Below are 48,142 nucleotides of genomic sequence, written 5' to 3' on the forward strand. Positions count from 1 at the left end.
ACGCCAGACAGCACCGACAGGCTCTGGTTGCGGTACACCAGCGGCACGCCGAGCACCGCCGCGCTGCCGCATGGCCGATCCAGCGCTGGCCGAGGCCGCTCGCGAGCTGGATGTGCCGCTGCGGTTTATCCACAACGACAATGAATTGCCACCGGCGGTGCTGCAGGGCGATTCCTTCCACCTGCACCGCGCCGCCACGCCAGCTGACTCCCAAGACATCGGCCAGCCGCGCGGACGGCTCAGCGTGATCGGCCTGGGCCCCGGCGCCAGCGACTTCATGATCCCCGCCGTGCGTCGGGCGCTGGACGAAGCCCAGGACCTGCTCGGCTACGAGACCTACGTGAAGATGGCCGAGCCCCTGCGCGACGACCAGGTACGCCACTGCACCGACAACCGCGAGGAGATGCAGCGCGCCCGCCACGCCTTCGAGCTGGCCGCCAGCGGCCGGCGCGTGGTGGTGATTTCCTCCGGCGACCCCGGCGTCTTCGCCATGGCCTCCGCGGTGATGGAGGCGCTGCACGAAAGCAGCGATCCGCACTGGCATGGCGTGGAACTGGAGGTGCTGCCGGGAGTGTCTGCCGCACTGGCTGCCGCAGCCAAGGCGGGCGCGCCGCTGGGGCATGATTTCTGTCTGATTTCCCTGTCGGACAACCTCAAGCCCTGGGAAACCATCGAGCAGCGCCTGGACCATGCCGGCGCCGCCGACCTGGCCATGGCCTTCTACAACCCGATCTCCAAGGCGCGACCCTGGCAGCTGGGACGCGCGCTGGAAGTCGTCCGCCGCCACCGCAAGCCGGAAACCCTGGTGGTACTCGGCCGCGACATCGGCCGCCCGGCGGAGTCGCTGCGCGTCGTCACCCTCGGCGAACTGGTGCCGGAGATGGTCGACATGCGCACCCTGGTGATCATCGGCTCGTCGCTGACCCGGCGCTTCCCCCGCGCGGGCGGCGGCGACTGGGTGTACACGCCGCGCTGGTATCGCTGACTGCATTGCCTCTCACACCGAAATCACCCATTGGCGTCCGCGTAGGATGGCGTGGAGCGAAGCGATACCCATCGATGGCCCGACAGTCAGGCTGATGGGTATCGCAAGCTCCACCCATCCTACGAAGCGATTCGCCGGCTGGACCAGCGCCGGGCCGCACGCGAGCAATACGCTGGCGCCCCGCTCCTACAGGATGAAAACCCGCGCTGACAGACACATCTTGCAAATAACTATCGCCTTGTTGAAAATGCGATAAATTATCATTTGCAAACTTGCGCGCCCATGTCCTCGACCCTCGATGTCCAGTCGCTCTACAGCGACCATCACGGCTGGCTGCACAACTGGCTACGCGGCCGGCTGGGCAGTGCTGCCGATGCCGCCGACCTGGCCCAGGACACCTTCCTGCGCGTATTGCTCAGGCCCGAGCGCGTCGAACTGCACACTCCGCGCGCGTTCCTGCGTACCGTCGCCCGAGGGCTGGTGATCGATCACTGGCGACGCCAGGAGCTGGAGCGCGCCTATCTAGATTCCATCGCCCACCTGCCGGAAGCGCAGGTGCCGTCAGCGGAAGATCGCCACAACATTCTGCAGCTGCTGGAGAACATCGCCCGCCTGCTCGACGGCCTCAAGCCGAAGGTGCGCAGCGCCTTCCTGCTGGCCCAGTGCGAGGGCATGCCCCACGCACGGATCGCCGAGGAGCTGGGCGTCTCGGTACGCTCGGTGGAGCGCTACATCGCCCAAGCGCTGTTCCACTGCTACCAACTGCGGTACGTCGAGTGACCGGCGTCAGCGCCCCGCCCGATCCACGGGTGGTGAAGCAGGCCATCCAGTGGACGCTGCGCCTGAGCGGCAATGCCGACCCTGAATTGCTCAGCGCCTGCGAGCACTGGCGCCAGGCCAACCCTGACCACGAGACCGCCTGGCTGCGGGTGCAGGCGCTGAACAGCGAACTGGCCGCCGGCTACCAGGCCGTACCCGGCGCCCGCGTGGCGCTGGAGACGCTGGAAAACAGCAGCCAGCGCCTGCAGCGGCGCCAGGCGCTCAAGCTGCTTTCGACCTTCGCCATCGGCGCCTCCGCCCTATGGCTGGCCCGGAACGTCGCGCCCTGGCAGCGCTGGATGGCCGATTACAGCACCGCCACCGGCGAGCGCCAGCGCTTCACCCTGGCCGATGGCAGCCTGCTGCAGCTCAATACCGACAGCGCGGTGAACGTGCGCTTCGATCCGGGCCAGCGCCTGCTGGTGCTGGAGCGCGGCGAAATACTCGTCAGCACTGCCAGGGATGTCGCGCGCCCGTTGCGCGTGCGCAATCGCGATGGGCTGTTCGAAGCCCTGGGCACCCGCTTCGTGCTGCGCCAGGACGAGCGCTCCACGCGCCTGAGCATCGCGGAAGGCTCGGTGGCCATCGCCCCGCGCGTGCGCGGCCAGACCACCGCCATCGCCGAAGCCGGGCAAACCTTTGACATCAACGGCGACAGCGCGCTGCTGGCCGAGCGCAGCGACATGGACAGTGCCGCCTGGGCCGACGGCCTGATCGTCACCCGCGACATGCGCCTGGCCGACTTCCTTGCCGAGATCGGCCGCTACCGTCACGGCCACCTGCACTGCGATGCCCGCGTAGCCGACCTGCGACTGTCCGGGGTATTCCGCCTGGACGACACCGACCGACTGCTGGCCCTGCTGCCGCAGACGCTGCCGGTACGGGTGGAGAAGCGCACGGACTGGTGGGTGACGGTGAGCGCGCGTGGCTGAGCCTGCTTTTGTAGGAGCGGACTCTGTCCGCGATCGGGTTGAAGCAAATCGCGGACAGAGTCCGCTCCTACTCGAAATATCGCGCCGGGCGTGCCCTCTCCCCCCGCCCTCTCCCTGAAGGGAGAGGGAGCCATCCGGGTCGGCTGACGCCGCAGTTTCAGCTGGCGCCGATTCAGTTCCCTCTCCCTTCAGGGAGAGGGTTAGGGAGAGGGAAATCATCGGTACGGGATTTCAGATAAAGACAGTTGCTCCTACAAAAAACGCCCAAACGACATTTCTTCGCAATCGAGAATTATTTTTGTCGGATTTCGACACCCGGACCGGCAAGGAGGAATAACCCGATCATTTCCCTTGTCCACGGAAGCCCCATCATGCGAGCCGTCCACCTCCCGATGCCCTCCCCCGCCCTACTCCGCGCCAGCCGGCTGGCCCACGCCGTGCGTGGTGCGCTGCTGTGCGCCAGCCTGGGAGCCAGCCTGCCGCTGAGCGCCTTCGCCGCCGATGCCGCCGCCATCACCAGCAGCCGCGCCTATGCGATTCCAGCCGGGCCGCTGGGTGAGGTGCTGAACAGCTTCGCCCGCGAGGCAGGCATCACCCTGTCGGCCACACCGGAGCAGACCCGAGGCCTGAACTCGGTCGGACTGAACGGCACCTATTCGGTGGATCAAGGCCTATCGCGCTTGCTGGTGGATACCTCGCTGGAAGCCCTGGACCAGGGCGACGGCAATTACGTGCTGCGCGCGGCCGCGCCGAGCGACGTGCTGGCCATGCCGTCCAGCGACGTGTTCGCCCTCGGCAACGCACTGGGCGAGGAAGACGGCTACCAGGCGACCCACAGCCAGATCGCCACCAAGACCTCCAAATCCCTGCTGGAAACCAGCCAGAGCGTCTCGGTGATCACTCGCGAGCAGATCGACGACACCGCCTCCAAGACCGTGCAACAGGCGATCCGCTACACGCCCGGCATCTTCACCGGCCAGGTCGGCGCCTCGAACCGCTACGACTACATCGTCATGCGCGGCTTCGCCGACAACAGCGTGGACAACATCTACCTCGACGGCCTGAAGGCCATGGGCGACAGCGGCACCTTCAGCTCGATGCAGGTCGACCCGTACTTCCTCGAACGCATCGACGTGCTCAAGGGCCCGTCCTCGGTGCTCTACGGCCGCAGCCTGCCCGGCGGCCTGGTGGCGCTGACCAGCAAGAAGCCGCTGTACGAGGACTACCATCAGATCACCGGCACCGTCGGCAACATGGGCCAGAAGGAAATGGGCTTTGACTTCAGCGGCCCGCTGGATGAGGAAAAGCGCATCGCCTACCGCCTGGTCGGCCTCGGCAAGGGTTCGGATACCCAGTTCGACCACGTCAAGGAAGAGCGCTACGCCATCGCCCCGACGCTGGCCATCGACTTCACCGACGACACCACCCTGACCCTGCAGGGTTACCTGCAGCACGACCCGAACGGCGGCTACCACGGCGGCGTGCCGGCGGACGGCGCACTGTTCCACCACAACGGCAAGAAGATTTCCCGCGAGTTCTTCGATGGCGAGCCGAGCAAGGACGACTTCGACCGCACCCAGCGCATGTTCGGCTACCAGCTGGAACACCGCTTCGACGACGTTTGGACTGCGCGACAGAACTTCCGCTACCTGGATTCCGACGTGGATCTCTCGCAGGTCTATGCCTACGGCTGGACCGCGCCGGACGAGAACACCCTGAACCGCTACTTCTCCGGCGCCCGCGAGCACCTGCAGGCGTACATCGTGGATAACATGGCACAGGCAGAGTTCAGCACCGGCGCGGCCAAACACACGCTGTTGATGGGCCTGGACTACCAGCGCCGTCGCACCACCGTGGACTGGCGCTCCGGTTCGGCCGAGCCGCTGGACGCGTTCGACCCGCACTACGGCAATGACGCCATCAGCTACTACCCGGACGACAACCACACCCGTCGCCTGGAACAGACCGGCGTCTACCTGCAGGACCTGATCGACATCGACAACTGGCGCTTCTCCCTCGGCATGCGCGAGGACTGGGTCACGGTGGAGGACAAGAACCGCAGCAGCGGCAGCAAGGCCGACGACGACTGGAAGAAATTCACCGGGCGTATCGGCGCGCTGTACCTGTTCGACAACGGCATCGCGCCGTACATCAGCTATTCCGAGTCGTTCAACCCCAACGCCTATTCCGACCAGTCCGGCACGCCGCTGGAGCCGACCGAGGGCAAGCAGTGGGAGGCCGGCCTGAAGTTCCAGCCCGAGGGCAGCCGCAGCCTGTATACGGCGTCGATCTTCCACATCACCCAGGAGAACGTTGCGTCCAAGGAGCCGCAGGACAACTTCTATACCTCCGTGGGCGAAGTGCGCTCCCAGGGCCTGGAGCTGGAAGCCCACACCCAGCTCACCGACAACCTCAAGGTGCTCGGCAGCTACACCTACACGGACATCACCTACACGAAATCGCTGGACGGCAACCAGGGCCACACCCCGAACCAGGCGCCCAAGCACATGGCCTCGCTGTGGGCAGACTACGGCTTCAACGCAGGCCCGCTGGACGGTCTGACGATCGGCGGCGGAGCCCGCTACGTTGGCGAGACCTGGGCGGACAAGGAAAACACCCTGCGCGTACCGGACTACACCCTGGTGGATGCGCGCATCGGCTATGACCTGTCCCGCGTCGGCCTGAAAGGCCTGGACGTCAGCCTTAACGCCAACAACCTGCTGGACAAGGACTATGTGGCGTCCTGCTACAGCCTGGACTTCTGCTACTTCGGCGAGAAGCGCAACGTCACCGCGACGGTGAACTACCAGTTCTGATCGAGTGCGCACGGTGCGCACGGTGCGCCGGGCAGCCCCTCTCTTGTAGGAGCGAGCTTGCTCGCGAACCTCTCGGCACCGCAACGGCCGGGAAATCTGTTCGCGAGCAAGCTCGCTCCTACAGTAATTTCAGCCTCATGAGCCCCGTTTTGCGGTCGTCCCTACGGGGCCCTCTCGCATCAGTTTCGTAGGGCGCATAACGCGCCAGCGTTATCCACTGGAGAAGGTTCGGCGAATAACCTGTTCCAGGTTATTCGCCCTACGGCTCTGATCGAGTGCGCCCGGTTCGCCGGACAACACCTCTTTTGTAGGAGCGAGCTTGCTCGCGAACCTCTCGGCACCGCGACCGCCGGGGAAGTCTGTTCGCGAGCAAGCTCGTTCCTACAGTAATTTCAGCCTCATGAACCCTGTGTTGCGGTCGTCCCTACAGGCCCTCTCGCATCAGTTTCGTAGGGCGCATAACGCGCCAGCGTTATCCGTCGAAGAGGATCGACGGATAACCTGTTCCAGGTTATTCGCCCTACGGCTCTGAGCGAGTGTGCCCGGTGCGCCGGACAACACCTCTCTTGTAGGAGCGAGCTTGCTCGCGAACCTCTCGGCACCGCAACGGTCGGGAAATCTGTTCGCGAGCAAGCTCGCTCCTACAGTATTTTCAGCCTCATGAGCCCCATGGCGCGGCTGGCGCCACGGGGTATCCATGCCTTAGAACTCCGTCGCGTGGCGGTACCGTGCTTCCAGCTCCAGGGAAACGCGATAGGCCTGCGCCTCGCCCTCGGTGTGGAAGATGCCGACCAACTGGCCTTCCTGGTGCACATCCCAGCAACGTCCGCCGTGGGCGCGGAACTCACGGGATTTATGGTCGTCGTCACGCTCGGTCACTGTAATGCTCATGTCTTTCTTCTCCGGTTTTGCCGTACATCAAGGCAATGCCAGAATCATTTAATTAGCTAGCTAATTAAATAGCCGCTTTCGAGAAAGACCCTTGCAGAGATTCGCCAAAACGAGCGTCCCAGAAACGCAAAAGCGCAGCTCGAAGGCTGCGCTCTTGGTGACGATCCGTTCGGCTTAGAAGGGGATGTCGTCGTCGAAGCTGTCGTAGTCCGGAGCCGGTTGCGGCGCGGGCTGGGACTGCTGCTGCGGCGCAGGACGCTGGGCCTGCTGCGGACGCTGCTGCGGCTCGCGGGGAGCGCGCGGAGCATCGTCACCACCGGCGCCCGGACGGCCGCCGAGCAGCTGCATGTTGCCGTTGATGTCGACCACGATTTCAGTGGTGTACTTGTCCTGGCCGTCCTGACCCTGCCACTTGCGGGTACGCAGGCTGCCTTCGACGTAGATCTGCGAACCCTTGCGCACGTACTCGGCGACGATTTCCGCCAGGCGACCGAAGAACACCACGCGGTGCCACTCGGTACGCTCCTGCTGCTGGCCGGTCTGCTTGTCCTTCCAGCTCTCGCTGGTGGCCAGGGTGACGTTGGTCACCGCGTTGCCGTTGGGCATGTAGCGGGTTTCCGGATCGCCACCGACGTTACCGACCAGAATGACTTTGTTAACCCCACGGGCCATGACGCTCTCCTAAAGGCTTCAGCACGTCGCCTGCTCGGCGCCGGCGAGGCGCTCGAGGGACGTGCGATCAACTTGTTGGGAATCCACTTTGACATAAGCGGCCGCTTCTTCAGCGACCACCATCACATCGCTCACACCGGGCAATGCCTTGAAACGCTCAGCCAACGAAGCATCGCGCAGCGCCTCGGCGGACAGAGGCAGGCGAATACTCGTTACATAAGGCGGTTCACGCATGGTAACAGCAATCGCCAGCCAGATGGCAGCCAGCACCGCGCAGCCGATGAACACCCCGTCGAGCCCGCCGTGCTGGAACATCCAGCCGCCCAGGATGCCGCCCACGGCGGCGCCGAGGAACTGGCTGGTGGAGTACACGCCCATCGCCGTGCCCTTGCCGCCGGCCGGCGAAACCTTGCTCACCAGCGAAGGCAGCGAAGCCTCCAGCAGGTTGAACGCGGTGAAGTAGACGATGATGCCGAACACCAGTTCCTTGAGGCTGTTGCCGAACTCCCAGAAGAACAGTTCGCAGAGCATCAGGGTCGCCACGGCGCCGGTCAGTACGCGCTTCATCTGACGCTTCTTCTCGGCGTAGATGATGAACGGGACCATGCCGAAGAAGCCCACCAGCAGCGCGGTCAGGTAGACCCACCAGTGTTCTTCCTTGGGCAGCCCGGCGCGCTCCACCAGCGCAAGCGGCAGCGCGACGAAGCTGGCCATGAGGATGGCGTGCAGCACCAGGATGCCGGCATCCAGGCGCAGCAGCTCGCCGTTCTTCAGGGTCGGCAGCAGCGACTGCCTGGCCACGCTGGATTCGCGGTGCTGCATGCGGTGGTCGGGCGTCGGCACGAAGAACAGGATGATCAGCATGCCCACCAGGGCCATGCCGGCAGTGAACCAGAACAGGCCGTGCAGGCCGAACCAGTGGGTCAGCACCGGGCCGGCCACCATTGCCACGGCGAAGGACACGCCGATGCTCATGCCGATCATGGCCATGGCCTTGGTGCGGTGCTGCTCGCGGGTGAGGTCGGAGAGCATTGCCATCACCGCCGCGGAAATCGCCCCGGCGCCCTGCAGGACGCGCCCGGCGATGATGCCCCAGATGGAATCGGCGTTGGCTGCCAGCGCAGCGCCGGCGGCGAACACCAGCAGGCCGACGATGATGATCGGCCGGCGGCCGATGCGGTCGGACAGAGTGCCCAGCGGAATCTGCAGGACGGCCTGGGTCAGGCCGTAGGCGCCGATGGCCAGGCCGATCAGCGCCGGGGTTGCGCCCGCCAGGTCCTGGCCATAGGTGGCGAGCACCGGCAGCACCATGAACATGCCGAGCATGCGGAACGCGAAGACCAGGGACAGGCCTGCGGCCGCGCGGGTTTCGGTGCCGCTCATGCGCTCAGTGTGGGAATCGTGCATAGGCCCCTCATGGAAAGACGAATAACGGGAATGCGCTGAATTGCCCCCGTGGCGTCGCGTCATCCGGGCCTTGCAGAGCCGGTTGTCGCCAACGCCGAAAAATAGCCGCGCATTCTATCAGTCCTGCGGTCCAACGACACGTACGCGCCACTTTGCCGCGTGCCGACCCCGCCCCGTATACTCATTTGTTTTCGCCCGCCAAGCGAGGCCGTAGTGGACAAGATCCTCATCCGTGGGGCACGCACCCACAACCTGAAGAACATCGACCTGACCCTGCCGCGCGACAAGCTGATCGTGATCACCGGCCTGTCCGGTTCCGGCAAGTCTTCCCTGGCCTTCGACACGCTCTATGCCGAGGGCCAGCGGCGCTACGTGGAATCCCTGTCGGCCTATGCCCGGCAGTTCCTCTCGATGATGGAAAAGCCCGACGTCGACACCATCGAAGGTCTGTCGCCGGCGATTTCCATCGAACAGAAATCCACGTCGCACAACCCACGCTCCACCGTGGGCACCATCACCGAGATCTACGACTACCTGCGCCTGCTCTATGCGCGCGTCGGTATTCCGCGCTGCCCGGACCACGACATCCCGCTGGAGGCGCAGACCGTCAGCCAGATGGTCGACCAGGTGCTGGCGCTGCCCGAGGGCCGCAAGCTGATGCTGCTGGCTCCGGTAATCCGCGAGCGCAAGGGCGAGCACCTCGCGGTGTTCGACGAGATGCGCGCCCAGGGCTTCGTCCGCGCCCGCGTCGACGGCAAGCTCTACGAACTCGATGAAGTGCCCAAGCTGGACAAGAAGCTCAAGCACTCCATCGATATCGTCGTGGACCGCTTCAAGGTGCGTGGCGACCTGCAGCAGCGCCTGGCGGAATCCTTCGAGACCGCGATCAACCTGGCTGACGGCATCGCCCTGGTGGCCCCGATGGACGACGATGAAGGCGAGGAAATGATCTTCTCCGCCCGCTTCGCCTGCCCGATCTGCGGCCATTCCATCAGCGAGCTGGAGCCCAAGCTGTTCTCCTTCAACAACCCGGCCGGCGCCTGTCCCACCTGCGACGGCCTGGGCGTGAAGCAGTTCTTCGACGCGCGGCGGGTGGTCAATGGCGAGCTGACGCTGGCCGAGGGCGCCATTCGCGGCTGGGACCGGCGCAACGTCTACTACTTCCAGATGCTCGGCTCGCTGGCCGGACACTTCGGCTTCAGCCTGGAAGAGCCGTTCCAGAACCTCGACCCGGATCACCAGAAGTTCATCCTCAATGGGTCGGGCCGCGAGAACGTCGAGTTCCGCTACCTCAACGACCGCGGCGACATCGTCAAGCGCGCGCACCCCTTCGAAGGCATCCTGCCGAACCTGGAACGCCGCTACCGCGAGACCGAGTCGGCCACCGTGCGCGAGGAACTGGCCAAGTTCCTCAGCACCCAGCCGTGCCCGGACTGCCATGGCACGCGACTGCGCCGCGAGGCGCGCCACGTCTGGGTAGGCGACAAGACCCTGCCAGCGATCACGGCAATGCCGGTCGGCACCGCCTGCGAATATGCCGAGGGCCTGACCCTCACCGGCCGCCGCGGCGAGATCGCCTCGAAGATCCTCAAGGAGATCCGCGAGCGCCTGCAGTTCCTGGTCAACGTCGGCCTCGACTACCTGACCCTGGACCGCAGCGCCGACACCCTCTCCGGCGGCGAAGCCCAGCGCATCCGCCTGGCCAGCCAGATCGGCGCCGGCCTGGTGGGCGTCATGTACATCCTCGACGAACCCTCCATCGGCCTGCACCAGCGCGACAACGAGCGCCTGCTGGGCACCCTCACCCACCTGCGCAACCTGGGCAACACGGTGATAGTGGTCGAGCACGACGAGGACGCCATCCGCCTCGCCGACTACGTCGTGGACATCGGCCCCGGCGCCGGCGTGCATGGCGGGCAAATCGTTGCCGAGGGCACGCCGCAGCAGGTCATGGACCATCCTGACTCGGTCACCGGTGCCTACCTCTCCGGCCGCACCAAGATCGTCGTGCCCGCCGAGCGCACCCCGCGCAACAAGAAGCAGTTGCTCAAGCTCAAGGGCGCGCGCGGCAACAACCTGCAGAACGTCAATCTGGAAATCCCGGTCGGCCTGTTCACCTGCATCACCGGCGTATCGGGTTCGGGCAAGTCGACGCTGATCAACAACACCCTGTTCCCGATCACAGCCACCGCACTCAACGGCGCCACCACGCTGGAAGTCGCGCCCTACGACTCGTTCGACGGCCTGCAGCACCTGGACAAGGTGGTGGACATCGACCAGAGCCCGATCGGCCGCACCCCGCGTTCCAACCCGGCGACCTACACCGGGCTGTTCACGCCGATCCGCGAGCTATTCGCCGGCGTGCCGGAATCCCGCTCGCGCGGCTACGGTCCGGGGCGTTTCTCGTTCAACGTCAAGGGCGGCCGCTGCGAGGCGTGCCAGGGCGACGGCGTGATCAAGGTGGAGATGCACTTCCTGCCGGACATCTACGTCCCCTGCGACGTCTGCAAGGGCAAGCGCTACAACCGCGAGACCCTGGAAGTCCGCTACAAGGGCAAGAGCATCACCGAGGTGCTGGACATGACCATCGAGGACGCCCGTGCGTTCTTCGACGCCGTGCCGGCCATCGCCCGCAAGCTGCAGACACTGATGGATGTCGGGCTGTCATACATCAAGCTGGGCCAGAGCGCGACCACGCTCTCCGGTGGCGAGGCACAGCGGGTGAAGCTGTCCCGCGAGCTGTCCAAGCGCGATACCGGCAAGACCCTGTACATCCTCGACGAGCCGACCACCGGCCTGCACTTCGCGGATATCCAGCAACTGCTGGACGTGCTGCACCGCCTGCGCGACCACGGCAACACCGTGGTGGTCATCGAGCACAACCTGGACGTGATCAAGACCGCCGACTGGCTGGTCGATCTCGGCCCGGAGGGCGGCTCGAAGGGCGGCCAGATCATCGCCACCGGCACGCCGGAACAGGTCGCGGAGCTGGCGGTGTCGCACACCGGGCACTTCCTCAAGCCGTTGCTGCAGCGCGATCGGGCCTGATCCACACCGGCATGAAAAAGCCCCTGCTGCCCATCGGCACAGGGGCTTTTTCTTGGGCTCTTGGTAGGAGCGAGCTTGCTCGCGAACCTCTCTACGTTGGCGTAGCCGGGTAACTCGGTTCGCGAGCAAGCTCGCTCCTACAAAAGCAAAGCCCCCGGAGCATGGGCGCCGGGGGCTTTGAAGAAACGGAGCTATGGATCAGATCTGCGATTGCAGATAGTTCTCCAGGCCCACCTTCTGGATCAGACCGAGCTGCTGTTCCAGCCAGTAGGCGTGGTCTTCCTCGGTATCGGTCAGTTGCACGCGCAGGATATCGCGGGTAACGAAGTCCTTGTGCTGCTCGCACAGGGCGATGCCCTTGGCCAGGGCGGCGCGCACGTGGCGCTCCAGCTTCAGATCGGCTTCCAGCATCTCCGGCACGGTCTTGCCCGGGTGGATGTCATCCGGCCGCATGCGCGGCGTGCCTTCGAGCAGCAGGATGCGGCGCAGCAGCGCGTCGGCGTGCTGGGTTTCCTCTTCCATCTCGTGGTTCAGGCGCTCGTAGAGCTTGGTGAAGCCCCAATCCTCGTACATGCGCGAGTGGATGAAGTACTGGTCGCGAGCGGCCAGCTCACCGGTCAGCAGCGTGTTGAGATAATCGATAACCTCGGCGTGGCCTTGCATCAGCCTTCTCCCTGGGACGTGACAGCGAATTAAACGGCGCTATGGTCGCGACTGGCCATGACCGGGGTCAAGCACCGGAAACGCAACCGCCCTCCGAAGAGGGCGGCTGGCAGTACCCTTGAGCTTAGGCGAGCGACAGGCCCAGTGCCTTGGCGACACCTTCGCCGTAGGCCGGATCGATGTTGAAGAACAGTGCGAGCTGGCGGCGCTGGATGGCCTCCGGCACACCCGCCATGTCACCGGCGATGTTCTCGTACAGACGTTGCCGCTGGGCTTCGTCGAACAGGCGGAACAGCGCGGCCGGCTGGCTGTAGTAGTCATCGTCGACGCGGTGGTTCCAGTGATCGGCGCTGCCTTCCAGGGTCAGTGGCGGCTCGGAGTAGTCCGGCTGCTCCTGCCATTGGTTGAAACTGTTCGGCTCGTAGGTGACGGTCATGTCGCCGTTGTTGCCGTCCACTCGCATGGCGCCGTCGCGGTGGTAGATGCGCGGGTTGTTGCGCGCGGCGTTTACCGGGATCTGGTGGTGGTTCACGCCCAGGCGGTAGCGGTGCGCGTCGCCGTAGGAGAACAGGCGGCCCTGCAGCATGCGATCCGGCGAGAAACCAATGCCGGGGACGATGTTCGCCGGGCTGAAGGCGGACTGCTCGACCTCGGCGAAATAGTTCGCCGGATTGCGGTTGAGCTCGAAGTAGCCCACCTCGATCAGCGGGTAGTCGCCATGCGGCCAGACCTTGGTCAGGTCGAAGGGGTTGTAGCGATAGGTCGCCGCTTCCTTCTCCGGCATCACTTGCACGTACATCTTCCAGCGCGGGAAGTCGCCGCGCTCGATGGCATCGAACAGATCGCGCTGCGAACTTTCACGGTCGGCGCCGACCAGCCGGGCAGCTTCCTCGTTGCTCAGGTTCTCGATGCCCTGCTGGGTCTTGAAGTGGAACTTGACCCAGAACCGCTCATTGCTGGAGTTGATGAAGCTGAAAGTGTGGCTGCCGAAGCCGTGGACGTGACGGTAGCTGCGCGGCAGGCCGCGGTCGCTGAAATCGATGGTCAGTTGGTGCAGTGCTTCGGGCAGGTGCGAGAAGAAGTCCCACTTCATCGTGGCGTTGCGCAGGTTGGTGCGCGGATCGCGCTTCACCACGTGGTTCAGGTCAGGGAACTTGAGCGGATCGCGGAAGTAGAAGACCGGGGTGTTGTTGCCCACCAGGTCCCAGTTGCCTTCCTCGGTGTAGAACTTCAGGGCGAAGCCGCGGATATCGCGCTCGGCGTCGGCAGCGCCGCGCTCGCCGGCCACAGTGGAGAAGCGCAGGAACAGCGGAGTCTGCTTGCCGACTTCGGAGAACAGCTTGGCGCGACTGTAGCGAGTGATGTCGTGGGTGACGGTGAAGGTGCCGTAGGCGGCAGAGCCCTTGGCATGCATGCGGCGCTCAGGGATCACTTCGCGGTCGAAGTGCGCCAGTTTCTCCAGGAACCAGACGTCCTGCAGCAGCATCGGGCCCCGCGGGCCGGCGGTCTGGACGTTCTGGTTGTCGGCGACCGGCGCTCCGGCAGCGGTCGTCAGGCGGGTGTTGTCACTCATCGTTACTCTCCTCAACGGCGGGGTGTCCATTGGCCGGCGGCTCACGCAGTCTGCGAGCGCGGCCCGACATCCCAATCGGACAATTAAGCGCCTCCACCGGCGTTGCGGCTGTTGATCCAGCTCAGCAAGCAGTAGAAGTCGGCGTCGTTAAGGATCGGTGACAACGGCTCCGTGCATCCAATTTATTGATTCGAGCTGATCGATAGAGAAAACTTTTCGACAGGCAATAAAAAACCGGGCACAAGGCCCGGTTTCCTATAAGGCGTGAGCCTTACTCGGCAGCTTCTACTGCTTGGCCGCCAACAGCGCGGTCAATCAGTTCGACGTATGCCATGGGGGCATTGTCGCCGGCGCGGAAGCCGCACTTCAGGATGCGCAGGTAGCCGCCCGGACGGTTGGCGTAGCGCTTGCCCAGTTCGTTGAACAGCTTGCCTACGGCTTCTTTCGAACGGGTACGGTCGAAAGCGAGACGACGGTTGGCAACGCTATCCACTTTAGCCAGGGTGATCAGCGGCTCGGCAACGCGACGCAGTTCCTTGGCCTTGGGCAGGGTGGTTTTGATCAGTTCGTGTTCGAAGAGCGACACAGCCATGTTCTGGAACATAGCCTTGCGGTGCGCGCTGGTGCGGCTCAGGTGACGACCACTTTTACGATGGCGCATGGTTCAATTCCTTTCCAAACTTTACGTTCGGTAGCTACGACGATCAGGCAGTAGCCTTGTCGTCTTTCTTGAGACTTGCCGGCGGCCAGTTGTCGAGGCGCATACCGAGGGACAGACCGCGAGAGGCCAGAACGTCCTTGATTTCGGTCAGGGACTTCTTGCCCAGGTTCGGCGTTTTGAGCAGCTCTACTTCGGTGCGCTGAATCAGGTCGCCGATGTAGTAGATGTTCTCTGCCTTCAGGCAGTTGGCCGAACGGACGGTCAGCTCAAGGTCATCGACCGGACGCAGCAGGATCGGATCGATCTCGTCTTCCTGCTCTTCAACGACGGGTTCGCTGTCGCCTTTGAGGTCCACGAACGCTGCCAGCTGCTGTTGCAGGATGGTAGCGGCGCGACGGATAGCCTCTTCAGGATCCAGGGTGCCGTTGGTTTCCAGATCAAGGACCAGCTTGTCCAGGTTGGTACGCTGTTCGACACGGGCATTCTCGACCACGTAGGCAACACGACGTACGGGGCTGAACGAGGCGTCGAGCTGAAGACGGCCAATGCTGCGGCTTTCGTCTTCATCGCTCGAACGGGCATCAGCCGGCTCGTAGCCACGGCCACGAGCGACTTTCAGCTTCATGTTCAGCGCGCCGTTATCGGCCAGGTGGGCGATAACATGGTCACCGTTGACGATCTCGACATCATGATCCAGCTGAATATCGGCAGCGGTCACCACACCCGAGCCCTTTTTCGCCAGGGTCAGCGTCACTTCGTCACGGCCGTGCAGCTTGATGGCCAGGCCTTTCAGGTTGAGCAGGATCTCGATGACATCTTCCTGCACACCTTCGATGGCGGAGTACTCGTGGAGTACGCCGTCGATCTCGGCCTCGACTACTGCACAGCCAGGCATGGAGGACAACAGGATGCGACGCAGCGCGTTGCCCAGGGTATGGCCGAAACCACGCTCGAGAGGCTCGAGAGTGATCTTGGCGCGGGTTTGGCTGACCACCTGCACATCGATGTGGCGGGGGGTCAGGAACTCATTTACCGAACTCTGCATGGATGCACCTATTTTCTAGCCCTTACTTGGAGTAGAGCTCGACAATCAGGTTTTCGTTGATGTCGGCGGACAGATCGGCACGAGCCGGGACACTTTTGAAGGTGCCAGCTTTCTTGTCGGTATCCACTTCGACCCACTCAACGCGACCGCGCTGGGCGCACAGGTCCAGAGCTTGGGCGATACGCAGCTGGTTCTTCGATTTCTCGCGAACAGCAACCACGTCACCAGCTTTGACCTGGTAGGACGGTACGTTTACGGTCTGACCGTTGACGCTGATGGTCTTGTGGGACACCAGCTGACGGGATTCGGAACGAGTGGAACCGAAGCCCATACGGTAGACGACGTTGTCCAGACGGCACTCAAGCAGCTGCAGCAGGTTTTCACCCGTGGAGCCCTTGCGGCGGGACGCTTCCTGATAGTAGCCACGGAATTGACGCTCGAGGACGCCGTAGATACGACGAACTTTTTGCTTCTCGCGCAGCTGCAGACCGTAGTCGGACAGGCGACCACGGCGCTGGCCGTGCTGACCGGGAACTTGTTCTGCCTTGCATTTCGAGTCGAGGGCACGAACGCCGCTCTTCAGGAAAAGATCAGTGCCTTCGCGGCGGGACAGTTTGCACTTGGGACCAATGTAACGAGCCATTTCTCACTGTCTCCTATTACACGCGACGCTTTTTCGGCGGACGGCAGCCGTTATGCGGGATCGGGGTTACGTCGGTGATGCTGGCGATCTTGTAACCGCAGGCATTCAGCGCACGAACAGCCGACTCGCGGCCCGGGCCCGGGCCTTTGACGTTGACGTCAAGGTTCTTCAGACCGTATTCCAGAGCAGCCTGGCCGGCACGCTCGGCCGCTACCTGGGCAGCGAACGGGGTGCTCTTACGCGAGCCGCGGAAGCCCGAACCACCGGAGGTAGCCCAGGACAGAGCGTTGCCCTGACGGTCGGTAATGGTAACGATGGTGTTGTTGAAGGACGCGTGGATGTGCGCGATCCCGTCAACCACCGTCTTTTTGACTTTCTTGCGAGGACGAGCAGCAGGTTTTGCCATGACTAGATTCCTAAGCGATTACTTGCGGATCGGCTTACGCGGGCCCTTACGGGTGCGCGCGTTGGTCTTGGTACGCTGACCGCGAACCGGCAGACCACGACGATGACGCAGACCGCGATAGCAACCGAGGTCCATCAGACGCTTGATGTTCATGTTGATTTCGCGGCGCAGGTCACCTTCGGTGGTCAGCTTGGCCACCTCGGTACGCAGCGAATCAATCTGCTCTTCGCTCAGCTCTTTGATCTTTACAGCCGGGCTGATGCCGGTGGCTGCACAGATGCTCTGTGCGGTAGTGCGACCAACACCATAGATGTAGGTCAGCGAGATAACAGTGTGCTTGTTATCCGGAATGTTTACGCCTGCAATACGGGCCATTCAGAAAAACTCCAATTGACAGCTACCCGGCGCCCAGGGAGCCAAGAAAGGGCGCGGATATTAGCGCTGTAAAAACAAATAATCAACCCGGCAGCACACTAGCTGCCGGGTTATAACGCGTGGTTCACACTCAGCCTTGGCGCTGCTTGTGACGCGGCTCCGCGCTGCAGATCACACGAACGACGCCTTCGCGACGGACGATCTTGCAGTTGCGGCACAGCTTCTTAACCGATGCACGAACTTTCATCAGTGACTCCTCGAACCTTACGGGTCAGCGCAGCAGGCCGCTGCCATAGCCCTTCAGGTTGGCTTTCTTCATGAGGGATTCGTACTGGTGAGAAACGAGGTGCGATTGTACTTGAGCCATAAAGTCCATCACAACCACGACCACGATCAGCAACGAGGTCCCGCCAAGGTAGAACGGTACGTGGGCAGCTACGACCAGGAACTGGGGCAGCAGGCACACAGCCGTCATGTACAGGGCACCGAACATGGTCAAACGGGTCAGCACGCCATCGATATAGCGAGCAGACTGTTCACCCGGACGAATACCCGGAATAAATGCACCGGACTTCTTGAGGTTTTCCGCCACGTCCTTCGGGTTGAACATCAGCGCTGTGTAGAAGAAGCAGAAGAAAACGATCCCTGCACTAAACAGCAGAATGTTCAGCGGCTGACCAGGAGCGATCGCTTGCGCGACGTCCTGCAGCCAACCCAGGCCTTCCGACTGACCGAACCAGGCACCCAGGGATGCCGGGAACAGCAGAATGCTGCTGGCGAAGATCGCGGGAATCACACCCGCCATGTTCACTTTCAGCGGCAGATGGCTGGTCTGGGCGGCAAACACCTTGCGACCTTGCTGGCGCTTGGCGTAATGCACAGCGATACGACGCTGACCACGCTCGATGAACACCACGAACGCAATGATGGCCACGGCCAGAAGGCCGATGGCGATCAGGGCGAAGATGTTGATGTCACCTTGACGCGCGGACTCGAAGGACTGGCCGATTGCTCGGGGCAGGCCTGCGACGATACCGGAGAAGATCAACATGGAGATGCCGTTGCCGACACCCCGCTCGGTGATCTGCTCACCCAGCCACATCATGAACAGGGCACCCGCCACGAAGGTGGTGACCGACACGAAGTAGAAGCCGAAGTCGTTGGAGAAGGCCACGCCCTGGCTACCCAGACCAATGGACATGCCAATGGCCTGGACGAGTGCCAGGACGAGAGTTGCGTAGCGGGTGTACTGGCTGATCTTGCGACGCCCAGACTCACCCTCTTTCTTCAACTGCTCCAGCTGCGGGCTGATAGCGGTCATGAGCTGCATGATGATCGACGCCGAGATGTACGGCATGATCCCCAATGCAAAAATACTCATGCGCTCCAGCGCGCCGCCGGAAAACATGTTGAAGAGGCTAAGAATGGTCCCCTCGTTCTGCCGGAACAGTGCCGCCAAGCGATCAGGGTTGATGCCGGGGACTGGGATATGCGCGCCGATCCGATAGACGATGATCGCCAGGAACAGGAAACGCAGACGTGCCCAGAGCTCGGACAAACCACCACCGTTGCTCAGCGCAGAGAGAGCACCTTGCTTAGCCATTTAGTCCTCGATTTTGCCGCCAGCTGCTTCGATAGCCGCACGAGCGCCCTTGGTGGCGCCGATGCCCTTCAGGGTGACTGCGCGTGTAACGTCGCCCGACAGCATGACTTTCACACGCTGTACGTTCTGGTTAATCACGTTGGCATCCTTGAGGGACTGCACGGTTACGACATCACCTTCGACCTTGGCCAGTTCGGAAGTACGCACTTCTGCGCGATCCATGGCTTTGAGCGAGTTGAAGCCGAACTTCGGCAGACGACGGTGCAGCGGCTGCTGACCACCCTCGAAGCCCGGAGCGATGGAGCCACCGGAGCGGGAGGTTTGACCTTTGTGACCACGGCCACCAGTCTTGCCCAGACCGCTACCGATGCCACGGCCCGGACGGTGCTTTTCGCGACGGGCACCCGGCGCGGAACGCAGATCGTTCAGTTGCATGGATTAACCCTCCACACGCAGCAGGTAGTAGGCCTTGTTGATCATGCCGCGGTTTTCAGGAGTGTCCTGAACTTCGACGGTATGATTGATGCGACGCAGGCCGAGGCCTTTGACGCAAGCCTTGTGATTGGCCAGACGGCCGTTCAGGCTCTTGATCAGGGTAACTTTGACAGTTGCCATGGTTAGAGAATCTCCTCGACGCTCTTGCCACGCTTGGCCGCTACCGACTCAGGGGACTGCATGTTCTTCAGGCCCTTGAAGGTTGCGTAGACCACGTTCACCGGGTTGGTGGAGCCGTAGCACTTCGCCAGAACGTTCTGCACACCGGCCACTTCCAGGACAGCACGCATGGCGCCGCCGGCGATGATGCCGGTACCTTCGGAAGCCGGCTGCATGTACACCTTGGAGGCGCCATGGGCGGACTTGGTCGGGTACTGCAGGGTGGTGCCGTTCAGATCAACCTGGATCATGTTACGGCGAGCAGCTTCCATTGCCTTCTGGATAGCGGCCGGCACTTCACGCGCCTTGCCACGACCGAAGCCAACACGGCCCTTGCCATCGCCAACCACGGTCAGCGCGGTGAAGGCGAAGATACGGCCACCTTTTACGGTTTTGGCGACGCGGTTCACTTGAACCAGCTTCTCGATGTAGCCTTCGTCGCGCTTTTGATCGTTGTTTGCCATAACTTAGAACTCCAGACCGCCTTCACGAGCGGCATCAGCCAGGGCCTTGATACGACCGTGGTACTTGAAGCCAGAACGGTCGAACGCCACCTGAGTGACGCCGGCAGCCTTGGCGCGTTCCGCGACCAGTTGACCAACTTTCTTGGCTGCGTCGACGTTGCCGGTGGCAGCTTCGCGCAGTTCCTTGTCCAGGGTCGAGGCGCTGGCCAGGACCTTGCCACCATCGGCTGCAATGACCTGGGCGTAGATGTGCTGGGAAGAGCGATACACGCAGAGGCGTACGGCTTCCAGTTCGCGCATCTTCAGGCGAGCCTTGCGAGCGCGGCGCAGACGGGTTTCTTTCTTGACGCTCATTTGCTATGCCCTACTTCTTCTTGGCTTCTTTACGAAGGACGACTTCGTCGGCGTAACGCACGCCCTTGCCTTTGTACGGCTCCGGCGGACGGAAGTCGCGGATTTCCGCGGCGACCTGGCCCACCAGCTGCTTGTCGATACCCTTGATCAGGATGTCGGTCTGGCTGGGGGTTTCCGCAACGATGCCGGCAGGCAGTTCGTAATCAACCGGGTGGGAGAAGCCGAGAGCCAGGGACAGCACTTGGCCTTTGGCCTGCGCCTTGTAACCAACACCAACCAGCTGGAGCTTGCGCTCGAAGCCCTGGCTGACGCCGATTACCATGTTGTTGACCAGAGCGCGGGTGGTACCGGCCATGGCACGGGTCTGCTGGTCGCCGTTACGCGCAGCGAAACGCAGCTCACCGTTGTCCTGAATGACTTCGACGGACGGATGTACTTTCAGCTCGAGAGCGCCCTTGGCACCCTTGATCGAAAGTTCCTGACCAGCCAGCTTGATTTCAACGCCAGCGGGCAGAATGACGGGGTTCTTAGCAACGCGAGACATGCTGATTCCCCTTAGAACACAGTGCAGAGCACTTCGCCACCAACGCCAGCGGCACGGGCAGCACGATCAGTCATCACACCTTTGTTGGTGGAGACGATCGAAACACCCAGGCCGCCGCGAACTTTCGGCAGCTGGTCTACGGATTTGTACTGGCGCAGGCCAGGACGGCTGATTCGCTTCACTTCCTCGATGACAGGCTTGCCTTCGAAGTACTTCAGCTCGATCGACAGCAGAGGCTTGGCCTCGGCGGTGACTTGGAAATCCGCAATGTAACCTTCGTCCTTGAGGACTTTGGCGACTGCCGCTTTCAGCTTGGAAGACGGCATGCTCACGACGGTCTTCTCAGCCATCTGGGCATTACGGATGCGAGTTAGCATGTCTGCTAACGGGTCCTGCATACTCATGGGCTTAATGCTCCTGATACAAAAGATAAGCCTTCAACTTCATAACTCGCCCACAGAACGCCGGACGAACTAAAACCCGGACTCGGGGGAGCCGGGTATTCTAGAGATCGCTCAAAAACGAATCAAGCCCCACGAGGGGGCTTGCTTCGCAAAGCGATCAACGGAGCCGTTGCCGACCCCGTCTAGCACTTACCAGCTGGCTTTCACCAGGCCCGGTACGTCACCACGCATTGCCGCTTCACGCAGCTTGTTACGGCTCAGGCCGAACTTGCGGTAGTAACCGTGCGGACGACCGGTCAGGCGGCAACGGTTACGCAGGCGGCTGGCGCTGGCGTCACGCGGTTGCTTCTGCAGGGCGACCTGGGCATTCCAGCGATCTTCAGCCGAAGTGCTCGGATTAGCGATGATCGCTTTCAGCTCGGCACGCTTCTTGGCGTACTTGGCTACCGTTTGCTGACGCTTCAGCTCACGGTTCTTCATGCTCTCTTTAGCCATGGTCCTACTCCAATCAGTTGCGGAACGGGAATTTGAAGGCGCGCAGCAGGGCACGACCTTCATCATCCGAACGCGCGGTGGTGGTCAGAGTGATATCCATACCGCGGAGGGCATCGATCTTGTCGTAATCGATTTCCGGGAAGATGATCTGCTCTTTGACGCCCATGCTGTAGTTGCCACGGCCGTCGAAGGACTTGGCATTCAGACCGCGGAAGTCACGAACGCGCGGCAGGGAGATCGACAGCAGACGGTCCAGGAACTCGTACATGCGATCGCCACGCAGGGTGACTTTCACGCCGATCGGCCAGCCTTCACGAATCTTGAAGCCAGCGATGGACTTACGAGCGTAAGTCACAACCGGCTTCTGACCCGCGATCTTTTCCAGATCAGCTACGGCGCTCTCGATGACTTTCTTGTCACCGACAGCTTCGCCAAGACCCATGTTCAGGGTGATTTTGGTAACGCGCGGAACTTCCATCACGTTCGCCAGCTGAAGCTCTTGCTTCAGCTTGGGAGCGATTTCCTTCCGATAAATTTCTTTCAATCGTGCCATGGTGATCTACCTAGCTCCCTCAAGCCTGAACCGGTTTCTGGGTCGACTTGAAGACACGAATCTTCTTGCCGTCTTCGACTTTGAAACCAACGCGGTCAGCCTTGTTGGTTTCAGCGTTGAAGATGGCGACGTTGGAGACGTGCAGAGGCGCCTCCTTCTCGACGATCCCGCCTTGCTGGTTGAGCATGGGGTTGGGCTTGGTGTGGCGCTTGACCAGGTTAACACCGCCAACGACCAGACGGTCGTCAGCCAGAACCTTGATCACTTTGCCACGCTTGCCCTTGTCCTTGCCGGCAATGACGATGACTTCGTCGTCACGACGAATTTTTTGCATGACGGCTACTCCTTACAGCACTTCAGGGGCAAGGGAGACGATCTTCATGAACTTCTCGGTACGAAGTTCACGAGTCACCGGCCCGAAGATACGGGTGCCGATCGGCTCCTGCTTGTTGTTCAGCAGGACGGCGGCGTTGCCGTCGAAGCGAATGATGGAACCGTCGGTACGACGTACGCCGTGCTTGGTGCGAACGACCACGGCAGTCATGACCTGGCCCTTCTTCACCTTGCCACGCGGAATTGCTTCCTTGACGGTGACCTTGATGATGTCGCCAATGCCGGCGTACCGGCGGTGGGAACCGCCGAGTACCTTGATGCACATTACGCGACGCGCGCCGCTGTTATCAGCGACTTCGAGCATGGATTGAGTCTGAATCATCTTCTATCTCCGACCCTTAGACTTCAACCGCGCGCTCGACGATATCAACCAGGGTCCAGGCCTTGGTCTTGGCCAGCGGACGGGTCTCGCGAATGGTGACCAGGTCACCAATGCGGCACTGATTGGTTTCGTCGTGTGCGTGCAGTTTGGTCGAACGCTTCACGTATTTGCCGTAGATCGGGTGCTTGACGCGGCGCTCGATCAGTACGGTGACGGTCTTGTCCATCTTGTCGCTGACGACGCGGCCAGTCAGCGTACGGACGGTTTTCTGAGCTTCAGCCATGATTACTTACCTGCTTGCTGGTTGAGCACAGTTTTCACGCGAGCGATGTCGCGCTTAACCTGCGAGAGCAGGTGAGACTGCCCCAACTGGCCAGTTGCTTTCTGCATGCGCAGATTGAACTGGTCGCGCAGCAGGCCGAGCAGTTGCTCGTTCAGCTGCTCAACGGATTTTTCACGAAGTTCATTCGCTTTCATCACATCACCGTCCGCTTAACAAAGGAGGTGGCGAGCGGCAGCTTTGCAGCAGCCAGGGCGAATGCCTCACGCGCCAGCTCTTCGGATACACCCTCGATCTCGTACAGGACCTTGCCCGGTTGAATCTGGGCTACCCAGTACTCGACGCCGCCCTTACCTTTACCCATACGTACTTCCAGGGGCTTCTTGGTAACAGGCTTGTCGGGGAATACACGGATCCAGATCTTGCCGCCACGTTTTACGTGACGGGTCAGCGCACGACGCGCGGACTCGATCTGACGTGCGGTGAGACGGCCACGGCTGGTTGCCTTGAGGGCGAACTCGCCGAAGCTGACTTTAGAACCGCGATGAGCCAGGCCACGGTTGTGACCGGTCATTTGCTTGCGGAACTTCGTACGCTTGGGTTGCAGCATTTGCGTACTCCTTACTTAGCAGCTTTTTTACGAGGAGCGGGCGCTACCGGCTTCAGCTCTTCCTGGCGGCCACCGATGACCTCGCCTTTGAAGATCCAAACCTTCACACCGATCACACCGTAGGTGGTGTGCGCTTCGTAGGTTGCATAGTCGATGTCGGCACGCAGGGTGTGCAGGGGCACACGACCTTCGCGATACCACTCGGTACGAGCGATTTCAGCGCCGCCCAGACGACCGCTTACCTGGATCTTGATGCCTTTGGCACCAATGCGCATGGCGTTCTGTACAGCGCGCTTCATGGCGCGACGGAACATGACGCGACGCTCCAGCTGCTGAGCTACGCTTTGCGCAACCAGCATACCGTCGAGTTCCGGCTTGCGGATCTCTTCGATGTTGATGTGCACCGGCACACCCATTTGCTTGGTCAGGTCCTGACGCAGCTTCTCAACATCTTCACCTTTCTTGCCGATCACGATGCCGGGACGAGCGGTGTGGATGGTGATACGTGCAGTCTGAGCCGGGCGATGGATATCGATACGGCTTACGGACGCGCTTTTTAGTTTGTCTTGGAGATACTCACGTACCTTCAGGTCGGCGAACAGATAATCGGCGTAAGTGCGCTTATCTGCGTACCAAACGGAGGTGTGCTCCTTGACGATACCCAGGCGGATGCCATTGGGATGTACTTTCTGACCCATCTGATCGACTCCGTTACTTGTCCGCAACCTTGACAGTGATATGGCAAGACCGCTTGACGATGCGATCAGCACGGCCTTTGGCACGCGGCATGATGCGCTTGAGCGAACGACCTTCGTTGACGAAGACGGTGGAGACTTTGAGATCGTCTACATCGGCGCCTTCGTTGTGCTCGGCGTTGGCAACGGCCGACTCCAGCACTTTCTTCATGATCTCGGCGGCTTTCTTGTTGCTGAAAGCCAGGAGGTTGAGCGCGTCGCCCACCTTCTTCCCGCGGATCTGGTCGGCGACCAAGCGGGCTTTCTGGGCGGAGATACGAGCGCCCGAGAGCTTAGCGGCTACTTCCATCTTCCTTACCCCTTAACGCTTGGCTTTCTTGTCCGCAGCGTGCCCACGATAAGTGCGGGTAGCAGCGAACTCGCCGAGTTTGTGACCGACCATGTCTTCGTTGACCAGAACGGGCACGTGTTGACGGCCGTTGTGGACAGCGATGGTCAGACCAACCATGTGCGGCATGATCATAGAACGGCGCGACCAGGTCTTGATCGGCTTGCGGTCGTTCTTTTCTACCGCCACTTCGATCTTCTTCAGCAGGTGAAGATCGATAAAAGGACCTTTTTTCAGAGAACGTGGCACTGTCGTATCCCTCTATTTACTTGCGGCGACGGACGATCATGTTGTCGGTACGCTTGTTCGCGCGAGTCTTCTTACCCTTGGTCTGAAGACCCCACGGCGATACCGGATGACGACCAGCAGAGGTACGACCTTCACCACCACCATGCGGGTGGTCGACCGGGTTCATGGCAACACCACGAACGGTCGGGCGAACGCCACGCCAGCGCTTGGCACCGGCCTTACCCAGCGAACGCAGGCTGTGCTCGGAGTTCGAGACTTCGCCCAGGGTCGCACGGCAGTCAGCCAGGACTTTGCGCATTTCGCCGGAGCGCAGACGCACGGTGACGTAGGCACCTTCACGGGCAACCAGCTGAGCCGAGGCGCCAGCGGAGCGAGCGATCTGAGCGCCCTTGCCGGGCTTCAGTTCGATACCGTGGATGGTGCTACCAACCGGGATGTTGCGCAGCGGCATGTTGTTGCCGGCCTTGATCGGAGCGCCGATACCGGAGATCAGTTGATCGCCAGCCACCACGCCTTTGGGGGCGATGATGTAACGACGCTCGCCGTCCGCGTATTTCAGCAGAGCGATGTGAGCAGTACGGTTCGGATCGTATTCGACGCGTTCAACGATGGCAGGGATGCCATCCTTGTTGCGACGGAAGTCGACCAGACGATAGTGCTGCTTGTGGCCACCACCGATATGACGGGTGGTGATACGACCGTTGTTGTTACGGCCGCCCGACTTGGACTTCTTCTCGAGCAGGGGAGCGAACGGAGCACCTTTGTGCAGGTCCTGGTTCACTACCTTGACGACGAAACGACGACCAGCGGAAGTCGGTTTGCATTTAACGATTGCCATGATGCACCCCTTTACTCAGCGCCAGCTGCGAAATCGAGATCCTGGCCCGGCTGGAGAGCGATGTACGCTTTTTTCCAGTCGTTACGCTTGCCCAGGCCGCGAACGGTACGCTTGGTCTTGCCCTGAACGTTCAGGGTGGTGACGCGACGTACTTTCACGCCGAACAGGCTTTCTACGGCCTTCTTGATTTCCAGCTTGGTTGCATCAGTGGCAACCTTGAAAACGAATTGGCTGTTGCCGTCCGCCAGGCCAGTGGCCTTCTCGGAGATATGCGGGCCCAGCAGCACTTTGAATACGCGTTCCTGGTTCATGCCAGCAGCTCCTCGAACTTCTTCACGGCGGACACGGTGACGAGCACCTTGTCGTAGGCGATGAGGCTGACCGGATCGGAAGCCTGGACGTCACGTACATCGACGTGGGCCAGGTTGCGAGCTGCCAGGTACAGGTTCTCATCGACGCCTTCGGTGACGATCAGTACATCTTTCAGGCCCAGGCCTTCCAGCTTGCTGACCAGACCCTTGGTCTTCGGTGCGTCGACAGCGAAGTCGGCAACGACAACCAGACGATCCAGACGAACCAGCTCGGAGAGGATGGAGCGCAGAGCTGCGCGGTACATCTTCTTGTTGAGCTTCTGGGAGTGATCCTGGGGCTTGGCTGCGAAGGTCGCGCCGCCGCCACGCCAGATGGGGCTGCGGATGGTGCCAGCACGAGCACGACCAGTGCCCTTCTGACGCCACGGCTTCTTGCCACCACCGGAGACTTCGGAACGAGTTTTCTGAGCCTTGGTGCCCTGACGACCGCCAGCCATGTAGGCGACGACTGCCTGGTGAACCAGGGTCTCGTTGAATTCGCTACCAAAGGTACGCTCGGAAACCTCGATCGCCTGAGCGCCATTTACATTCAGTTGCATCTCAGCTTCCTCTCTTAACCGCGAGCCTTGGCTGCCGGACGCACCAGCACATCACCACCGGTAGCGCCGGGAACGGCACCTTTTACCAGCAGCAGATTGCGCTCTGCATCGACACGCACGACCTCAAGGGATTGAACGGTTACGCGCTCAGCACCCATGTGGCCCGACATTTTTTTGCCCTTGAACACTCGACCAGGAGTCTGGCACTGGCCGATGGAACCCGGGACGCGGTGGGAAACGGAGTTACCGTGGGTGTTATCTTGACCACGGAAGTTCCAGCGCTTGATGGTACCGGCGAAGCCTTTACCCTTGGACTCGCCGGTAACGTCTACCAGCTGGCCTGCCTGGAACAGGTCGACAGAGATGGAATCGCCTGCCTTGAACTCCTCTTCGCCCAGACGGAATTCCCACACGCCGCGACCGGCGGCGACATTCGCCTTGGCAAAGTGACCGGCTTGCGCCTTGGTCACGCGAGAAGCACGGCGCTCGCCAGCAGTTACCTGCACGGCGCGATAGCCATCGCTTTCTTCGTTTTTGAACTGGGTGACGCGATTCGGCTCGACTTCAATGACCGTAACCGGAATAGAGACACCATCTTCGGTGAAGATGCGGGTCATGCCGCACTTACGACCGACAACACCAATTGTCATCTTTAGAACCTCTTTAGTGTACGGGGCTTTCACCCGCTATGGCCGCCCATTTCAGAGCGTTACACGACCAATGCCGAAGGCATTAGCCGAGGCTGATCTGTACTTCGACGCCAGCAGCAAGGTCGAGCTTCATCAGCGCGTCGACGGTTTTGTCGGTCGGCTGAACGATGTCGAGAACACGCTTGTGGGTACGAATTTCGTACTGGTCACGAGCGTCCTTGTTGACGTGCGGGGAAATCAGCACGGTGTAACGTTCCTTGCGGGTCGGCAGAGGAATCGGACCACGCACCTGAGCGCCAGTACGTTTCGCGGTTTCCACGATTTCCTGGGTAGATTGGTCGATCAGGCGATGGTCAAAAGCCTTCAACCGAATACGGATTTGTTGATTTTGCATTTGACCTCAGACTCCAAGTTGCCATTCCCAACGGACGGACTCCGCCCGTTAAAAGGAGGCGCAATTGTACGGATGCGCCTGGGGGGTGTCAATATTTAACCAACTCAACGAAAAAGGGACCCCGAAGGGTCCCTTTTCCTGGAGCGGATCAGCGATTACTCGATGATCTTGGCAACCACGCCGGCGCCAACGGTACGACCGCCTTCGCGGATCGCGAAGCGCAGGCCATCTTCCATGGCGATCGGAGCGATCAGGGTGACAACCATTTTCACGTTGTCGCCCGGCATTACCATCTCAACGCCTTCCGGCAGTTCGCAGTTGCCGGTCACGTCGGTGGTACGGAAGTAGAACTGCGGACGGTAGCCCTTGAAGAACGGGGTGTGACGACCACCTTCTTCCTTGGACAGCACGTACACTTCGCACTCGAACTTGGTGTGCGGCTTGATGGTGCCCGGCTTGGCCAGAACCTGGCCACGCTCTACGTCTTCACGCTTGGTGCCACGCAGCAGGACGCCGACGTTCTCACCAGCACGACCTTCGTCGAGCAGCTTGCGGAACATTTCAACGCCGGTGCAGGTAGTCTTGGTGGTCGCCTTGATGCCGACGATTTCCACTTCTTCCTGGATCTTGACGATGCCACGCTCAACACGGCCGGTTACCACGGTGCCGCGACCGGAGATCGAGAATACGTCTTCGATCGGCATCAGGAACGGCTTGTCGATGGCGCGCTCGGGCTCAGGGATATACGAGTCCAGGGTTTCTACCAGCTTGCGCACGGCGGAAACGCCCATCTCGTTGTCGTCCTGGCCGTTCAGGGCCATCAGAGCGGAACCGATCACGATCGGAGTGTCGTCGCCCGGGAAGTCGTAGGTGTTCAGCAGATCGCGAACTTCCATTTCGACCAGTTCCAGCAGCTCGGCGTCGTCAACCATGTCGGCCTTGTTCAGGAACACGACGATGTAAGGAACGCCTACCTGGCGGGACAGCAGGATGTGCTCGCGGGTCTGCGGCATGGGGCCGTCAGCAGCCGAGCAAACCAGGATCGCGCCGTCCATCTGGGCAGCACCGGTGATCATGTTCTTCACGTAGTCGGCGTGGCCCGGGCAGTCTACGTGAGCGTAGTGGCGTACCGGCGAGTCGTATTCAACGTGCGAGGTGTTGATGGTGATACCACGAGCCTTCTCTTCCGGCGCGTTGTCGATCTGGTCGAAAGCGCGAGCGGAGCCGCCCCAGGTCTCAGAGCAGACCTTGGTCAGAGCAGCGGTCAGAGTGGTTTTGCCGTGGTCAACGTGACCGATGGTGCCGACGTTGACGTGCGGTTTGTTACGTTCAAATTTTTCTTTAGCCACGAGAGTAACCTCTTACTAAAAGAGCTGAATCAAGCTTGTTTTTTGGCCAGAGCTTCGACGACGTTCGCCGGAGCTTCAGCATACTTGGAGAATTCCATGGAGTAGCTAGCGCGACCCTGGGACATGGAACGCACGTCGGTTGCATAACCGAACATCTCGCCCAGCGGAACCTCGGCACGGATAACCTTACCGGAAACCGAGTCTTCCATCCCCTGAATCAGACCACGACGACGGTTCAGGTCACCCATCACGTCACCCATGTAATCCTCAGGAGTCACCACTTCCACCTTCATGATCGGCTCGAGCACCTTGCCGCCGCCCTTCTGGGCCAGCTGCTTGGTCGCCATGGAAGCAGCGATCTTGAACGCCATCTCGTTGGAGTCGACGTCGTGGTAGGAACCATCGAAGACGGTAGCCTTCAGGCCGATCAGCGGATAGCCGGCAACAACGCCGTTCTTCATCTGCTCTTCGATGCCCTTCTGGATGGCCGGGATGTATTCCTTCGGAACCACACCGCCCACGACTTCGTTGGTGAAGACCAGGCCTTCAGTGATGTTGCCCTTGTCGTCCACGTCCGGAGTCGAGAAGCGAATCCAGCAGTGACCGAACTGACCACGACCACCGGACTGACGAACGAACTTGCCTTCGATCTCGATGTTGTCCTTCGAGATGGTTTCGCGGTACGAAACCTGCGGCTTGCCGATGTTCGCCTCAACGCCGAATTCACGCTTCATGCGGTCGACGAGGATGTCCAGGTGCAGCTCACCCATACCGGAGATGATGGTCTGGCCGGTTTCTTCGTCGGTCTTCACGCGGAACGACGGGTCTTCCTGAGCCAGCTTGCCGAGGGCAATGCCCATCTTCTCCTGGTCAGCCTTGGTCTTCGGCTCAACAGCTACCGAGATCACAGGCTCCGGGAAGTCCATACGCTCGAGGATGATCGGCTTCTCGATGTCGCACAGGGTGTCACCGGTGGTGACGTCCTTCATGCCGATCAGAGCAGCGATGTCGCCAGCGCGTACTTCTTTGATCTCGTCACGCTGGTTGGCGTGCATCTGCACCATACGACCAACGCGCTCTTTCTTGCCTTTCACGGAGTTGACAACGGAGTTGCCGGACTCCAGAACGCCCGAGTAGACGCGAACGAAGGTCAGAGTACCTACGAACGGGTCGGTGGCGATCTTGAATGCCAGAGCCGAGAACGGAGCATTGTCGTCAGCCGGACGCTCGTCTTTCGGAGCATCGTCGCCGTCGTCAATGTGATCCGGGTGGATACCCTGGATCGCCGGAATCTCGGTCGGAGCAGGCAGGAAGTCGATCACGGCGTCGAGAACCAGGGGCACGCCCTTGTTCTTGAACGAGGAGCCGCAGACAGCCGGTACGATTTCGCAGGCGATAGTACGCAGACGCAGGCCAGCCTTGATCTCTTCGATCGACAGCTCACCCTCTTCCAGGTACTTGTTCATCAGCTCTTCGTTGGCTTCGGCAGCAGCCTCGACCATGTTGTTGCGCCACTCGGTGGCCAGCTCGACCATATCGGCAGGAATTTCTTCCTCGCGATAGGAAGTGCCCTTGTCGTCTTCGTTCCAGTAGATGGCCTTCATCTTCAGCAGGTCGACCTGACCCTGGAAGTCATCTTCTGCACCGATGGCCAGCTGAACCGGAACCGGGGTATGACCCAGGCGGTTCTTGATCTGACCGACGACGCGCAGGAAGTTGGCGCCGGCGCGGTCCATCTTGTTCACGTAAACGATACGCGGAACGCCGTACTTGTTGGCTTGACGCCATACGGTTTCGGACTGCGGCTCAACGCCGGAGGTGCCGCAGAACACAACGACAGCGCCGTCCAGTACGCGCAGGGAGCGCTCAACTTCAATGGTGAAGTCTACGTGGCCGGGGGTGTCGATGACGTTTACGCGGTACTTGTCGTACTGGCCGCGCGAACCTTCCCAGAAGGTGGTGATCGCAGCGGAGGTGATGGTAATACCACGCTCCTGCTCCTGCACCATCCAGTCGGTAGTGGCAGCGCCGTCGTGCACCTCACCCATCTTGTGGCTGAGACCTGTATAGAACAGGATCCGCTCGGTGGTGGTGGTCTTGCCCGCGTCAACGTGGGCACAGATACCAATGTTCCGGTAGCGGTTGATTGCTGTGTTACGAGCCATAGAGCCCTCGCAGAAGTGTTGTTGCCGTAATTAGAAGCGGTAGTGCGAGAACGCTTTGTTGGCCTCGGCCATACGGTGCACGTCTTCACGCTTCTTGACGGCAGCGCCTTTGCCTTCAGCGGCATCCAGCAGCTCGCCAGCCAGGCGCAGAGCCATGGACTTCTCGCCACGCTTGCGGGCGAAGTCCACCAGCCAGCGCATGGCCAGTGCATTACGACGGGACGGACGTACTTCGACCGGAACCTGGTAGGTAGCACCGCCAACACGGCGGGACTTCACTTCGACCAGCGGAGCGATGGCGTCGAGTGCTTTTTCGAAGAGTTCCAGGGGGTCGCCTTTACCGCGCTCTTTGACCTTGTCCAGAGCACCGTAAACGATACGCTCGGCAACGGCTTTCTTGCCGCTTTCCATCACGTGGTTCATGAACTTCGCCAGAATCTGGCTTCCGTATTTAGGATCGGCCAGGATCTCACGTTTGGCCGCTACACGACGTCTTGGCATTGATAAGCCCTCAAACGGTCTTCAGGTTAGCCCGGGACGATGCCCGACCTTACTCTTATCGACTCAGAAAATAGGAAAACAAAATTACTTCGGACGCTTCGCGCCGTACTTCGAACGACCCTGCTTACGGTCTTTAACGCCGGAGGTATCCAGCGAACCGCGCACGGTGTGGTAACGCACACCCGGAAGGTCCTTTACACGACCGCCACGGATCAGCACGACGCTGTGTTCCTGCAGGTTGTGACCTTCACCACCGATGTACGAGGAAACCTCGAAACCGTTGGTCAGGCGAACACGGCACACCTTACGCAGTGCGGAGTTCGGCTTCTTCGGGGTGGTGGTGTATACGCGGGTGCATACGCCGCGACGCTGAGGGCAGTTCTGCAGGGCAGGAACGCCGCTCTTGTCTACCAGGCGCTTGCGCGGTTTGCGCACCAGCTGGTTGATAGTTGCCATCTATAGCTCCACTGATTGTCTTACGACACTTAAAAACGAAAATGGGCAGAGCATGCGCCCTGCCAATTTTCGGGGTACAAGATACTAAAGACCTTACGGAATCCAGTCAAGACAAAGCCCCGGTTGTCAAGACAACCGGGGCTTCGTTTGAGGCTTAGTTACCGCTCAGGTTGAGCGCTTCGGCCAGTGCTGCTTCGGCCTCGCTCGCGCTCACGCGCTGCGGCTTGCCGAGCTCGCGCTGACGCTTGCGCTCGCTGTGGTAAGCCAGACCGGTACCCGCCGGGATCAGACGACCCACGACCACGTTCTCCTTCAGGCCGCGCAGGAAGTCGCGCTTGCCGGTGACCGCCGCCTCGGTGAGGACGCGGGTGGTCTCCTGGAAGGATGCCGCCGAGATGAACGACTCGGTGGACAGCGAGGCCTTGGTGATACCCAGCAGAACGCGCTCGTACTTGGCCGGGAACTTGTCCTGGGTACCCAGCACTTCGTTCTCTTCCAGCACGTGAACCAGTTCGACCTGGTCGCCCTTGATGAAGGACGAATCGCCCGACTCGGCCACTTCGACCTTGCGCAGCATCTGGCGCAGGATGGTCTCGATGTGCTTGTCGTTGATCTTCACGCCCTGCAGACGGTAAACGTCCTGGATCTCGTTGACGATGTACTTGGCCAGCGAGCTCACGCCCAGCAGACGCAGGATGTCGTGCGGGTTGCTCGGGCCGTCGGAGATCACTTCACCACGGCTTACCTGTTCACCTTCGAACACGTTCAGGTGACGCCACTTCGGAATCAGCTCCTCGTACGGATCGCTACCGTCGGTGGGAGTGATGACCAGGCGGCGCTTGCCCTTGGTTTCCTTGCCGAAGGAGATGGTGCCGCTGATTTCCGCCAGGATCGAAGGCTCTTTCGGACGACGAGCTTCGAACAGGTCGGCAACGCGCGGCAGACCACCGGTGATGTCGCGGGTCTTCGAGGTTTCCTGCGGGATACGCGCGATAACGTCACCGATACGCACTTTCGCGCCATCGTTGAGGTTGACCAGGGCGTTCGCCGGCAGGAAGTACTGGGCCGGTACGTCGGTACCCGGCAGCAGCAGATCCTTGCCTGCGGCGTCGATCAGCTTCACGGCCGGACGGATGTCCTTGCCGGCAGCCGGACGATCCTTCGGATCCATCACCTCGATGTTGGTCAGACCGGTCAGTTCGTCGGTCTGGCGCTTGATGGTGATGCCCTCTTCCATGCCCACGAAGGCCACGGTGCCGTCCATCTCGGTGACGATCGGGTGGGTGTGCGGGTCCCACTTGGCGACGATGGCGCCCGGGTCGACCTTGTCACCTTCCTTCACGGAAATCACCGCACCGTACGGCAGCTTGTAGCGCTCGCGCTCACGACCGAAGTCGTCGGCTACCGCCAGCTCACCGGAACGGGAAACCGCTACCAGGGCGCCGTCGGCACGCTCTACGTGCTTCAGGTTGTGCAGGCGAATGGTGCCACCGTTCTTGACCTGTACGTTGTCCACGGCAGAAGTACGGCTGGCCGCACCACCGATGTGGAAGGTACGCATGGTCAGCTGGGTACCCGGCTCACCGATCGACTGGGCAGCGATTACGCCGACAGCCTCACCGATGTTCACGCGGTGACCACGAGCCAGATCGCGGCCGTAGCACATGGCGCAGATGCCGTGACGGGTTTCGCAGGTGATCGGCGAACGCACCACGACTTCATCGACGCTCATCTGCTCGAGGAAATCGACCCACTTCTCGTCGATCAGGGTGCCGGCTTCGACGATCACGTCGTCGCTGCCCGGCTTGAACACGTCGCGAGCGATCACGCGGCCGAGTACACGCTCACCCAGCGGCTCTACCACGTCGCCGCCTTCGATGTGCGGGGACATGACCAGGCCATGCTCGGTGCCGCAGTCGATCTCGGTCACTACCAGGTCCTGGGCCACGTCGACGAGACGACGGGTCAGGTAACCGGAGTTCGCGGTCTTCAGTGCGGTATCCGCCAGACCCTTACGAGCACCGTGAGTGGAGATGAAGTACTGGAGTACGTTCAGGCCTTCACGGAAGTTCGCGGTGATCGGGGTCTCGATGATGGAGCCGTCCGGCTTCGCCATCAGGCCACGCATACCGGCCAGCTGACGGATCTGGGCCGCGGAACCCCGCGCACCGGAGTCCGCCATCATGTACATGGAGTTGAAGGACTCCTGGTCGACCTGCTTGCCCTCGCGATCGGTCACCTTCTCTTTCGAGAGGTTGGCCATCATCGCCTTGGACACTTCGTCGTTGGCCTTGGACCAGAGGTCGATCACCTTGTTGTACTTCTCGCCCTGGGTTACCAGGCCGGAGGCGTACTGGCTCTCGATCTCCTTCACTTCCTCGGTGGCGGCATCGATGATGCGGGCCTTTTCATCCGGGATGACGAAGTCGTTCACGCCGATCGACACACCGGAGATGGTCGAGTAGGCGAAGCCGGTGTACATCAGTTGGTCAGCGAAGATGACGGTGTCCTTCAGACCCACCACGCGGTAGCAGTGGTTGATCAGCTTGGAGATCGCCTTCTTCTTCATCGACTGGTTGACCACGTCGAACGGCAGGCCTGCCGGGACAACCTGGAACAGCAGCGCACGGCCGACGGTGGTGTCGACGATGCGGGTGTTGGCGGTCAGCTGACCGTCTTCGCCCTTGACCTTCTCGTTGATGCGCACTTTCACACGGGCGTGCAGGGACACCTGGCCGCTGCGGTAGGCGCGGTCAACTTCCTGCAGGTCGGCAAAGGCCATGCCCTCGCCCTTCGCGTTGATCGCTTCACGGGTCATGTAGTACAGACCCATTACCACGTCCTGCGACGGAACGATGATCGGCTCGCCGTTGGCGGGCGACAGGATGTTGTTGGTGGACATCATCAGCGCGCGTGCTTCCAGCTGAGCCTCGAGGGTCAGCGGAACGTGCACGGCCATCTGGTCACCGTCGAAGTCGGCGTTGTACGCGGCGCAGACCAGCGGGTGCAGCTGGATGGCTTTACCTTCGATCAGTACCGGCTCGAACGCCTGGATGCCCAGACGGTGCAGGGTCGGCGCACGGTTCAGCAGTACGGGGTGTTCGCGGATGACTTCGGCGAGAACGTCCCACACTTCCGGCAGCTCGCGCTCGACCATCTTCTTGGCGGCCTTGATGGTGGTGGCCATGCCACGACCTTCCAGCTTGCCGAAGATGAACGGCTTGAACAGCTCCAGGGCCATTTTCTTCGGCAGACCGCACTGGTGCAGACGCAGGGTCGGACCGACGGTGATCACCGAACGGCCGGAGTAGTCCACGCGCTTGCCGAGCAGGTTCTGACGGAAGCGACCCTGCTTGCCCTTGATCATGTCGGCCAGGGACTTCAGCGGGCGCTTGTTCGAGCCGGTGATGGCACGGCCGCGACGGCCGTTGTCCAGCAGGGCGTCGACGGCTTCCTGCAGCATGCGCTTTTCGTTGCGCACGATGATGTCCGGAGCGGCCAGGTCGAGCAGGCGCTTCAGACGGTTGTTACGGTTGATCACGCGGCGATACAGATCGTTCAGATCCGAGGTCGCGAAGCGGCCGCCATCCAGCGGAACCAGCGGACGCAGGTCCGGCGGCAGCACCGGCAGGACGGTCAGCACCATCCACTCGGGATGGTTGCCGGAGCCCTGGAAGGCTTCCATCAGCTTCAGGCGCTTGGACAGCTTCTTGATCTTGGTTTCCGAGTTGGTCTGCGGAATCTCTTCACGCAGGCGGCCGATCTCGTGCTCCAGATCGATAGCATTGAGCAGTTCGCGAACGGCTTCCGCGCCCATGCGGGCGTCGAAGTCGTCACCGAACTCTTCGAGGGCTTCGAAGTACTGCTCGTCGTTCAGCAGCTGGCCCTTCTCGAGGGTGGTCATGCCCGGATCGATCACCACGTAGCTCTCGAAATAGAGCACGCGCTCGATGTCACGCAGGGTCATGTCCAGCAGCAGGCCGATACGGGACGGCAGGGACTTCAGGAACCAGATGTGGGCGACCGGCGAGGCCAGTTCGATGTGGCCCATGCGCTCGCGGCGCACCTTGGCCAGCGCGACTTCCACGCCGCACTTCTCGCAGATCACACCGCGGTGCTTCAGGCGCTTGTACTTACCGCACAGGCACTCGTAGTCCTTCACCGGGCCGAAGATCTTGGCGCAGAACAGGCCATCGCGCTCCGGCTTGAAGGTGCGGTAGTTGATGGTCTCCGGCTTCTTGACTTCGCCGAAGGACCAGGAACGAATCATCTCGGGCGAGGCCAGGCCAATACGGATGGCATCGAACTCTTCGATCTGACCCTGGTTTTTCAACAGATTAAGCAAGTCTTTCAAGGCCTTTCCTCCTCACGGACCCGGTGCGACCGGCCTTGACCAGCCGCACCGTCTGACGTCACGTGTTATTCGGTTTCCAGTTCGATATCGATGCCGAGCGAGCGGATCTCTTTGATCAGCACGTTGAAGGACTCGGGCATGCCGGCCTCCATGCGGTGATCTCCGTCCACGATGTTCTTGTACATCTTGGTACGGCCGTTCACGTCGTCCGACTTCACGGTCAGCATTTCCTGCAGGGTGTAGGCGGCACCGTAGGCTTCCAGCGCCCAGACCTCCATCTCCCCGAAACGCTGGCCACCGAACTGCGCCTTACCACCCAGCGGCTGCTGGGTAACCAGGCTGTAAGAGCCGGTGGAACGTGCGTGCATCTTGTCATCGACCAGGTGGTTCAGCTTGAGCATGTACATGTAACCAACGGTGGTCGTACGCTCGAACTGGTTGCCGGTGCGGCCGTCATACAGACGCATCTGACCGCTTTCCGGCAGATCGGCCAGCTTCAGCATGGCCTTGATCTCGCGCTCCTTGGCACCGTCGAACACCGGGGTAGCCATGGGCACGCCGCCCTTGAGGTTGTTGGCCAGAGCGAGGATCTCGTTATCGTTCAGCTCGTCCAGGTTCTCCTGGCGGCCGCCGATCTCGTTGTAGATCTCGTTCAGGAACACACGCAGCTCGGCGATCTTGCGCTGCTCTTCGAGCATGCGGTTGATCTTCTCGCCCAGGCCCTTGGCCGCGAGGCCCAGGTGGGTTTCGAGGATCTGACCGACGTTCATGCGCGACGGTACGCCCAGCGGGTTCAGAACGATGTCGACCGGAGTGCCATGCACGTCGTGCGGCATGTCTTCGACCGGCATGATCACCGAGACCACACCCTTGTTACCGTGGCGGCCCGCCATCTTGTCGCCCGGCTGGATGCGGCGCTTGATGGCAAGGTAGACCTTGACGATCTTCAGTACGCCCGGAGCCAGGTCATCGCCCTGCTGCAGCTTGCGCTTCTTGTCTTCGAACTTGTCGTCCAGCAGCTGACGGCGATCGCTGATGTAGGCCTGGGCCTTCTCCAGCTGCTCGTTCAGAGCATCTTCCGCCATGCGCAGCTTGAACCACTGGCCGCGCTCGAGGCCGTCCAGGTACTCGTCGGTGATCTCTGCGCCTTTCTTCAGGGCAGGACCGCCGTCGGCCTTGGCACCGACCAGGGCGGAACGCAGACGCTCGAAGGTGGCGCCTTCGACGATGCGGAACTCTTCGTTCAGGTCCTTGCGGATCTCGTCCAGCTGCATCTTCTCGATGGACAGGGCACGGCTGTCGCGCTCCACGCCATCGCGGGTGAAGACCTGCACGTCGATAACGGTACCCTTGGTGCCGGTCGGCACGCGCAGGGAGGTGTCCTTCACGTCGGACGCCTTCTCACCGAAGATCGCACGCAGCAGCTTCTCTTCCGGAGTCAGCTGGGTCTCGCCTTTCGGGGTGACCTTGCCGACTAGGATGTCGCCAGCCTGTACTTCGGCGCCGACGTAGACGATGCCAGCTTCGTCCAGCTTGTTCAGCGCAGCCTCGCCCACGTTGGGGATGTCCGCGGTGATTTCTTCTGGGCCGAGCTTGGTGTCACGGGCAACGCAGGTCAGTTCCTGGATGTGGATCGTGGTGAAACGATCTTCCTGGACCACGCGCTCGGACAGGCAGATGGAGTCTTCGAAGTTGAAGCCGTTCCAGGGCATGAACGCTACGCGCATGTTCTGACCCAGAGCCAGTTCACCCATGTCGGTGGACGGACCGTCGGCCAGGATGTCGCTGCGCGAAACCTTGTCACCCTTCTGCACCAGCGGACGCTGGTTGATGCAGGTGTTCTGGTTGGAACGGGTGTACTTGGTCAGGTTGTAGATGTCGACGCCGGCTTCGCCAGTTTCGACTTCGTCGTCGTTCACACGCACCACGATACGGCTGGCATCGACCGAGTCGATCACGCCGCCGCGGCGGGCCACCACGCAGACACCGGAGTCACGGGCGACGTTGCGCTCCATGCCGGTACCTACCAGCGGCTTGTCGGCGCGCAGGGTCGGTACAGCCTGACGCTGCATGTTCGAACCCATGAGTGCACGGTTGGCGTCGTCGTGCTCGAGGAACGGAATCAGCGAGGCAGCGACGGAAACGACCTGCTTCGGCGATACGTCCATGAGGGTGACGTCTTCCGGCGCCTTCACGGTGAATTCGTTCAGGTGACGTACGGCTACCAGTTCGTCGATCAGCTGACCCTTTTCGTTCAGGGTCGCCGAGGCCTGGGCGATCACATGATCGGCCTCTTCGATGGCGGACAGGAAGACGATGTCGTCGCTGACCAGACCTTCCTTCACCACGCGGTACGGGCTTTCCAGGAAGCCGTACTTGTTGGTGCGGGCGTAGGTCGCCAGGGAGTTGATCAGACCGATGTTCGGACCTTCAGGGGTTTCGATCGGGCACACGCGGCCGTAGTGGGTCGGGTGTACGTCACGAACCTCGAAGCCCGCGCGCTCACGGGTCAGACCACCCGGGCCGAGTGCGGAGACGCGGCGCTTGTGGGTGATCTCGGAGAGCGGGTTGTTCTGGTCCATGAACTGCGACAGCTGGCTGGAACCGAAGAACTCCTTGATCGCGGCAGCCACCGGCTTGGCGTTGATCAGGTCCTGCGGCATCAGGCCTTCGCTTTCGGCCATCGACAGACGTTCCTTGACCGCGCGCTCTACACGCACCAGGCCAACGCGGAACTGGTTCTCGGCCATCTCGCCGACGCAACGGACGCGACGGTTACCCAGGTGGTCGATGTCGTCGACGATGCCTTTACCGTTACGGATGGCAACCAGGGTCTTGAGGACCTCGACGATGTCTTCCTTGCTCAGGACGCCAGCGCCTTCGATCTCGGTACGACCGATACGACGGTTGAACTTCATGCGGCCGACGGCGGAGAGGTCGTAACGCTCGGCGCTGAAGAACAGGTTGCCGAACAGGGTCTCGGCGGCTTCCTTGGTCGGCGGTTCGCCGGGACGCATCATGCGATAGATCTCGACCAGCGCTTCCAGTTGGTTGCTGGTGGAGTCGATCTTCAGCGTGTCGGAGATGAACGGACCGCAGTCGATGTCGTTGGTGTACAGGGTTTCCAGGCGCGCAACCTGGGCCTTGGCGATCTTGGCCAGGGCATCGACGGTCAGCTCGGTGTTGCACTCGGCGATGATCTCGCCGGTAGCCGGATGCACGACGGCCTTGGCCACGGTACGGCCAATCAGGTAGTCGAACGGCACTTCCAGCTGGGTGATGCCAGCCTTCTCGAGCTGGTTGATGTGACGCGCGGTAATACGGCGACCCGCTTCAACGATGACCTTGCCGGCAGCGTCCTTGATGTCGAAGCTGGCGATCTCGCCACGCAGACGCGACGGCACCAGTTCCAGGTTCAGGGTCTCGCCCTTGATCTGGTAGACGTTGGTGTCATAGAACGCGTTGAGGATTTCCTCGGTGCTGTAGTTCAGCGCGCGCAGCAGGACGGACGCCGGCAGCTTGCGGCGACGGTCGATACGAACGAACACGCAGTCCTTCGGATCGAACTCGAAGTCGAGCCAGGAGCCGCGGTAAGGAATGATGCGAGCGGAGTACAGCAGCTTGCCGGAGCTGTGGGTCTTGCCACGGTCGTGGTCGAAGAACACACCCGGGGAGCGGTGCAGCTGGGAAACGATGACGCGCTCGGTACCGTTGATGATGAAGGTACCGTTCTCGGTCATCAGGGGGATTTCCCCCATGTAGACTTCTTGTTCCTTGATGTCCTTGATCGCTTTGTTCGACGATTCCTTGTCGAAAATGATCAGGCGTACTTTCACACGCAGCGGGACCGCAAAGGTCACACCGCGCAGCACGCATTCCTTGACATCGAAGGCCGGCTCACCCAGACGGTAGCCGACGTATTCCAGGGCAGCATTGCCGGAATAGCTGATAATCGGGAAGACGGACTTGAAGGCCGCATGCAGGCCGATGTCTCGGACCTGGTCCTTGCTTGCACCCGCCTGCAGGAATTCGCGATAGGAATCCAGCTGGATGGCCAGCAAATACGGCACATCCATGACGTCCGGCAACTTGCTAAAGTCCTTGCGGATACGTTTTTTCTCAGTGTATGAGTAAGCCATCAGCGTTCCCCAGCTTGGTCACCTGCTTGTTTGGCCTCTCCCGCACAGGGGAGCAGCCCAAAAATCGTGCAAACCCTAGGTTTGCGCCGCCACGCATGGCGGGATTTTCACGTTATGGGAGGCACCTACGGCACCCCACCCATAACGGAAAAAGGCCGGTGGCAATTGCCACCAGCCATCAGCCTGTCGCTTAACGCTCGGGCTGTCGACGCAAGGTACGAACTTACTTGAGCTCGACCTTGGCGCCTGCTTCTTCCAGGGCTTTCTTGGCAGCTTCGGCTTCTTCTTTCGAAGCGCCTTCCTTGACCACGCCCGGGGCGCCGTCAACGACAGCCTTGGCTTCTTTCAGGCCCAGGCCGGTCAGTTCACGAACGACCTTGATCACGTTCACTTTCTTGTCGCCAGCTTCGGCCAGGACGATGGTGAACTCGGTCTGCTCTTCAGCAGCGGCAGCAGCCGGGCCGGCAGCAGCAACGGTAGCGGCAGCAGCGGTAACGCCGAACTTCTCTTCCATCGCCTTGATCAGTTCAACGATCTGCATGACGGACATTTCGGATACGGCGGAGATGATGTCTTCGTTGGTCAGAGCCATGACTCTAATTCCTGTATTGGGTGACGGCCTAAGGCCATCGAATTAAACAAAAAAGGTTGAAAGCAGATGCCGAGCCTTAGGCTGCGGTAGCTTCTTTCTGATCGCGAATTGCCGCCAGAGTACGAGCCAGCTTGCTGGTAGCGCCTTGGATCACGCTCATCAGCTGTGCAACAGCTTCGTTGTAGGTCGGCAGGGTCGCCAGCACGTCGATCTGATTGGCTGCGAGGAACTGACCCTCGAACGCGGCCGCCTTGATCTCGAACTTGTCCTGACCCTTGGCAAACTCCTTGAAGATACGAGCGGCAGCGCCCGGATGTTCGTTGGAGAAAGCAATCAGGGTCGGGCCCTTGAACGTGTCGTTGAGCACTTCAAACTGAGTGCCTTCAACGGCGCGCTTGAGCAGGGTGTTACGTACGACTTTCACGTACACACCAGCTGCGCGGGCCTCTTTACGGAGTCCGGTCATAGCGCCGACAGTCACGCCGCGTGCATCAACCACGACAGCGGACAGACCGGCTTTGGCAGCCTCGTTGACTTCAGCGACGATGGCCTTCTTGTCTTCGAGTTTAATTGCCACGGGTTTACTCCTGGATGTTACCGATTCGTCCAGCCGGAGCCGGACGGCGTTTTGGTGTCTGATTCGGTAAACGAATCGGGAGCACCATCTGCGTAGGCTTGAGGTTTAAGGCTTGCGCCGCCTACGGTCTTGGATAGCCCCCGCCAGGCAGGGACCCCAATACCTGCGAGCAGCGGGCGAACCCACTGCTCGACTTAGTTCATCAGCCTTCCAGCGAAGCCTGATCGATCTGCAGACCCGGGCCCATGGTGGTGCTCAGGGTAACGCGCTGAACGTACACGCCCTTCGAGGAGGACGGCTTCAGACGCTTCAGATCGCTCAGCAGCGCTTCCACGTTCTGCTTCAGCTTGACCGGCTCGAAGTCGATCTTGCCAACGGAGGCGTGGATGATGCCGTTCTTGTCGGTACGGAAACGTACCTGACCGGCTTTGGCGTTCTTGACGGCGGTAGCGACGTCCGGGGTCACGGTGCCGACTTTCGGGTTCGGCATCAGGCCGCGCGGGCCCAGTACCTGACCCAGCTGGCCAACAACACGCATGGCGTCCGGGGAAGCGATGACGACGTCGTAGTTCAGGTCGCCGGCTTTCATTTCGGCAGCCAGCTCGTCCATGCCGACCTTGTCTGCACCAGCAGCCAGGGCAGCCTCAACACCAGGACCCTGGGTGAAGACGGCAACGCGTACGGATTTGCCGGTACCGTTCGGCAGAACGGTGGCGCCACGTACGACCTGGTCGGATTTACGCGGATCAACGCCCAGATTGATGGCGATGTCCACGGACTCCTTGAACTTGATGGTCGACAGCTCGGCCAGCAGCTTGGCGGCATCTTCGAAGCCGTATTGCTTGCCCGCTTCAACCTTCTCGGCGATAGCCTTTTGACGCTTGGTCAGCTTAGCCATTACACACCCTCCACGTTCAGGCCCATGCTGCGCGCGGAGCCAGCGATGGTGCGTACGGCAGCGTCCAGGTCAGCAGCGGTCAGGTCAGCCTGCTTGGCCTTGGCGATCTCTTCCAGCTGAGCACGGGTAACAGTGCCGACTTTCTGAGAGTTCGGGCGAGCGGAACCGCTGGTGATGCCAGCTGCTTTTTTCAGCAGGACGGCAGCGGGGGTGCTCTTGGTTTCGAAGGTGAAGCTGCGGTCGCTGTAAACAGTGATGATCACAGGAGTCGGCAGACCCGGCTCTTGGCCCTGGGTCTTGGCGTTGAACGCCTTGCAGAATTCCATGATGTTCACGCCGTGCTGACCCAGAGCCGGGCCGACGGGCGGCGACGGGTTGGCCTGGCCGGCCTTAACTTGCAGCTTGATGTAAGCCGTGATTTTCTTAGCCATTTGCTACTCCAAATGCGGGTCAAGCGCCCTGTCGGGCTCCCCGGTTGCTTTCGCGTTTTATCCCAATGACGACAAAACCCCGCAGCCTAGGGCTGCGGGGTGTGGGATTCATTGTGCCAGTTAAACTTTCTCTACCTGGCTGAACTCCAGCTCTACCGGGGTAGAGCGACCGAAAATGAGCACAGCGACCTGGATGCGGCTCTTTTCGTAGTTAACTTCTTCGACGACGCCATTGAAGTCAGCGAATGGACCATCGATCACGCGAACGGTCTCGCCCGGCTCGAACAGGGTCTTCGGCTTCGGCTTGTCACCGCTATCGGCAACGCGACGGAGGATGGCATCGGCTTCCTTGTCGGTGATCGGCGCCGGCTTGTCGGCAGTACCACCAATGAAGCCCATGACGCGAGGGGTGTCCTTGACCAGGTGCCAGGTACCCTCGTTCATTTCCATCTGCACCAGGACATAGCCCGGGAAGAACTTGCGCTCACTCTTGCGCTTCTGGCCGTTCCGCATCTCCACCACTTCTTCGGTGGGGACGAGAATCTCACCAAACCCGTCTTCCATGCCGGCCAGTTTGACCCGCTCGATCAGCGAGCGCATGACATGCTTCTCGTAACCCGAGTAGGCATGCACAACGTACCAACGCTTAGCCACGGAACACCCTTAACCTACGATCATGGAAACCAGCCAACCCAGCAGGGAGTCGAGCCCCCAAAGCAGCAGCGCCATTACCAGCACTACGGCCACTACGATCAGCGTGGTCTGAGTTGTCTCTTGACGAGACGGCCATACAACCTTGCGAATCTCGGCGCGAGCTTCTTTAGCCAGAGTAAAGAATGCACGCCCCTTGACAGTCTGCAGCGCGATGAAGCCGGCAGCAGCCGCCATCACGAGGATACCGAGAACGCGATAGAAGATCGGTTGCGCCGAGTAATACTGGTTGGCAACCACAGCCACCACCACCAGCACTGCAACCACAAGCCACTTCAAGAGATCGAGACGCGACTCTTTGGCTTCTACCTTCGCATTCATCTGCTAGGAATCCCGTTTAAAGAAGTGCCAGATCTTGAGAAATCTGGCAGGCCAGGAGGGAATCGAACCCCCAACCTGCGGTTTTGGAGACCGCCGCTCTGCCAATTGAGCTACTGGCCTAGAACAAAGTCAGGCCGACCATTATGCCGGCCTGAGAGGGAAAGATCAATCGATTATTCGATGATCTTGGCAACCACGCCGGCGCCAACGGTACGGCCGCCTTCGCGGATCGCGAAGCGCAGGCCATCTTCCATGGCGATCGGAGCGATCAGGGTGACAACCATTTTCACGTTGTCGCCCGGCATTACCATCTCAACGCCTTCCGGCAGTTCGCAGTTGCCGGTCACGTCGGTGGTACGGAAGTAGAACTGCGGACGGTAGCCTTTGAAGAACGGGGTGTGACGACCACCTTCTTCCTTGGACAGCACGTACACTTCGCACTCGAACTTGGTGTGCGGCTTGATGGTGCCCGGCTTGGCCAGAACCTGGCCACGCTCTACGTCTTCACGCTTGGTGCCACGCAGCAGGACGCCGACGTTCTCACCAGCACGACCTTCGTCGAGCAGCTTGCGGAACATTTCAACGCCGGTGCAGGTAGTCTTGGTGGTCGCCTTGATGCCGACGATTTCCACTTCTTCCTGGATCTTGACGATGCCACGCTCAACACGGCCGGTTACCACGGTGCCGCGACCGGAGATCGAGAATACGTCTTCGATCGGCATCAGGAACGGCTTGTCGATGGCGCGCTCAGGCTCAGGGATGTACGAGTCCAGGGTTTCTACCAGCTTGCGCACGGCGGAAACGCCCATCTCGTTGTCGTCCTGGCCGTTCAGGGCCATCAGAGCGGAACCGATCACGATCGGAGTGTCGTCGCCCGGGAAGTCGTAGGTGTTCAGCAGATCGCGAACTTCCATTTCGACCAGTTCCAGCAGCTCGGCGTCGTCAACCATGTCGGCCTTGTTCAGGAACACGACGATGTAAGGAACGCCTACCTGGCGGGACAGCAGGATGTGCTCGCGGGTCTGCGGCATGGGGCCGTCAGCAGCCGAGCAAACCAGGATTGCGCCGTCCATCTGGGCAGCACCGGTGATCATGTTCTTCACGTAGTCGGCGTGGCCCGGGCAGTCTACGTGAGCGTAGTGGCGTACCGGCGAGTCATATTCAACGTGAGAGGTGTTGATGGTGATACCACGAGCCTTCTCTTCCGGCGCGTTGTCGATCTGATCGAAAGCGCGAGCGGAGCCGCCCCAGGTCTCGGAGCAGACCTTGGTCAGTGCAGCGGTCAGAGTGGTTTTGCCGTGGTCAACGTGACCGATGGTGCCGACGTTTACGTGCGGCTTGTTACGCTCAAACTTTTCTTTAGCCATCTTGACCGCCTCCCGTGAGGATTTGAGAAAGTCACGTCACCATTAAAACAAAGGCAGATATTTTCATATCTGCCTTTGCGAGATGGAGCTCATGAGCGGATTTGAACCGCTGACCTCACCCTTACCAAGGGTGTGCTCTACCAGCTGAGCTACATGAGCAAGACATAAGCAACAAACTTGGAGCGGGTAGCGGGAATCGAACCCGCATCATCAGCTTGGAAGGCTGAGGTTCTACCACTGAACTATACCCGCGGAGCTCGCAGCTCACGCTTGAAACTGGTGGAGGGGGAAGGATTCGAACCTTCGAAGTCTGAGACGTCAGATTTACAGTCTGATCCCTTTGGCCGCTCGGGAACCCCTCCGAGTGAGGCGGCATTCTACAGCCTGCCACCGCGTTGTCAACTGTTTTTCTTTAAAAAACTTGAGCTTAGCTCTTCGACAACGGCTTCCAGAGTTTTCCTTTTCAGGTCACCCCTGTGAAGCGGGCGCCATTCTATTCAAACTACTGAGGGGTTGCAACGCTTTTGCACGGCATTGTTTGCTTTTGCAGTTCGGGGAAATCAGCAGCCAGTTGGCGCACCAGCGAATCATCCACCAGCCGCCCGCTTTCCGCAGAGATCTGCGCCCAATAATCGTGCTGCGAACGGGCCAGCTCGCGCACAAGGGCGTCATAGCCCGCCGTCTTCAAGCGCTCGACGATACTGTCGGCGGAATCCTTGCGCTGGAATATCCCGAGGGAGATCCCATCGGTGAGATCCCCCTCGGTAATGATATAGCTGTCGATCTTGCGCGCCTGCAGCTCACGCAGCTGCCAGAGCGAGGCCTGGCGCGAAGCGAGCGGCGGCAGATAGACCCAGTAATCGACGCCGGCGGCCGCATCCACCGTCTGAATCGAAGCCTGCACATCCAGGCTCAGCAGGCGCTGCACCAACTGCCGAGCACGATCCTCCGCAGGGAAGCTACCCAGGTAGACGCAGGCAGATGCGCTGGGGGCCGCTGGCTTTTCCTCCGCCTGGCGGCGCTGGGGCGCCTCGGCAGATTCACTGAGCAGACGTATGTTCTTCTGCTCGCTCTTGAACAGACTGAGCGGCGCGATCTCCTTGGGGCGGAGTGGCGCCTGCTGCTGATGCCAGACGTAATAGAAGACATTGAGGGCGAGCAGGAACAGGAAAAACCAACGCATCGGTCAGACTCACTCGATCGGACAGGCAAGCGCCAGGCCGAGAAATACCAGGTCCGGAAGTACGACGGCACGAGCAGACTCATCCTTGACTAGCTCCGCATCGCCGCCGGTCAAGTAGACCGCGCAGTCGTCTCCCAGCAGATCATTGGCGAGCGCAATCTGCTCCCGAACGAATCCACGCAGCATCAGCACGCAACCCCGCTCCACCGCTTCGGAAGTCTCCTGGCCTGGCAGTAGATTCTGCAGCGCCTCATGAGCTGCTTCGTCGCCATAGCGGATACGACGAGTATGCGTACGCAACTGACTACGCATTAGCGGCATGCCGGGTGCAATGTAGCCGCCCAGGTGCTTGCCGGACGCATCTACCAGATCGGAAGTGACCGCTGTACCGAGGTCGAGCACCAGGCAACCGCGCCCCGCCAGGCAATGTCCGGCTACCAGCGCAAGCCAGCGATCCATGCCGAGCCGCTGATACTCGCGATAGCCGTTCATCACGCCGCCAAGCTCGGCTGCAGGAGCAGCCAGCTGCACCTTGATAGGGAAAGCTGCCTCCAGGCCGGCACGAAGTGCATCGGTCTCCTGCTCGCTACGCACGCTGACCATCCGGCAGAAGCGGATGTCCACGACATCATTCGCCTGCAACTGCGCGAGCAGCGTCTGATCGGAGTCAGCCACCCCGCCGGCGACGGTCACCAGGTCATGTTTTCTGACCACCCGCCACTTGATCAGGCTGTTTCCGCAATCCAATTCAAGAATCATCCGACAACCTCAGACTCAGCTCGCCTCCGCTGTAGCTCTGCTCCTTGCCATCTACCAGGAGACGCAGCGCGCCTCTCTCATCGATACCAAGGGCGCGCCCAACGATATTATTCGCAGCAGTGGACAACGTAACCTGCTTCCCCTGCCACAGATGAAGGGATTCCCACTCCTCACGGCTGGCGGAGAAACCGCGTTCGCGATGACGGGAGAGCTTCTGCAAGAGTTGCGATTCCAGAGCCTGCAGCAACTCGTTGCGATCAACCAGCCTGCCCAGCGCTTCTCGTAGCGAGGTCCAGGGCTGATCGATAGCTTGCGCCTTGCGCATGTTCACATTGATGCCAATTCCGATGGCGACACTACAGATGTCGGCGGGATCACCCGTGAGCTCCAGCAAGATACCGGCGATCTTCTTCCCGGCCACCAGGACGTCATTGGGCCACTTGAGCCCCACATCTTTCACACCCAGCGCCTGGATAGCCTTCGCCACCGCAAGACCAACCACCAGACTCAACCCTTCCAACTCCTGCGCACCACCGCGCACGGTGATACCCAGGGTGTAATAAAGGTTGGCGCCGAACGGACTTTCCCATTGCCGCCCCCGCC

The 48,142-nt window shown here is 60.9% G+C and carries 53 protein-coding genes, 4 tRNA genes and 2 pseudogenes; 5 read left to right on the plus strand and 54 right to left on the minus strand.

The annotated features are described in order from the left end of the window. A pseudogene (locus ACCC94_RS06110) lies at positions 1-68 on the minus strand (hypothetical protein); the annotation flags it as partial. On the opposite strand from ACCC94_RS06110, the pseudogene cobJ reads away from it, so the two are divergent. The 4 genes and pseudogenes from cobJ to ACCC94_RS06130 form a co-directional block, all read left to right on the plus strand. Beyond that, positions 68-985 (plus strand): annotated as a pseudogene (cobJ, locus tag ACCC94_RS06115) (precorrin-3B C(17)-methyltransferase); the annotation flags it as partial. The pseudogenes ACCC94_RS06110 and cobJ sit on opposite strands and share 1 nt — an antisense overlap. Positions 986-1,267: 282 nt before the next feature. After that, positions 1,268-1,765, plus strand: coding sequence for a sigma-70 family RNA polymerase sigma factor (locus tag ACCC94_RS06120; RefSeq protein WP_413348488.1), 498 nt, complete (start codon positions 1,268-1,270; stop codon positions 1,763-1,765). Further along, positions 1,762-2,736, plus strand: a complete 975-nt coding sequence (locus ACCC94_RS06125; RefSeq protein ID WP_413348489.1) for a FecR domain-containing protein — start codon at positions 1,762-1,764, stop codon at positions 2,734-2,736. Before ACCC94_RS06120 ends, ACCC94_RS06125 begins: the two co-directional genes overlap by 4 nt. 371 nt (positions 2,737-3,107) lie before the next feature. Next, the gene (locus tag ACCC94_RS06130) at positions 3,108-5,552 is read left to right on the plus strand and encodes a TonB-dependent siderophore receptor (RefSeq protein WP_413348490.1); all 2,445 of its coding nucleotides are present in this window, start codon (positions 3,108-3,110) and stop codon (positions 5,550-5,552) included. Positions 5,553-6,254: 702 nt separating this feature from the next. On the opposite strand, the gene ACCC94_RS06135 is transcribed toward ACCC94_RS06130, so the two are convergent. From ACCC94_RS06135 to ACCC94_RS06145, 3 genes are all read right to left on the minus strand, one after another. Continuing rightward, positions 6,255-6,443: a hypothetical protein gene (locus ACCC94_RS06135; protein WP_413348491.1), complete on the minus strand. Its 189-nt coding sequence runs from the start codon at positions 6,441-6,443 to the stop codon at positions 6,255-6,257. Positions 6,444-6,617: 174 nt separating this feature from the next. Next, positions 6,618-7,115, minus strand: coding sequence for a single-stranded DNA-binding protein (gene ssb, locus ACCC94_RS06140; protein WP_017521888.1), 498 nt, complete (start codon positions 7,113-7,115; stop codon positions 6,618-6,620). 18 nt (positions 7,116-7,133) lie between these two features. Then, the gene (locus ACCC94_RS06145) at positions 7,134-8,522 is read right to left on the minus strand and encodes an MFS transporter (protein ID WP_413348492.1); all 1,389 of its coding nucleotides are present in this window, start codon (positions 8,520-8,522) and stop codon (positions 7,134-7,136) included. A 213-nt stretch (positions 8,523-8,735) separates the two neighbouring features. On the opposite strand from ACCC94_RS06145, the gene uvrA reads away from it, so the two are divergent. Next, on the plus strand, positions 8,736-11,570 hold the full coding sequence (gene uvrA, locus ACCC94_RS06150) for an excinuclease ABC subunit UvrA (protein ID WP_413348493.1): 2,835 nt from the start codon (positions 8,736-8,738) through the stop codon (positions 11,568-11,570). Between the two features lie 198 nt (positions 11,571-11,768). Here the strand turns inward: uvrA and bfr are convergent, their stop codons facing one another. The 50 genes from bfr to ACCC94_RS06400 all read right to left on the minus strand — a co-directional run. Further along, complete coding sequence (gene bfr, locus ACCC94_RS06155) at positions 11,769-12,233, minus strand: bacterioferritin (protein WP_413348494.1); 465 nt, start codon at positions 12,231-12,233, stop codon at positions 11,769-11,771. A gap of 124 nt (positions 12,234-12,357) precedes the next feature. Further along, the gene (gene katA / locus ACCC94_RS06160; RefSeq protein ID WP_413348495.1) at positions 12,358-13,806 is read right to left on the minus strand and encodes a catalase KatA; all 1,449 of its coding nucleotides are present in this window, start codon (positions 13,804-13,806) and stop codon (positions 12,358-12,360) included. A 271-nt stretch (positions 13,807-14,077) separates the two neighbouring features. After that, positions 14,078-14,467, minus strand: coding sequence for a 50S ribosomal protein L17 (gene rplQ, locus ACCC94_RS06165; RefSeq protein ID WP_015475338.1), 390 nt, complete (start codon positions 14,465-14,467; stop codon positions 14,078-14,080). Between the two features lie 43 nt (positions 14,468-14,510). Continuing rightward, positions 14,511-15,512 carry a DNA-directed RNA polymerase subunit alpha gene (locus tag ACCC94_RS06170; RefSeq protein WP_009617182.1) on the minus strand — a complete coding sequence of 334 codons (1,002 nt, stop codon included), beginning with the start codon at positions 15,510-15,512 and terminating at the stop codon, positions 14,511-14,513. Positions 15,513-15,534: 22 nt separating this feature from the next. Continuing rightward, positions 15,535-16,155 carry a 30S ribosomal protein S4 gene (gene rpsD / locus ACCC94_RS06175; RefSeq protein ID WP_017521893.1) on the minus strand — a complete coding sequence of 207 codons (621 nt, stop codon included), beginning with the start codon at positions 16,153-16,155 and terminating at the stop codon, positions 15,535-15,537. 16 nt (positions 16,156-16,171) lie between these two features. Next, positions 16,172-16,561 (minus strand): 30S ribosomal protein S11, encoded by a 390-nt coding sequence (rpsK, locus tag ACCC94_RS06180; RefSeq protein ID WP_003093689.1) that lies wholly within the window; start codon positions 16,559-16,561, stop codon positions 16,172-16,174. Between the two features lie 18 nt (positions 16,562-16,579). Continuing rightward, complete coding sequence (gene rpsM, locus ACCC94_RS06185; protein WP_024767079.1) at positions 16,580-16,936, minus strand: 30S ribosomal protein S13; 357 nt, start codon at positions 16,934-16,936, stop codon at positions 16,580-16,582. Between the two features lie 130 nt (positions 16,937-17,066). Continuing rightward, a complete protein-coding gene (gene rpmJ, locus ACCC94_RS06190; protein ID WP_014854209.1) occupies positions 17,067-17,183 on the minus strand; it encodes a 50S ribosomal protein L36 in 117 nt (38 codons plus the stop codon). Positions 17,184-17,207: 24 nt separating this feature from the next. Beyond that, positions 17,208-18,539 carry a preprotein translocase subunit SecY gene (gene secY, locus ACCC94_RS06195; RefSeq protein ID WP_024767080.1) on the minus strand — a complete coding sequence of 444 codons (1,332 nt, stop codon included), beginning with the start codon at positions 18,537-18,539 and terminating at the stop codon, positions 17,208-17,210. Beyond that, positions 18,540-18,974: a 50S ribosomal protein L15 gene (gene rplO, locus ACCC94_RS06200; RefSeq protein WP_045215310.1), complete on the minus strand. Its 435-nt coding sequence runs from the start codon at positions 18,972-18,974 to the stop codon at positions 18,540-18,542. A gap of 3 nt (positions 18,975-18,977) precedes the next feature. Beyond that, positions 18,978-19,154, minus strand: coding sequence for a 50S ribosomal protein L30 (gene rpmD, locus ACCC94_RS06205; RefSeq protein WP_009617174.1), 177 nt, complete (start codon positions 19,152-19,154; stop codon positions 18,978-18,980). 2 nt (positions 19,155-19,156) lie between these two features. Continuing rightward, entirely contained in the window at positions 19,157-19,657 is a 501-nt protein-coding gene (gene rpsE / locus ACCC94_RS06210; protein ID WP_009617173.1) for a 30S ribosomal protein S5, read from the minus strand. 3 nt (positions 19,658-19,660) lie between these two features. Next, positions 19,661-20,011 (minus strand): 50S ribosomal protein L18, encoded by a 351-nt coding sequence (gene rplR / locus ACCC94_RS06215; RefSeq protein WP_017521897.1) that lies wholly within the window; start codon positions 20,009-20,011, stop codon positions 19,661-19,663. Positions 20,012-20,021: 10 nt separating this feature from the next. Then, positions 20,022-20,555: a 50S ribosomal protein L6 gene (gene rplF / locus ACCC94_RS06220; protein WP_015475332.1), complete on the minus strand. Its 534-nt coding sequence runs from the start codon at positions 20,553-20,555 to the stop codon at positions 20,022-20,024. 11 nt (positions 20,556-20,566) lie between these two features. After that, complete coding sequence (rpsH, locus tag ACCC94_RS06225) at positions 20,567-20,959, minus strand: 30S ribosomal protein S8 (protein ID WP_015475331.1); 393 nt, start codon at positions 20,957-20,959, stop codon at positions 20,567-20,569. Between the two features lie 189 nt (positions 20,960-21,148). Next, the gene (gene rpsN, locus ACCC94_RS06230; RefSeq protein ID WP_045215313.1) at positions 21,149-21,454 is read right to left on the minus strand and encodes a 30S ribosomal protein S14; all 306 of its coding nucleotides are present in this window, start codon (positions 21,452-21,454) and stop codon (positions 21,149-21,151) included. Positions 21,455-21,467: 13 nt separating this feature from the next. Continuing rightward, complete coding sequence (gene rplE / locus ACCC94_RS06235; protein ID WP_017521899.1) at positions 21,468-22,007, minus strand: 50S ribosomal protein L5; 540 nt, start codon at positions 22,005-22,007, stop codon at positions 21,468-21,470. Positions 22,008-22,026: 19 nt separating this feature from the next. After that, a complete protein-coding gene (rplX, locus tag ACCC94_RS06240) occupies positions 22,027-22,341 on the minus strand; it encodes a 50S ribosomal protein L24 (RefSeq protein ID WP_045215317.1) in 315 nt (104 codons plus the stop codon). A 12-nt stretch (positions 22,342-22,353) separates the two neighbouring features. Then, entirely contained in the window at positions 22,354-22,722 is a 369-nt protein-coding gene (rplN, locus tag ACCC94_RS06245) for a 50S ribosomal protein L14 (protein ID WP_017521901.1), read from the minus strand. A gap of 16 nt (positions 22,723-22,738) precedes the next feature. After that, positions 22,739-23,005, minus strand: a complete 267-nt coding sequence (rpsQ, locus tag ACCC94_RS06250) for a 30S ribosomal protein S17 (protein WP_009617165.1) — start codon at positions 23,003-23,005, stop codon at positions 22,739-22,741. Between the two features lie 2 nt (positions 23,006-23,007). Then, positions 23,008-23,199 (minus strand): 50S ribosomal protein L29, encoded by a 192-nt coding sequence (rpmC, locus tag ACCC94_RS06255; protein WP_003093720.1) that lies wholly within the window; start codon positions 23,197-23,199, stop codon positions 23,008-23,010. Then, on the minus strand, positions 23,199-23,612 hold the full coding sequence (gene rplP, locus ACCC94_RS06260; protein WP_009617163.1) for a 50S ribosomal protein L16: 414 nt from the start codon (positions 23,610-23,612) through the stop codon (positions 23,199-23,201). The genes rpmC and rplP overlap by 1 nt, the downstream gene beginning before the upstream one ends. Positions 23,613-23,623: 11 nt before the next feature. Next, entirely contained in the window at positions 23,624-24,310 is a 687-nt protein-coding gene (gene rpsC / locus ACCC94_RS06265; RefSeq protein ID WP_015475326.1) for a 30S ribosomal protein S3, read from the minus strand. 13 nt (positions 24,311-24,323) lie between these two features. Next, a complete protein-coding gene (rplV, locus tag ACCC94_RS06270) occupies positions 24,324-24,656 on the minus strand; it encodes a 50S ribosomal protein L22 (protein WP_015475325.1) in 333 nt (110 codons plus the stop codon). Positions 24,657-24,668: 12 nt separating this feature from the next. Next, positions 24,669-24,944, minus strand: a complete 276-nt coding sequence (gene rpsS, locus ACCC94_RS06275; protein ID WP_017521902.1) for a 30S ribosomal protein S19 — start codon at positions 24,942-24,944, stop codon at positions 24,669-24,671. 16 nt (positions 24,945-24,960) lie between these two features. Further along, a complete protein-coding gene (gene rplB, locus ACCC94_RS06280; RefSeq protein WP_024767388.1) occupies positions 24,961-25,782 on the minus strand; it encodes a 50S ribosomal protein L2 in 822 nt (273 codons plus the stop codon). 11 nt (positions 25,783-25,793) lie between these two features. Next, entirely contained in the window at positions 25,794-26,093 is a 300-nt protein-coding gene (gene rplW / locus ACCC94_RS06285) for a 50S ribosomal protein L23 (RefSeq protein ID WP_015475322.1), read from the minus strand. Then, positions 26,090-26,692, minus strand: coding sequence for a 50S ribosomal protein L4 (rplD, locus tag ACCC94_RS06290; RefSeq protein ID WP_017521904.1), 603 nt, complete (start codon positions 26,690-26,692; stop codon positions 26,090-26,092). Before rplD ends, rplW begins: the two co-directional genes overlap by 4 nt. Positions 26,693-26,706: 14 nt before the next feature. Further along, positions 26,707-27,342 (minus strand): 50S ribosomal protein L3, encoded by a 636-nt coding sequence (gene rplC, locus ACCC94_RS06295; RefSeq protein ID WP_024767389.1) that lies wholly within the window; start codon positions 27,340-27,342, stop codon positions 26,707-26,709. Positions 27,343-27,424: 82 nt separating this feature from the next. Continuing rightward, positions 27,425-27,736, minus strand: a complete 312-nt coding sequence (rpsJ, locus tag ACCC94_RS06300; protein WP_003243886.1) for a 30S ribosomal protein S10 — start codon at positions 27,734-27,736, stop codon at positions 27,425-27,427. Positions 27,737-27,891: 155 nt separating this feature from the next. Next, entirely contained in the window at positions 27,892-29,085 is a 1,194-nt protein-coding gene (gene tuf, locus ACCC94_RS06305; protein ID WP_054910987.1) for an elongation factor Tu, read from the minus strand. 29 nt (positions 29,086-29,114) lie between these two features. After that, positions 29,115-31,250 carry an elongation factor G gene (gene fusA / locus ACCC94_RS06310; RefSeq protein WP_413348496.1) on the minus strand — a complete coding sequence of 712 codons (2,136 nt, stop codon included), beginning with the start codon at positions 31,248-31,250 and terminating at the stop codon, positions 29,115-29,117. Between the two features lie 30 nt (positions 31,251-31,280). Further along, positions 31,281-31,751, minus strand: a complete 471-nt coding sequence (gene rpsG, locus ACCC94_RS06315; RefSeq protein WP_138526794.1) for a 30S ribosomal protein S7 — start codon at positions 31,749-31,751, stop codon at positions 31,281-31,283. Between the two features lie 84 nt (positions 31,752-31,835). Further along, positions 31,836-32,207, minus strand: a complete 372-nt coding sequence (rpsL, locus tag ACCC94_RS06320; protein ID WP_015475317.1) for a 30S ribosomal protein S12 — start codon at positions 32,205-32,207, stop codon at positions 31,836-31,838. A gap of 154 nt (positions 32,208-32,361) precedes the next feature. Then, positions 32,362-36,561 (minus strand): DNA-directed RNA polymerase subunit beta', encoded by a 4,200-nt coding sequence (rpoC, locus tag ACCC94_RS06325; protein WP_413348497.1) that lies wholly within the window; start codon positions 36,559-36,561, stop codon positions 32,362-32,364. Positions 36,562-36,626: 65 nt separating this feature from the next. Then, positions 36,627-40,700 carry a DNA-directed RNA polymerase subunit beta gene (gene rpoB, locus ACCC94_RS06330; protein WP_413348498.1) on the minus strand — a complete coding sequence of 1,358 codons (4,074 nt, stop codon included), beginning with the start codon at positions 40,698-40,700 and terminating at the stop codon, positions 36,627-36,629. 223 nt (positions 40,701-40,923) lie between these two features. Next, on the minus strand, positions 40,924-41,292 hold the full coding sequence (rplL, locus tag ACCC94_RS06335; RefSeq protein ID WP_017516430.1) for a 50S ribosomal protein L7/L12: 369 nt from the start codon (positions 41,290-41,292) through the stop codon (positions 40,924-40,926). A gap of 76 nt (positions 41,293-41,368) precedes the next feature. After that, the gene (gene rplJ / locus ACCC94_RS06340) at positions 41,369-41,869 is read right to left on the minus strand and encodes a 50S ribosomal protein L10 (protein ID WP_017516429.1); all 501 of its coding nucleotides are present in this window, start codon (positions 41,867-41,869) and stop codon (positions 41,369-41,371) included. 202 nt (positions 41,870-42,071) lie between these two features. Next, complete coding sequence (rplA, locus tag ACCC94_RS06345) at positions 42,072-42,767, minus strand: 50S ribosomal protein L1 (RefSeq protein ID WP_017516428.1); 696 nt, start codon at positions 42,765-42,767, stop codon at positions 42,072-42,074. After that, on the minus strand, positions 42,767-43,198 hold the full coding sequence (gene rplK / locus ACCC94_RS06350) for a 50S ribosomal protein L11 (protein ID WP_024767122.1): 432 nt from the start codon (positions 43,196-43,198) through the stop codon (positions 42,767-42,769). Before rplK ends, rplA begins: the two co-directional genes overlap by 1 nt. Before the next feature lie 120 nt (positions 43,199-43,318). Beyond that, the gene (nusG, locus tag ACCC94_RS06355) at positions 43,319-43,852 is read right to left on the minus strand and encodes a transcription termination/antitermination protein NusG (RefSeq protein WP_015475310.1); all 534 of its coding nucleotides are present in this window, start codon (positions 43,850-43,852) and stop codon (positions 43,319-43,321) included. 9 nt (positions 43,853-43,861) lie between these two features. After that, the gene (gene secE / locus ACCC94_RS06360; protein WP_017516425.1) at positions 43,862-44,230 is read right to left on the minus strand and encodes a preprotein translocase subunit SecE; all 369 of its coding nucleotides are present in this window, start codon (positions 44,228-44,230) and stop codon (positions 43,862-43,864) included. Positions 44,231-44,274: 44 nt separating this feature from the next. Next, positions 44,275-44,350: transfer RNA gene (locus ACCC94_RS06365), tRNA-Trp, on the minus strand. 53 nt (positions 44,351-44,403) lie between these two features. Then, complete coding sequence (gene tuf / locus ACCC94_RS06370; protein WP_054910987.1) at positions 44,404-45,597, minus strand: elongation factor Tu; 1,194 nt, start codon at positions 45,595-45,597, stop codon at positions 44,404-44,406. A gap of 83 nt (positions 45,598-45,680) precedes the next feature. Continuing rightward, positions 45,681-45,756 (minus strand) — tRNA-Thr (locus tag ACCC94_RS06375). 19 nt (positions 45,757-45,775) lie between these two features. Further along, positions 45,776-45,849, minus strand: a tRNA-Gly gene (locus tag ACCC94_RS06380). Positions 45,850-45,874: 25 nt separating this feature from the next. Beyond that, a tRNA-Tyr gene (locus ACCC94_RS06385) sits at positions 45,875-45,959 on the minus strand. 140 nt (positions 45,960-46,099) lie between these two features. Further along, on the minus strand, positions 46,100-46,780 hold the full coding sequence (locus ACCC94_RS06390; protein ID WP_413348499.1) for an SPOR domain-containing protein: 681 nt from the start codon (positions 46,778-46,780) through the stop codon (positions 46,100-46,102). Between the two features lie 9 nt (positions 46,781-46,789). Further along, positions 46,790-47,539, minus strand: a complete 750-nt coding sequence (locus ACCC94_RS06395; RefSeq protein WP_413348500.1) for a pantothenate kinase — start codon at positions 47,537-47,539, stop codon at positions 46,790-46,792. Beyond that, a partial coding sequence (locus tag ACCC94_RS06400; RefSeq protein WP_413348501.1) for a biotin--[acetyl-CoA-carboxylase] ligase occupies positions 47,529-48,142 on the minus strand: 614 nt, incomplete at its 5' end. The genes ACCC94_RS06395 and ACCC94_RS06400, both read right to left, overlap by 11 nt.

The sequence above is a fragment of the Pseudomonas sp. Pseusp97 genome (genome assembly GCF_047304025.1).
In the GTDB taxonomy this organism is placed as follows: domain Bacteria; phylum Pseudomonadota; class Gammaproteobacteria; order Pseudomonadales; family Pseudomonadaceae; genus Pseudomonas.

Coding starts and splice junctions, on each gene's coding strand:
- ACCC94_RS06145 (WP_413348492.1), bottom strand. CDS start 8,522: ATGCACGATTCCCACACTGAGCGCATGAGCGGCACCGAAACCCGCGCG.
- rpsM (WP_024767079.1), bottom strand. CDS start 16,936: ATGGCCCGTATTGCAGGCGTAAACATTCCGGATAACAAGCACACTGTT.
- ACCC94_RS06135 (WP_413348491.1), bottom strand. CDS start 6,443: ATGAGCATTACAGTGACCGAGCGTGACGACGACCATAAATCCCGTGAG.
- rpsC (WP_015475326.1), bottom strand. CDS start 24,310: ATGGGTCAGAAAGTACATCCCAATGGCATCCGCCTGGGTATCGTCAAG.
- rplR (WP_017521897.1), bottom strand. CDS start 20,011: ATGAGCGTCAAGAAAGAAACCCGTCTGCGCCGCGCTCGCAAGGCTCGC.
- rpsH (WP_015475331.1), bottom strand. CDS start 20,959: ATGAGTATGCAGGACCCGTTAGCAGACATGCTAACTCGCATCCGTAAT.
- rpsQ (WP_009617165.1), bottom strand. CDS start 23,005: ATGGCTGAAGCTCAGAAAACCGTCCGTACGCTGACTGGCCGCGTCGTC.
- ACCC94_RS06390 (WP_413348499.1), bottom strand. CDS start 46,780: ATGCGTTGGTTTTTCCTGTTCCTGCTCGCCCTCAATGTCTTCTATTAC.
- rpoB (WP_413348498.1), bottom strand. CDS start 40,700: ATGGCTTACTCATACACTGAGAAAAAACGTATCCGCAAGGACTTTAGC.
- rplX (WP_045215317.1), bottom strand. CDS start 22,341: ATGCAAAAAATTCGTCGTGACGACGAAGTCATCGTCATTGCCGGCAAG.
- rpmD (WP_009617174.1), bottom strand. CDS start 19,154: ATGGCAACTGTCAAAGTTACCCTGATCAAGAGCCTGAACGGCCGTCTG.
- rplB (WP_024767388.1), bottom strand. CDS start 25,782: ATGGCAATCGTTAAATGCAAACCGACTTCCGCTGGTCGTCGTTTCGTC.
- rplL (WP_017516430.1), bottom strand. CDS start 41,292: ATGGCTCTGACCAACGAAGACATCATCTCCGCCGTATCCGAAATGTCC.
- rpmJ (WP_014854209.1), bottom strand. CDS start 17,183: ATGAAAGTTCGTGCATCGGTTAAGAAGCTGTGCCGCAACTGCAAGATC.
- rpsE (WP_009617173.1), bottom strand. CDS start 19,657: ATGGCAAACAACGATCAAAAGCGCGACGAAGGCTACATCGAGAAGCTG.
- rpsL (WP_015475317.1), bottom strand. CDS start 32,207: ATGGCAACTATCAACCAGCTGGTGCGCAAACCGCGCAAGCGCCTGGTA.
- rpsD (WP_017521893.1), bottom strand. CDS start 16,155: ATGGCTCGTTACATTGGTCCCAAGTGCAAACTGTCCCGCCGCGAAGGC.
- katA (WP_413348495.1), bottom strand. CDS start 13,806: ATGAGTGACAACACCCGCCTGACGACCGCTGCCGGAGCGCCGGTCGCC.
- secE (WP_017516425.1), bottom strand. CDS start 44,230: ATGAATGCGAAGGTAGAAGCCAAAGAGTCGCGTCTCGATCTCTTGAAG.
- rplP (WP_009617163.1), bottom strand. CDS start 23,612: ATGCTGCAACCCAAGCGTACGAAGTTCCGCAAGCAAATGACCGGTCAC.
- rplQ (WP_015475338.1), bottom strand. CDS start 14,467: ATGCGCCATCGTAAAAGTGGTCGTCACCTGAGCCGCACCAGCGCGCAC.
- rplW (WP_015475322.1), bottom strand. CDS start 26,093: ATGAACCAGGAACGCGTATTCAAAGTGCTGCTGGGCCCGCATATCTCC.
- rplC (WP_024767389.1), bottom strand. CDS start 27,342: ATGACAATTGGTGTTGTCGGTCGTAAGTGCGGCATGACCCGCATCTTC.
- ACCC94_RS06130 (WP_413348490.1), top strand. CDS start 3,108: ATGCGAGCCGTCCACCTCCCGATGCCCTCCCCCGCCCTACTCCGCGCC.
- rplO (WP_045215310.1), bottom strand. CDS start 18,974: ATGCAACTGAACGATCTGCGTTCCGCGCCGGGTGCCCGTCGCGAAAAG.
- ssb (WP_017521888.1), bottom strand. CDS start 7,115: ATGGCCCGTGGGGTTAACAAAGTCATTCTGGTCGGTAACGTCGGTGGC.
- tuf (WP_054910987.1), bottom strand. CDS start 45,597: ATGGCTAAAGAAAAGTTTGAGCGTAACAAGCCGCACGTAAACGTCGGC.
- rpmC (WP_003093720.1), bottom strand. CDS start 23,199: ATGAAAGCGAATGAACTTCGTGAAAAATCCGTTGAGCAGCTGAACGAG.
- rplV (WP_015475325.1), bottom strand. CDS start 24,656: ATGGAAGTAGCCGCTAAGCTCTCGGGCGCTCGTATCTCCGCCCAGAAA.
- rplA (WP_017516428.1), bottom strand. CDS start 42,767: ATGGCTAAGCTGACCAAGCGTCAAAAGGCTATCGCCGAGAAGGTTGAA.
- rpsJ (WP_003243886.1), bottom strand. CDS start 27,736: ATGCAAAATCAACAAATCCGTATTCGGTTGAAGGCTTTTGACCATCGC.
- ACCC94_RS06120 (WP_413348488.1), top strand. CDS start 1,268: ATGTCCTCGACCCTCGATGTCCAGTCGCTCTACAGCGACCATCACGGC.
- rplE (WP_017521899.1), bottom strand. CDS start 22,007: ATGGCACGATTGAAAGAAATTTATCGGAAGGAAATCGCTCCCAAGCTG.
- rpsN (WP_045215313.1), bottom strand. CDS start 21,454: ATGGCTAAAGAGAGCATGAAGAACCGTGAGCTGAAGCGTCAGCAAACG.
- rplF (WP_015475332.1), bottom strand. CDS start 20,555: ATGTCTCGCGTTGCTAAGAACCCCGTCATTCTGCCCGCTGGCGTTGAA.
- secY (WP_024767080.1), bottom strand. CDS start 18,539: ATGGCTAAGCAAGGTGCTCTCTCTGCGCTGAGCAACGGTGGTGGTTTG.
- fusA (WP_413348496.1), bottom strand. CDS start 31,250: ATGGCTCGTAACACAGCAATCAACCGCTACCGGAACATTGGTATCTGT.
- ACCC94_RS06395 (WP_413348500.1), bottom strand. CDS start 47,539: ATGATTCTTGAATTGGATTGCGGAAACAGCCTGATCAAGTGGCGGGTG.
- rplN (WP_017521901.1), bottom strand. CDS start 22,722: ATGATTCAGACTCAATCCATGCTCGAAGTCGCTGATAACAGCGGCGCG.
- bfr (WP_413348494.1), bottom strand. CDS start 12,233: ATGCAAGGCCACGCCGAGGTTATCGATTATCTCAACACGCTGCTGACC.
- ACCC94_RS06170 (WP_009617182.1), bottom strand. CDS start 15,512: ATGCAGAGTTCGGTAAATGAGTTCCTGACCCCCCGCCACATCGATGTG.
- rplK (WP_024767122.1), bottom strand. CDS start 43,198: ATGGCTAAGAAAATCACGGCTTACATCAAGCTGCAAGTTAAGGCCGGC.
- rpsG (WP_138526794.1), bottom strand. CDS start 31,751: ATGCCAAGACGTCGTGTAGCGGCCAAACGTGAGATCCTGGCCGATCCT.
- rplD (WP_017521904.1), bottom strand. CDS start 26,692: ATGCAACTGAATGTAAATGGCGCTCAGGCGATCGAGGTTTCCGAGCGT.
- rpsK (WP_003093689.1), bottom strand. CDS start 16,561: ATGGCAAAACCTGCTGCTCGTCCTCGCAAGAAAGTCAAAAAGACGGTG.